Source organism: Paractinoplanes globisporus DSM 43857 (genome assembly GCF_000379645.1).
Classification (GTDB): domain Bacteria; phylum Actinomycetota; class Actinomycetes; order Mycobacteriales; family Micromonosporaceae; genus Actinoplanes; species Actinoplanes globisporus.
This window is the reverse complement of the sequence record NZ_KB903298.1, coordinates 168,383-223,748: the sequence shown is the minus strand read 5'-3', so window position 1 is coordinate 223,748 and position 55,366 is coordinate 168,383. Positions and strand designations below refer to the sequence as shown.

General features: G+C 71.8%; 51 protein-coding genes (2 of these 51 cut by a window edge). 23 read left to right on the top strand and 28 right to left on the bottom strand.

The window, feature by feature from the left end; genetic code table 11:
• The 4 genes in view from A3CQ_RS0113025 to A3CQ_RS0113010 are tightly spaced (at most 1 nt apart) and all read right to left on the bottom strand, a layout consistent with a single transcriptional unit that may run on beyond the window.
• A protein-coding gene (locus tag A3CQ_RS0113025) for a cytochrome c biogenesis CcdA family protein (RefSeq protein WP_020511376.1) crosses the window boundary here: on the bottom strand, positions 1–659 show its 5' portion. The gene continues 277 nt to the left of window position 1, outside the view; only the first 659 of its 936 coding nucleotides appear in the window; its start codon is at positions 657–659; its stop codon lies off the left edge, out of view.
• A gap of 1 nt (position 660) precedes the next feature.
• Entirely contained in the window at positions 661–1,194 is a 534-nt protein-coding gene (locus A3CQ_RS0113020) for a redoxin domain-containing protein (protein ID WP_020511375.1), read from the bottom strand.
• Positions 1,191–2,666: an NADH-quinone oxidoreductase subunit NuoF family protein gene (locus A3CQ_RS0113015; protein WP_020511374.1), complete on the bottom strand. Its 1,476-nt coding sequence runs from the start codon at positions 2,664–2,666 to the stop codon at positions 1,191–1,193. Before A3CQ_RS0113015 ends, A3CQ_RS0113020 begins: the two co-directional genes overlap by 4 nt.
• Positions 2,663–4,255, bottom strand: a complete 1,593-nt coding sequence (locus A3CQ_RS0113010) for a ferric reductase-like transmembrane domain-containing protein (RefSeq protein ID WP_245577210.1) — start codon at positions 4,253–4,255, stop codon at positions 2,663–2,665. The genes A3CQ_RS0113015 and A3CQ_RS0113010 overlap by 4 nt, the downstream gene beginning before the upstream one ends.
• A 478-nt stretch (positions 4,256–4,733) precedes the next feature.
• Between A3CQ_RS0113010 and A3CQ_RS57310 the strand changes: the two genes are divergently transcribed.
• The 5 genes from A3CQ_RS57310 (at position 4,734) to A3CQ_RS0112985 (ending at position 8,206) form a co-directional block, all read left to right on the top strand.
• Positions 4,734–5,558 (top strand): hypothetical protein, encoded by an 825-nt coding sequence (locus A3CQ_RS57310; RefSeq protein WP_020511373.1) that lies wholly within the window; start codon positions 4,734–4,736, stop codon positions 5,556–5,558.
• Positions 5,559–5,610: 52 nt separating this feature from the next.
• Complete coding sequence (locus A3CQ_RS0113000; RefSeq protein WP_084699039.1) at positions 5,611–6,096, top strand: DUF305 domain-containing protein; 486 nt, start codon at positions 5,611–5,613, stop codon at positions 6,094–6,096.
• 47 nt (positions 6,097–6,143) lie between these two features.
• Complete coding sequence (locus A3CQ_RS52635; RefSeq protein WP_020511371.1) at positions 6,144–6,548, top strand: ester cyclase; 405 nt, start codon at positions 6,144–6,146, stop codon at positions 6,546–6,548.
• 68 nt (positions 6,549–6,616) lie between these two features.
• On the top strand, positions 6,617–7,456 hold the full coding sequence (locus A3CQ_RS0112990) for a rhamnogalacturonan acetylesterase (RefSeq protein WP_026205641.1): 840 nt from the start codon (positions 6,617–6,619) through the stop codon (positions 7,454–7,456).
• A gap of 144 nt (positions 7,457–7,600) precedes the next feature.
• Positions 7,601–8,206 (top strand): HD domain-containing protein, encoded by a 606-nt coding sequence (locus A3CQ_RS0112985; protein ID WP_020511369.1) that lies wholly within the window; start codon positions 7,601–7,603, stop codon positions 8,204–8,206.
• Here the strand turns inward: A3CQ_RS0112985 and A3CQ_RS0112980 are convergent.
• Entirely contained in the window at positions 8,203–9,042 is an 840-nt protein-coding gene (locus A3CQ_RS0112980) for an alpha/beta fold hydrolase (RefSeq protein ID WP_020511368.1), read from the bottom strand. The genes A3CQ_RS0112985 and A3CQ_RS0112980 overlap by 4 nt on opposite strands.
• A gap of 26 nt (positions 9,043–9,068) precedes the next feature.
• Here A3CQ_RS0112980 and A3CQ_RS0112975 point away from each other — a divergent pair, with 26 nt between their 5' ends.
• On the top strand, positions 9,069–9,785 hold the full coding sequence (locus A3CQ_RS0112975; RefSeq protein WP_020511367.1) for a TetR/AcrR family transcriptional regulator: 717 nt from the start codon (positions 9,069–9,071) through the stop codon (positions 9,783–9,785).
• On the opposite strand, the gene A3CQ_RS0112970 is transcribed toward A3CQ_RS0112975, so the two are convergent.
• From A3CQ_RS0112970 to A3CQ_RS0112945, 6 genes are all read right to left on the bottom strand, one after another.
• A complete protein-coding gene (locus tag A3CQ_RS0112970; protein WP_020511366.1) occupies positions 9,780–12,926 on the bottom strand; it encodes an NACHT domain-containing protein in 3,147 nt (1,048 codons plus the stop codon). The genes A3CQ_RS0112975 and A3CQ_RS0112970 overlap by 6 nt on opposite strands.
• An 18-nt stretch (positions 12,927–12,944) precedes the next feature.
• Positions 12,945–15,134 carry a putative bifunctional diguanylate cyclase/phosphodiesterase gene (locus A3CQ_RS0112965; RefSeq protein ID WP_020511365.1) on the bottom strand — a complete coding sequence of 730 codons (2,190 nt, stop codon included), beginning with the start codon at positions 15,132–15,134 and terminating at the stop codon, positions 12,945–12,947.
• Positions 15,135–15,161: 27 nt separating this feature from the next.
• Entirely contained in the window at positions 15,162–17,483 is a 2,322-nt protein-coding gene (locus tag A3CQ_RS0112960; RefSeq protein ID WP_020511364.1) for an FdhF/YdeP family oxidoreductase, read from the bottom strand.
• Between the two features lie 17 nt (positions 17,484–17,500).
• Complete coding sequence (locus tag A3CQ_RS0112955) at positions 17,501–18,454, bottom strand: sugar ABC transporter substrate-binding protein (protein WP_026205640.1); 954 nt, start codon at positions 18,452–18,454, stop codon at positions 17,501–17,503.
• Positions 18,455–18,542: 88 nt separating this feature from the next.
• Positions 18,543–18,788, bottom strand: coding sequence for a hypothetical protein (locus A3CQ_RS0112950; protein WP_020511362.1), 246 nt, complete (start codon positions 18,786–18,788; stop codon positions 18,543–18,545).
• Between the two features lie 2 nt (positions 18,789–18,790).
• Entirely contained in the window at positions 18,791–19,279 is a 489-nt protein-coding gene (locus tag A3CQ_RS0112945) for a hypothetical protein (RefSeq protein ID WP_020511361.1), read from the bottom strand.
• An 86-nt stretch (positions 19,280–19,365) separates the two neighbouring features.
• On the opposite strand from A3CQ_RS0112945, the gene A3CQ_RS0112940 reads away from it, so the two are divergent.
• The gene (locus A3CQ_RS0112940) at positions 19,366–20,331 is read left to right on the top strand and encodes a GlxA family transcriptional regulator (RefSeq protein ID WP_020511360.1); all 966 of its coding nucleotides are present in this window, start codon (positions 19,366–19,368) and stop codon (positions 20,329–20,331) included.
• Here A3CQ_RS0112940 and A3CQ_RS0112935 read toward each other — a convergent pair.
• Complete coding sequence (locus A3CQ_RS0112935) at positions 20,283–20,885, bottom strand: SAM-dependent methyltransferase (RefSeq protein ID WP_026205639.1); 603 nt, start codon at positions 20,883–20,885, stop codon at positions 20,283–20,285. The genes A3CQ_RS0112940 and A3CQ_RS0112935 overlap by 49 nt on opposite strands.
• A 74-nt stretch (positions 20,886–20,959) precedes the next feature.
• On the opposite strand from A3CQ_RS0112935, the gene A3CQ_RS0112930 reads away from it, so the two are divergent.
• The 4 genes from A3CQ_RS0112930 to A3CQ_RS0112915 all read left to right on the top strand — a co-directional run bounded on the left by A3CQ_RS0112930 (position 20,960) and on the right by A3CQ_RS0112915 (position 27,554).
• Positions 20,960–23,701, top strand: coding sequence for an AfsR/SARP family transcriptional regulator (locus A3CQ_RS0112930; protein WP_020511358.1), 2,742 nt, complete (start codon positions 20,960–20,962; stop codon positions 23,699–23,701).
• A gap of 77 nt (positions 23,702–23,778) precedes the next feature.
• Positions 23,779–25,131: an outer membrane protein assembly factor BamB family protein gene (locus tag A3CQ_RS0112925; RefSeq protein ID WP_084699036.1), complete on the top strand. Its 1,353-nt coding sequence runs from the start codon at positions 23,779–23,781 to the stop codon at positions 25,129–25,131.
• Positions 25,132–25,218: 87 nt separating this feature from the next.
• A complete protein-coding gene (locus A3CQ_RS0112920; RefSeq protein WP_020511356.1) occupies positions 25,219–27,048 on the top strand; it encodes a substrate-binding and GGDEF domain-containing protein in 1,830 nt (609 codons plus the stop codon).
• Between the two features lie 50 nt (positions 27,049–27,098).
• Positions 27,099–27,554 (top strand): PaaI family thioesterase, encoded by a 456-nt coding sequence (locus tag A3CQ_RS0112915; protein ID WP_020511355.1) that lies wholly within the window; start codon positions 27,099–27,101, stop codon positions 27,552–27,554.
• 31 nt (positions 27,555–27,585) lie between these two features.
• Here the strand turns inward: A3CQ_RS0112915 and A3CQ_RS52630 are convergent, their stop codons facing one another.
• Positions 27,586–28,014 carry an SAM-dependent methyltransferase gene (locus tag A3CQ_RS52630; RefSeq protein ID WP_020511354.1) on the bottom strand — a complete coding sequence of 143 codons (429 nt, stop codon included), beginning with the start codon at positions 28,012–28,014 and terminating at the stop codon, positions 27,586–27,588.
• A 95-nt stretch (positions 28,015–28,109) separates the two neighbouring features.
• Here A3CQ_RS52630 and A3CQ_RS0112905 point away from each other — a divergent pair, with 95 nt between their 5' ends.
• A complete protein-coding gene (locus A3CQ_RS0112905; RefSeq protein ID WP_020511353.1) occupies positions 28,110–29,282 on the top strand; it encodes a helix-turn-helix domain-containing protein in 1,173 nt (390 codons plus the stop codon).
• Here A3CQ_RS0112905 and A3CQ_RS0112900 read toward each other — a convergent pair.
• Positions 29,279–30,436, bottom strand: a complete 1,158-nt coding sequence (locus tag A3CQ_RS0112900) for a hypothetical protein (RefSeq protein ID WP_020511352.1) — start codon at positions 30,434–30,436, stop codon at positions 29,279–29,281. The genes A3CQ_RS0112905 and A3CQ_RS0112900 overlap by 4 nt on opposite strands.
• Positions 30,437–30,445: 9 nt before the next feature.
• Between A3CQ_RS0112900 and A3CQ_RS0112895 the strand changes: the two genes are divergently transcribed.
• Positions 30,446–31,030 carry a hypothetical protein gene (locus tag A3CQ_RS0112895; RefSeq protein WP_020511351.1) on the top strand — a complete coding sequence of 195 codons (585 nt, stop codon included), beginning with the start codon at positions 30,446–30,448 and terminating at the stop codon, positions 31,028–31,030.
• 27 nt (positions 31,031–31,057) lie between these two features.
• Here the strand turns inward: A3CQ_RS0112895 and A3CQ_RS52625 are convergent, their stop codons facing one another.
• Both A3CQ_RS52625 and A3CQ_RS52620 read right to left on the bottom strand, forming a co-directional pair.
• Positions 31,058–31,615, bottom strand: coding sequence for an HdeD family acid-resistance protein (locus A3CQ_RS52625; protein WP_020511350.1), 558 nt, complete (start codon positions 31,613–31,615; stop codon positions 31,058–31,060).
• Positions 31,616–31,645: 30 nt separating this feature from the next.
• Positions 31,646–32,290 carry an NADPH-dependent FMN reductase gene (locus A3CQ_RS52620; RefSeq protein ID WP_020511349.1) on the bottom strand — a complete coding sequence of 215 codons (645 nt, stop codon included), beginning with the start codon at positions 32,288–32,290 and terminating at the stop codon, positions 31,646–31,648.
• 106 nt (positions 32,291–32,396) lie between these two features.
• Here A3CQ_RS52620 and A3CQ_RS0112880 point away from each other — a divergent pair, with 106 nt between their 5' ends.
• From A3CQ_RS0112880 to A3CQ_RS60110, 7 genes are all read left to right on the top strand, one after another.
• Positions 32,397–33,575 carry a sensor histidine kinase gene (locus A3CQ_RS0112880; RefSeq protein WP_040432261.1) on the top strand — a complete coding sequence of 393 codons (1,179 nt, stop codon included), beginning with the start codon at positions 32,397–32,399 and terminating at the stop codon, positions 33,573–33,575.
• Positions 33,576–33,632: 57 nt separating this feature from the next.
• Positions 33,633–35,309 carry a putative Ig domain-containing protein gene (locus tag A3CQ_RS0112875; RefSeq protein ID WP_020511347.1) on the top strand — a complete coding sequence of 559 codons (1,677 nt, stop codon included), beginning with the start codon at positions 33,633–33,635 and terminating at the stop codon, positions 35,307–35,309.
• Complete coding sequence (locus tag A3CQ_RS0112870) at positions 35,306–35,935, top strand: hypothetical protein (protein WP_020511346.1); 630 nt, start codon at positions 35,306–35,308, stop codon at positions 35,933–35,935. Before A3CQ_RS0112875 ends, A3CQ_RS0112870 begins: the two co-directional genes overlap by 4 nt.
• Positions 35,932–37,452, top strand: a complete 1,521-nt coding sequence (locus tag A3CQ_RS0112865; RefSeq protein ID WP_020511345.1) for a ricin-type beta-trefoil lectin domain protein — start codon at positions 35,932–35,934, stop codon at positions 37,450–37,452. Before A3CQ_RS0112870 ends, A3CQ_RS0112865 begins: the two co-directional genes overlap by 4 nt.
• 62 nt (positions 37,453–37,514) lie before the next feature.
• Positions 37,515–38,630, top strand: coding sequence for a WD40/YVTN/BNR-like repeat-containing protein (locus tag A3CQ_RS0112860; RefSeq protein ID WP_020511344.1), 1,116 nt, complete (start codon positions 37,515–37,517; stop codon positions 38,628–38,630).
• A complete protein-coding gene (locus A3CQ_RS0112855; RefSeq protein ID WP_020511343.1) occupies positions 38,627–38,923 on the top strand; it encodes a MoaD/ThiS family protein in 297 nt (98 codons plus the stop codon). The genes A3CQ_RS0112860 and A3CQ_RS0112855 overlap by 4 nt, the downstream gene beginning before the upstream one ends.
• 191 nt (positions 38,924–39,114) lie before the next feature.
• A complete protein-coding gene (locus A3CQ_RS60110; protein WP_245577206.1) occupies positions 39,115–39,396 on the top strand; it encodes a TIGR02452 family protein in 282 nt (93 codons plus the stop codon).
• Here A3CQ_RS60110 and A3CQ_RS0112850 read toward each other — a convergent pair.
• The 6 genes from A3CQ_RS0112850 to A3CQ_RS0112825 form a co-directional block, all read right to left on the bottom strand.
• The gene (locus tag A3CQ_RS0112850) at positions 39,393–40,115 is read right to left on the bottom strand and encodes a dienelactone hydrolase family protein (protein ID WP_020511342.1); all 723 of its coding nucleotides are present in this window, start codon (positions 40,113–40,115) and stop codon (positions 39,393–39,395) included. The two genes, A3CQ_RS60110 and A3CQ_RS0112850, sit on opposite strands and share 4 nt — an antisense overlap.
• Before the next feature lie 46 nt (positions 40,116–40,161).
• Positions 40,162–41,325 (bottom strand): 4-hydroxybenzoate 3-monooxygenase, encoded by a 1,164-nt coding sequence (locus tag A3CQ_RS0112845; protein WP_020511341.1) that lies wholly within the window; start codon positions 41,323–41,325, stop codon positions 40,162–40,164.
• Positions 41,326–41,377: 52 nt separating this feature from the next.
• Positions 41,378–42,139 carry a DUF4142 domain-containing protein gene (locus A3CQ_RS0112840; protein ID WP_026205638.1) on the bottom strand — a complete coding sequence of 254 codons (762 nt, stop codon included), beginning with the start codon at positions 42,137–42,139 and terminating at the stop codon, positions 41,378–41,380.
• Positions 42,140–42,200: 61 nt separating this feature from the next.
• On the bottom strand, positions 42,201–43,763 hold the full coding sequence (locus A3CQ_RS52615) for an alkaline phosphatase D family protein (protein WP_084699035.1): 1,563 nt from the start codon (positions 43,761–43,763) through the stop codon (positions 42,201–42,203).
• A gap of 73 nt (positions 43,764–43,836) precedes the next feature.
• On the bottom strand, positions 43,837–44,469 hold the full coding sequence (locus A3CQ_RS52610; RefSeq protein ID WP_020511338.1) for a DedA family protein: 633 nt from the start codon (positions 44,467–44,469) through the stop codon (positions 43,837–43,839).
• Between the two features lie 83 nt (positions 44,470–44,552).
• Entirely contained in the window at positions 44,553–45,806 is a 1,254-nt protein-coding gene (locus A3CQ_RS0112825) for a pyridoxal phosphate-dependent aminotransferase (RefSeq protein ID WP_026205637.1), read from the bottom strand.
• Positions 45,807–45,900: 94 nt separating this feature from the next.
• On the opposite strand from A3CQ_RS0112825, the gene A3CQ_RS0112820 reads away from it, so the two are divergent.
• Positions 45,901–47,073, top strand: a complete 1,173-nt coding sequence (locus A3CQ_RS0112820) for an amidohydrolase family protein (RefSeq protein ID WP_020511337.1) — start codon at positions 45,901–45,903, stop codon at positions 47,071–47,073.
• Positions 47,074–47,076: 3 nt separating this feature from the next.
• Here the strand turns inward: A3CQ_RS0112820 and A3CQ_RS52605 are convergent, their stop codons facing one another.
• The 6 genes from A3CQ_RS52605 to A3CQ_RS52600 form a co-directional block, all read right to left on the bottom strand.
• Positions 47,077–48,738, bottom strand: a complete 1,662-nt coding sequence (locus tag A3CQ_RS52605; RefSeq protein WP_020511336.1) for a phospholipase D-like domain-containing protein — start codon at positions 48,736–48,738, stop codon at positions 47,077–47,079.
• Between the two features lie 94 nt (positions 48,739–48,832).
• Complete coding sequence (locus A3CQ_RS0112810) at positions 48,833–49,300, bottom strand: hypothetical protein (protein ID WP_020511335.1); 468 nt, start codon at positions 49,298–49,300, stop codon at positions 48,833–48,835.
• A 105-nt stretch (positions 49,301–49,405) separates the two neighbouring features.
• Positions 49,406–50,233, bottom strand: coding sequence for an LLM class flavin-dependent oxidoreductase (locus A3CQ_RS0112805; RefSeq protein WP_026205635.1), 828 nt, complete (start codon positions 50,231–50,233; stop codon positions 49,406–49,408).
• Positions 50,234–50,315: 82 nt separating this feature from the next.
• Entirely contained in the window at positions 50,316–52,004 is a 1,689-nt protein-coding gene (locus tag A3CQ_RS0112800; protein WP_026205634.1) for a hypothetical protein, read from the bottom strand.
• Positions 51,997–52,842 (bottom strand): hypothetical protein, encoded by an 846-nt coding sequence (locus A3CQ_RS0112795; protein WP_020511332.1) that lies wholly within the window; start codon positions 52,840–52,842, stop codon positions 51,997–51,999. Before A3CQ_RS0112795 ends, A3CQ_RS0112800 begins: the two co-directional genes overlap by 8 nt.
• A gap of 172 nt (positions 52,843–53,014) precedes the next feature.
• Complete coding sequence (locus A3CQ_RS52600) at positions 53,015–54,166, bottom strand: ROK family protein (protein ID WP_020511331.1); 1,152 nt, start codon at positions 54,164–54,166, stop codon at positions 53,015–53,017.
• A gap of 255 nt (positions 54,167–54,421) precedes the next feature.
• Between A3CQ_RS52600 and A3CQ_RS0112785 the strand changes: the two genes are divergently transcribed.
• Together A3CQ_RS0112785 and A3CQ_RS0112780 are read left to right on the top strand one after the other, a co-directional pair.
• Entirely contained in the window at positions 54,422–55,252 is an 831-nt protein-coding gene (locus A3CQ_RS0112785) for an SDR family oxidoreductase (protein WP_026205633.1), read from the top strand.
• A gap of 19 nt (positions 55,253–55,271) precedes the next feature.
• Positions 55,272–55,366 carry the 5' portion of a winged helix-turn-helix transcriptional regulator gene (locus A3CQ_RS0112780; RefSeq protein ID WP_020511329.1) on the top strand. 259 nt of this gene lie beyond the right edge of the window, so the window shows 95 of its 354 coding nt (coding positions 1–95); the start codon lies at positions 55,272–55,274; the stop codon falls past the right edge of the window.

Sequence of the window (55,366 nt, the reverse complement as noted above, 5' to 3'; positions counted from 1 at the left end):
AGCTCGTACCAGCCGTAGTAGGCGACGTACAGGCCGGACAGCAGCAGGATCGCTCCGCCGAGACGGGGCACGAGGCCCAGGAAGCGCCGGGCCCGTGCCACCAGCGAGACCCGCAGCAGGGCGACCGCGACGGCCGTCACGCCGACCACCAGGCCCATCCCGGCGGCGTAGGAGACGTACAGCAGCAGGCCGTCGCCGATCGATCCGGCGCGCAGGCTGGAGACGACCAGAGCCAGGAACGGCCCGACCGCGCAGCCCAGCGACGCGATCGCGTACGCCATGCCGAACAGCACCATCGACCAGGCCGAACCGGTCAGCTCGGGCGCGCGTACGGACGGAAATGCCGGAAGCGCGCCGCCCAGAGCGAGCCACCCGCCGAGCCCGGCCAGGGCGAGGCCGAAGGCCACGGTGACCCACGGCAGATGCGGCTGGATCGCGCCGGCAATGGGCGTGAGCGCGAGCCCGAAGGCGCCGAACACGGCGACGTAACCCACGGTCAGCGCCAGGGTGCACCGCAGCGCCCGCGCGACCGCCCGGCCCGGCTCGGCCGGATTCGAGGAGATCAGGACCGAGAGGTACGCGGGCAGCAGCGCGAAACCGCAGGGATTGACCGCCCCGAGCATGCCGGCGCTCAGCGCGAGCAGGGCGCCGGCCGCCACGTCACGCCACCAGCGATTTGACCTCGGCGGTCAGCTGCAGGTCGTCCAGGTAGCCGGTGCGGACGACCTTGCCGGTGCGGTCGAGGAAGACGTACGTGCTCTGCTGTTTGATCTTGAAGCGTTTCCAGATGGCGCCGGCCTGGTCGTCGAGGTGCGGGACGTTGCCGACGTTGAGGTCCGACACGAACGCGTGCATGGCCTTGTTGTCGCCGAGGCCCGCGATGCCGAGGATGCTGAGCCGGCCCTGATACTCCTTGGCGATGTCGCTGATGCTCTGCGCCTCGCTCGCGCAGGTCGCGCACCACGGCGCCCAGAACCACAGAATGGTCGGCTTGCCCGCCATCGCGGTGGCGTCGAAGGCGGCGCCGTCGAGCGTCCTGCCGGTGAAACGCAGCGTGTCCGGAATCGCGCCGGCCGTGGCCGCCGCGACGGCCGGGAGGGACGCCGGCGTGATCGGCGCTGAGGCCGGGGTCACCACCGGCGCCGCGCAACCGGCCAGCGTGGCGGCGAGAAACACCGGCAGGATCCGTCTCACAGGGTCGCCTGCGCGTCGTCGAGCCGCAGCGCCAGCGCCGGGCACACGTTGACCGCCTTGCGGGCGCCCATCTCCAGCCACGGCGGCAGCGGCGTCTGCGGGAACGCCGGGAAGCCGTTGGCGTCGAGCCGGATGATCTCGGGGGCGACCGCCGAGCAGAGACCGTGCCCGTCGCACCGCGACCAGTCCAGAGCGAGTTTGCGCGCTCCGGTCTCCGCCGTGTACGGCAGCGGCAGGATGCCCCGCACCGCCTTGCCGCAACCCTCGCCGTTGGTGTGCGCGTCCACGTCCCTGGCGAACACCTCCAGCGCGGAGAGCGCGAACCGGGCCGTGCCGTCGGGGTGGCTGCACGCGCCGCGGCCCTTGACCACACCGGCCGCCTGGCGCACGTTCTCCACCGCGTTGCCGCCGAGCGACACCAGGGTGACCGCCCGGGCCAGGTCGGGCAGGCCCAGCCGGCACGGGCCGCACTGGCCGGCCGACTCGCCCGCGAGGTACTGCACGACCTGGGAGACCTCGCCGAGCGGGCAGGTGTTGGAGCCGATCGGGATGAGCATGCCGGCGCCGAGCGTGCCGCCGACCTTCGCGAAGCCCTTACGGGAGATCGTGACGGTCTTCGCGGCCTCGGCGGTGATCCACTTGCCGTGGTAGCCGCCGACCAGCAGGCCGGGGCCGATGTCGGCGCCGCACATGTTGAGCACGTCCAGGAGCGGGGTGCCGCTGGGCGCCTCGACGACGGCGGGGTTGGTGGCCGACCCGCCGACGGTCAGCATCACGGTGCCCGGCTCCTCGGAGATGCCGACCGCGTTGTACTCCCACGGCCCGAGCCGCGCCGCGATCGCCAGTTGCGAGAACGTCTCCGCGTTGGACAGCAGCGTCGGCAGGCCCATCACGCCGTTGTCGCTGGAGCGCACCTTACGGCCGGGCGGGATGTGGGCCTCGCCGTTGATGCCGCGCACCAGCGCGCCACCCTCGCCGGAGATGAACCGGTGCGGGACCGTCACGATCCGGGTCGGGCAGGGCATCCGCCGCTCGGCCAGCGCCGCGGTGATCGAGCTCTGGCCGATGCCGTCGTCGGCGATGCCGATGACGATCTCCTCGGCGTCCAGCGCGGCGGCCGCGAGCGCGGCGCCGTCGAGGATCAGGTGCGGCGCCCGGGTGAGGACCGCCTTGTCCTTCCAGGACGCCGGCTCGCCCTCGGTGCCGTTCACCACGATCACCGGGGGCAGGTCCTGCCGGCGGCAGGAGTCGAGCACCGCGCGGACCTTGCGGGCGAACGGGAAACCCGCGCCGCCGCGGCCACGCAGCTCGATCCGGTCGGCGAGCCCGATCAGCTCGCCGGAGGACAGCGCGGCGAACCCGCCGTGGACCTCCTGGTGGGCCAGGAGGTCGAGGCGGCCGTACTCATCCATGCCCGCGGTGATCCGCGGAACGCCGATCGCGGTGACCGGCGGAACCTGGGCGGTGCTCAATTCGCTTCCCCTCGCAGCTGCGACCAGTACTGGTCGTCAGCGACGTCGTCGTCCTCCCGTCCGCGGCCACCACGGCGGGCCCCCCGGCCGGCCTGCCCGCGTACGGGTTCCTGCTGCTGCCGCCGCGCCCGGCGCGAGGCCATGTCGACCAGTGTCGGGGTGTCGTCGTCCTCGTCGGCGAGGTCGACGAACCCGCTGCGGCTGTGCCGTCCCGAGTCGGCGCGGTCGAGGTCGGCGCCCCGGTCGCGCCGGGCCCGGGGCGCCTCCTCCGCCTCCCCGCCGTAGCGGGGCTCGTAGCGGGCGCTCCGGCGGTCGTCGCCGCGACCGTCGTCGTCGTACCGGCCGCCGCGCTGGCGGGGCACGTCGTCGTAGTCGGGCTCGGCCCGGCGGCGCCCACGCGGGGCGTCGTCGTACATCGGCATCGGCTCCGGGGCGGCTCGGCGCCGGGAGCGGGGGCCGGGCTCGTCGAAGTCGTCGACCTCGACGCGGCGCATCCGGGTGCTGGTGTCGTCCATCTCGACCCGGCGCATCCGGGTCGACGTGTCCTCCATCTCCGATCGGCGCATCCGGGTGCCGGTGTCCTCGAAGTCGGGGCGCCGCATCCGGGTGGACGTGTCCTCGAAGTCCGGTCGGCGCATCCGCGTCGACGTGTCCTCGAGGTCGGGGCGGCGCATCCGGGTCGAGGTGTCCTCGCCGGGATAGCGGCGGCCGCGCGCGGCCGGCTCGTCGTACTCGATCTCGTCCTCGAAGCCGCCGCGACGCTGGCGTGGCGGTCCGGCCGGCGCGACCAGTTCCGCCCGTTCGGCCACCGGCATCGGCGGGGCCGACGGCTGGAACGTGTCGACCACCGCTACCGGGCCGAGGACCTGGGGCTCGGGTTCGGGCTCGCGGCGGCGCGGCTTCTTCAGGGCCGGGGACGTGGTGGGCACCATGTTCCCGGCCGGCCGCATCGTGCCGGCGCCGGCGGACGACGAGAAGTCCTTGTTGCGGTTGAGGCTCACCGACAGGCGTACGGCCAGGCCGACCAGCACCGCCAGGATGCACAGGATGTAGCTGACGATGACCCACGCCTTCGCGGGCCGGCCGGCGGCGAGGCCGTGGACCAGGGCGATCGGCCACATCAGGTACGAGATGGCGTGGATCGCCCGCCACATCCAGGGCCGGCCGCGCCCGATGAACCGCGACCGGGCGATGCCGGTCCACATCACCAGGATCATGATCCAGCCGGAGAGCGTGCCGAAGCCGACGTACAGGCGGTTCCCCTGGCTCAGGAACGGGACGAAGATGTCGATCACCGTGATGTGCGACTCCGCGATCTTCGTCCAGACGTGGATGAAGAGGGCGGTCACCGCGATCAGGCCGGTGGTGCGGTGGGTGGACTGCAGCAGCACCCGTTGCCGGATCGACAGGACGAGCCGGTCGGTGGAGACCAGGCCGACCATGATGGTGATCGACAACGCCACGAGCGTGATCACGCCCATGTAGAACTCGGCGTACATGTAGAAGTACACGTAGCCGACCCTGCCGGGCGCCGTCATCATGGCCACCGCCCAGACGGCGGCGAGCACGCTGACGACCAGGATCAGCACGGCGCCCTTCGACGCCGGCTTCGTACCGGTAGCACCGACGTCGACAGCAACACGATTGGCGGATCGCTGGTTGTTACCTGTCCGGGCCATTGACTCCTCGTTCTCCGCAGCGGGTCACGTCCCGGTGGGCGTCGGGACGCCGGCATCCGTGGGGGATGCCCCGTGCTTCACGTTCTGCGGGCCGGTCGCCGGTCTCCCGGTCCTTGCCCTCCCCCATCTACGTGTGGCGCCCTGGTTCGGATGAACGTCTCGGCCCGAATTTGTCGGCTAGTTTCCACAGTCGCGGCCGGCACCGCCGATGAGCTGGGCGGATACCGGCCGGTAACCGGCAACTAAGCAAAAAATAAGGTCCGTCGTAGAGTGTCCCGGCGCACCGGATGAACCTTTCACCGTCACGGCACGAACCATCCAGTGCGCACGTGCGCGCCTGTTCGTCTGTACGCGCACTCATGTACGTGCACCGAGGAGATGATCGTTCATGCGACACCGGGTATCGGCACGGGTCACCACCGCGCTGGGACTGGTCGCCGCCTCTGTGGCCGTTGCCCTGGCCACATCCACGGCGCCGGCCTCGGCCGACGTCGACGGTTTCCAGGTGGCGATGGGCCAGACGCCCGCCACGTTCACCATCGGTAAGGAAGCGCGCACTCTCACCGCCGTCGCCTCCACCGACCGCGAGCGGCGCTGCTTCAAGGTACACTGGGCGCTGGTCATCCGGACCGACGGGGTTAGCCTCGATCAAATCAGGGTCAACCGCATAGAAAACGGACAAACTTTTCGCGTACGCGCCCAGCTCGGCGCCGACGAGGCCCGCATCACGGACGTCGCGCCCGACCCCGGTCAGCTCTGCCGTAACCAGACGGTCACCGGCCGCTGGGACATCTCGTTCGTCGGGCCCGACAACGGCCGGGTCACCTTCGAGGCCCGGGCGCTGGACGGCGGGCGGGTGCTGAGCTCGGCCGACGCGAGCAGCCGGGTGGTCACCGCGGTGGCGGCCAAGCCGAGCGCGAGCGCGTCCGCCTCGCCCTCGCCGGCCGGGGACGCCACCGAGCAGGCCGTCGCCGACGAGACGCCGATCGCCCAGCGGTCGTCGACGTCGGCCGCGCTCGTCCCGACCGGTGGCACCCCGAGCGTGCTGGGGCCGGGCCTGATCATCGGGGCGGTGCTGGTCTTCCTGGGCGTGGCGCTGCTGCTGCGGATCCGCAGCCGCAACCGCAAGGCGGATCCGGCCTGGCAGGCGCAGACGCAGACGCTGCCCACCGGCTTCTACTCGATGCCGCAGGACCGTCGCCGCCGCCGATAAATTTCAGTTAAGACTGTTTACCGATGCCCGGCGCGGGGGCTACCTTGAGCCCATGCGCCGGGCATTGATTGTTCTCGCTGGCTTGCTGCTCCTTGCCGGGTGCTCGGGCTCGCCCTCCCCCGTCACCTCGGCCGGCCCCGCCTCCGCTCGGCACACGGAGGCCGACATCGCCTTCGTCCGGGCTCTCATCCCGCATCACCAGCAGGGGATCACTCTCGCCTCGGCGGTCGCTTCCGCTCTCGCGGCGCAACCGGAGGGCCGCACGCTGGCCTCGGCGATCATCGCCACCCAGCAGGACGAGGTCGTACGGATGACCGGCTGGTTGCGCGAATGGTCGGCGCCGGCCCCGCCGCCGGCCTCGCCCGCTCCGGTCGCCGGCGATCCGGTCCGGACGCTGATCGCGCACCAGGAGGAGGCGATCAAGCTGGCGCAGGAGGAGCAGGCCGGAGGGACCAACCCGGCGGCGCTGGCCTTCGCCCGGCAGGTCATCGAGTCCCGCACCGAGGAGATCGCGCAGTTGCGGAGCTATCTCGGCTGATCCAGTCCGGCTTGCCCCCGCATGGCATTTGGCATAGAACGTCATGCATGCGTTCTTGGGAGATCGCGCAGGCGTGGTTCGAGATGTGCCGAACGGGGGACGAGGAGCGATTTGCCGAGCTGACGACGGAAGACTTCATGTATCACGGGCCCGGCGGGATCGGGGACCGGACCACCTTCATCGACTGGCTGCACTGGTATCCGACCGCCTTCGCCGACCAGCGGCCCAGCCTCGAGGACGTGATCGCCAGCGGCGACCGGCTCGTGGTGCGGTACGTCGTGCGGTCCACCTATCAGGGGGGCTATCTCGAGCTGCCGCCGCGCGGCCAGCACGTCGAGGAGACCGGGATCATCATCTACCGGCTCGACGACGGGCGGGTCGCGGAGACCTGGTTCGAGGGCAACGACCTCGAGGTGGCCCAGCAACTCGGGGGGCGGGTGGCGCTCACGTAGCGGTCCGGCGCTCCGGCGCTCTCAGGAAAGCGCTTGCCTACATCGATGAGTGTTGATTGAATGGCGGCATGGCGCTCGATCGGAGAATGTTGCTGCGTGCCGCTGTCGGCGGTGCGGTCGCCGGCGCGTACGGGATGGGCTGGTCCTCGGCGACGCATGCCGGCGGCCGCCCACCTCGCCGGACCATTTTCGTGGCCGGGGATTCGACGGCCGCGACCTACGCGACGGCGGACGTGCCCCGCGCGGGCTGGGGCCAGGCGCTGCCGGTGTTCCTGCGGCCCGAGATCGCCGTGGTCAACGCGGCGCTGTCCGGCGCCAGTTCGAAGAGCTTCGCCGACCTGGGCCGGCTCGACCTGATCCTCGCCGCGATCCGGGCCGGCGACCTGCTGCTGGTCTCCTTCGGCCACAACGACGAGAAGACCGACGACCCCGCCCGCGGCACCACGCCGTACGGAACGTTCCAGGAGTACCTGCGGCTCTACCTCGACGGCGCCCGGGCTCGCCGGGCCCATCCGGTCCTGGTGACGCCCGTGGAGCGGCGGCGCTTCACCGCGGACGGCGTCCCCTACCTGTCACACGGCGAGTACCCCGACGCCATGCGCGCCCTGGCCGAATCGACGAGAACGCCGCTGATCGATCTGACCGCGCTGTCGTTCGCGCTCTGGGGGTCGCTCGGTCCCGACGCGACGAAGGACTATTTCCTCTGGCTGGACGCCGGCGAGTCTCCGAACTACCCGGACGGGGTCGCCGACAACACGCATTTCCAGGCGCACGGCGCGATCGAGGTGGCCCGCCTGGTGGCCCAGCACGGCTGCACGATCCCGGGCCGCGACTTCGTCGCCCTGCACAACCCCGCCATCCCCGACGACTCGCTGACCTGGCCACCAACCCGGCCCGCCGAAAGCTGACGCCCGGACGGCCGCACCTGCCGCGTCGGCCCTGCCCGCCGCGCTGGCGCTCCTCGCTGTGCCGGCTCTGCCCGCCGCGCCGGCCTCCTTGCGGCGCCGGCCTTCCTGGCGCCGCCGTTGCGGGTCCCGGCAGAATGGCGGGTCGTGCGGATTCCCAGCGATGCCGAGATCCGGTCCCTGCACGAGCGATTCGCGCCCGGCCCGGCCGCCCTCGACGTGGTGCTCACCCACTGCGAGATCGTGGCCGGGATCGCCGCCCAGCTGCTCGCCCGCGACAACCTCGGCCTGGACGCCGCACTGGTGCGGGCCGGATGCCTCCTTCACGACATCGGCGTCTACGGCCTCTACCGGCCCGACGGCTCGCTCGACCACACGAACTACCTGCGCCACGGGATCCTCGGCCACGACCTGCTCCGCGAACTCGGCCTTCCCGAGCCGATCTGCCGCTTCTGCTCGTGCCACACCGGCGTCGGCATCACCCGCAAGGACATCGAGCAGCAGGGACTCCCCCTGCCGCCCGGCGACTACGTCGCGCTCACCGGCGAGGAGCGCCTCGTCATGTACGCGGACAAGTTCCACAGCAAGACGACCCCGCCGACGTTCGTCACCGCCGCCACCTACCTCGACGATGTCCGCAAGTTCGGCGAGGACAAGGCCGCCATCTTCGCCGCGATGGTGGCCGACTACGGCGAACCCGACCTCGCACAGTTGGCGGCCGCCCACCGGCACCCCATTCGCCGACTCCCCTAACGTGACGCTCGCAGCCACGAGCCCAGCAGCGGAAGTACGCGGTCGGCCTGCATGGCGGTCATGTGGTCGGCGCCAGGCAGGAGCTCGACCGTCCAGCCGAGGGATTCCAGCTCGGCGCGGTGGGTTCGCAGCGGGCCGGCCATGTCCACTGCCAGGTCGTCCCACTGCGGGCCGTACGCGATCGTGTCCTTGTCGCCGGCGAAGGCCAGGCGCGGCACCCGCAGCCGGGCGAGCGCGGCCCGCTCGTCGAAATCCCGGAGCGACTCGTAGAGGGTGACGTACTGCTGCGTCTGGTCCGGCGTGCGGGTGAACGGGACGCTCTCCCAATCCCCGGGGGTCGGCTCGCCCTTGGGTGCCGGCGGGTCGAGGGCCATGCGGTGGGCCACCCGGGTCACGGCGAGCATCGCGCCATACGGCCCGCCCAGCGGCGGGTAGCCGCCCATGGCCAGACCGGTCAGGCGATCGGTGCGGATCGCGAGCTGCAACCCGGCCAGGGCCAGCCACGAATAGCCGTAGTAGGCGAACCTCTCCTGACCGGCCGCGTCGGCCACGGCCAGCAGGTCCGCGGCGAGGGTGGTCGCATTGAGCGTGTGTGGCTGGGGGTGATCGGTCAGGTGAGCTTCCAGATCGGCTGCGATCACTCGGTGGCCGCCCGCCGCCAGGGCGGTGGCGAGAGTGTGGCCGGCGTTGGGGTCGCCGCCCCAGGCGCGGATCTCGTCGGCCGCCGGGCCCTCGAGAACGCGCGTGCTGACCGGCAGCAGGACGGCGGGGTGGTCGCCGTCGCCCAGCACCGTGACGTCGATGGATGATCCGTCGTGCAGTCGTGCGGTTGGCATGCAAAACACTATACGCTGTAAGGACTATGTCTTCCTCGACCGAAAAAGACCAGGTTCGCCGGCTGTGGCGGCACCGCGGGACGACGCTGCCCACACCCCGGCGCGGGCCTCGGCAGCAGCTCGGCCTCGACGAGATCCTCGACGCGGCGGTCGCGATCGCCGACGCCGATGGGCTGGCCGCGGTCTCGACCCGGGCGGTCGCGGCGCGCTTCGGCAAGACCGCGATGGCGCTCTATCCCTACGTGGGCGGCAAGGAGCAGCTGCTCGCGCTGATGCAGGACCACGCCTGCGCGCCACCCGACGGGAACGATCCAGGCACGAGCCTCGCGGACGACCTCGAGGCCTGGGCGACCGCGTTCTTCGAGGTGCACCTCGCGCACCCGTGGCTGGCCGAGCTCTCCTGGGCCGATTCGGGGCAGGGCCCCAACGAGCGCGACTGGCTGGAACGCCTGCTGAGCGTTTTGTCGCGCTGGGCGGCGCCGTCCGGCGCGCTTTCACCCACCATCACCATGCTGTACGCGACGGTGCGCGCCTGTGCCGAGACGGCGGCGGCCTATCGACGACTCGGGTCGGACGGCGCGGCGGCCTGGCGGGAGCGGGCCGAGGCGACCCGCGAGCTGCTCCCCGATCTGCCGGAACGGTATCCGCTCGCCACCGCCCTGCCACCGGTGACCACAGTGTGGCAGGACGCGCCCCGAGCCGGCCTCGTGGCGGCCGTACGGCTGCTGGCCTCCGCTCTATGAAGGGCTTGAGTTGCCCGCTTCCGGAGCGGAGGTGTCCACGGACGGGCCCAGCAGGAGGCGCAGGCTCTCCGTTCTCGAGAGCTCGTCGAGGTCGGGGTAGTGGAGGAGGAGACGTTCGAGCCGCTGAATCCGGTCCGGGGTGTTCGCCGTGGTGAGCAGGTACTCCAGGACGGGCGGCACGTCCGGCGCTTCGATGTGCGCCGCCAGCTTGCCGAGGATCGCGATCACGTCGGACGGGCGGAGGCGGTGGGCGTCCGCGAGCAGCGAGCGCAGCACGATGCCCAGACCGAGCCGGGAATCGGGATGCTCGATCGCCTCCGCCACCGACGCGGCTCGCTGGTAGGCGCGGGTGAGCTCGACCGGGCCGGCGTCCGAAGTGGACGTCATCCACAGGTGGATCAGGGCGTGCGCCATCGACTCGGTGCGGTCGTCCTCGGTGACGAACGTGCCGAGCGCGCTGGGGGCTCGGCGCAGCAACGGCTCGAGGGCGTGCAGGAGGGCGTCGTCGCTGAGGTTGTTGCTCAGATTCATCGACTTGAGTGCAGGGCCGAGGGCGAAGTTGGCGGTCAGGTACGTGGGCGGCGGGGTGCCGGGGGCGATCCGGTTGGACCAGTCGGGCTCGATCGGGGTCACCCCGGCCCGGCCGAGACCGATCACGAGGTCGCGGCGGCCCTCGTGCCACTCGCGGCGGACGGTCAGCGATTCCAGGGCCTCCAGCCACATGCCGCCGGGGATGGCGGCCCGCCATTGCAGGGCGCTCCCCCGCAGCCAGTCGGCGGGGTCGGCGGCGCCGGTGAACAGCTCGGTCGCGCGGAGCTCGCCGCCGCAGGCCAGGACCAGCAGGACGACGTTGAACGAGTAGGTCGCCATCCAGTGGTCGACGCGCTTCTCGACCGGGCGGTACGGGCCGGGAGTGTGGCTGGGGCGGTTCACGGCCTGGATCGCGCGGCGGACCAGTGAGGCGCGCATCGCGAGGCGTTCGTCGGGCGCGATCAGGCCGCGGATGAACGGGAGCACCGTGTTCCGCGCGGTCAGCGGGGTGTAGCCGAGCAGGGCCTGGATCAGGTCGTCCTCGCGGGGGCGGCGCAGGCGCGGGCCGCGGACGCCCACCGCCTCGAGCGCGACGACCTCGCGCAGCGACCGGACGAGCAGGCGGGCCACCAGGTACTCCCCGAACGTGGCGTGCAGGAACTCGTACGTATGAAGGATTTTGTCGTCGCGGAGCGCTTGCGCCCGCTGGATGAAGAAGAACCGGCCGACCGTCTCCTGCGCCGCGGTGAGCGGGCTGCGGAAGCTGTCGCCGGCGGCGACCCGCGACGGGGTCAGGTCGAGCCCGGCCAGGTCGTCGTCGAGCTCGCGCTCGCTGACCCAGAGCCGGTTGCGGTTGAACAGGGCGAATGCGACCGCCGAGAGCCGGACGAGTTCCTCCTCGACCAGTTCGGCCACATCGCCGTCCGGCCGTCCTGAGTAGACACGCTCGATCTCGCGGGCCGCGAACCGGGACAGCAGACGCTCGTAGAGCTGGCCGGTGTCGAGCGAGGCCGCGTCGTCGCGCAGGGCGTTCCCGGCGGCGTCGTAGAGGGCGAGCATGAGCAGCAGCAGCGGCTGTCCGGCCAGATCGCGGAAGCGGACCAGCACCTCGAGGTCGAGCGGTTCCCGGCCCGCCGCCGCGAACCGGGCGCGGTTGGCGTCGTTCCACACCTCGGCCCAGCGGGCGATCTGCTCGTCGTCGAAGGGCTCGAGCCGGACGACGAGGGCGCCGTCGGGCAGCCGCGCCCAGTCGGCCATCGTGATCCGGCTGGTCACCATCACGGCGACCGGGCGGCCCACCGCGGCCTCGCGCCGCTGGAACTCGGCGACGCGCCGCAGGTAGTCGGACTGGTGCAGGCCGGTCGCCTGGAGCAGCTCGTCGAAGCCGTCGAGCAGGATCACCGGCAGCGCGTCGCCGGCGTCGCGGGTCAGCGCGGCCCAGGCGACCGTCTCGCCGATCGCGGCGCGCAGCGCCTGCTCGACCTGGTCCTGGATGCCGGCCTCCGCGGCGACCTCGCGCAGCGGCACGCGGGCCACGAGGAAGTCGCTGGCCGGGAGGCGGGCCGCGAGGATGCGGGTCAGCGACGACTTCCCGGCGCCGGGCTGGCCGAGAAGCAACATCGGGGCCTCGGTCGCCTGGTCGGTGGTCAGGTAGGCGGCGAGGAAGGTGGGGAAGTCGGCGCGGACGTCGGTGTCCCACCAGTGCTCGGCGGACGGGCGGGCGCCGGGGCCGGCCGCCTTCACCCGGAACCGGGGATCCACGTAGGCCTCGCCGAGCGTGGGCAGTGCGAGGTCGCCGGCCTCGCCGCCGAGCACCGGCCGGTCCAGTTCGGCGCGATATGCCCGGGAGAGGGCGGCCCGATGCACGCCGGGGTCGCGGCCGGAGGTGGCCCGCACGAGGACCGCCTCGAGGCGTTCGAGGCCGCGCGCGGCGGCCCGGTCCTCCAGGTGGCCGGCCCAGATCGCGAACTCGGGGATCTCCTCGGCGAGCCGGCGGCGGGACTCGTCGTACCGCTCGACCGCTCGTCTCGGCAATCGATCGTGCAGCACCGTAAGGAGGCGAGCGTCGGACACGAACACGCGATTGGCCTGGTGGAAATACCAATCGGCCAGGTCGTCGAGCAAACCGGCATATGGTCGGTCCGCGGACGGCATCGGGATCTTCGCGGTGAGCAGCCGATACACCAGGCCTTCGCCGGGCGGGCCGCCGACTTGCGTGACCTGCTCCTCGCGGGACAGAGAGGAGGGGTCCGGCGAGGAGGAGGGCGGCGAGGAGGAGCCCGGCGCGGAGGAGGACAGCGACGCGGCGGCGAGGCACTCGTCGAGCGCCTCGAAGAAGGCGGCGACCGCCAGCATGCAATGCGCGGCCAGCAGCCGCTGGCTGCGGTCGTAGCGCCCCAAACCGCGTACGGAATCATTGAGGGAAGCGGTGAGAAGACCGCTCAGCCGCACCATCTCGGATTTGGCGTCGAAGAAGCCCAGAGCCGCGGAGCTGCCGCCGAGCGTGGCCACGGAGAGCGCCCCGCCGAGCAGGTTGTCGATCGCCTTGGCAAGCGGACCTTTCCCGCCGAGAATCCTGACGGCGTCGGCATAGGACAGTCCTTTCGGCATCGCACCATCCTCGCCGACCTACGCCACCGCGGGCATCCTCCCGAAGTCGAGCTCGGCGGCCGGCCGCCCGTAGTGGTATCCCTGCAGGTAGCGGTAGCCCAGGCGATAAAGGGCGTCCGCCTGCTCGGCCGTCTCGACCCCTTCGGCGACGGCGGCCAGGCCGAGCCCGTCGGCAAGCCGGATCAGCGCCTCGGCGATGACCGTCTGCCGCCCGGCCGAGGTGATGTTGTCGACGAACGACTTGTCGACCTTGATCGTGTTCACCGGGACGGTCTGCAGTAGCCCGAGCGACGAGTGCCCGGTGCCGAAGTCGTCGAGAGCGATCCACGCGCCCAGGGCGCGCAGCTCGTGCAGCGTGGTCACGGCCGGGCCGCCCTCGAAGACGGCCGTCTCGGTCACCTCCACGACCAGGCAGGAGGCGGGCAGACCGGTATCGGCCAGGACCCGCGCCACCAGGGCGGCGAAGCCGGGCCGGGCCAGTTGCTTGGCCGAGACGTTGACGCTGACCCGGGCCGGCGCGGCGTCGCCCAGCTCCCGCCGCCACGCGGCCAGCCGGGCGCACGCCGTCTCCAGGATCCAGGCGCCCAGTTCGACAATCAGACCATTTTGCTCGGCGACAGGTATGAACTCCGCGGGGCTGACCACGCCACGCGCGGGGTGCTCCCAGCGCACCAGCGCCTCAACCGCCCGGGTCCGGCCGGAAGGGAGCTCGACGATCGGCTGATAGACCATGCGGAACTGGCCGGTGTCCAGCGCGGTGCGCAGTTCGGCGCCGATCCGGGCGTACGCGGTGGACCGCTCGTCGAGGGCCGGGGTCCACCGGCACACCGACCCGTCGGCCAGCTTCGCCGCGTGCATCGCCGCCTCGGCCTGGCGCAGCAGCTCCACCGGGCCGAGCCCGGCGCCGCCGGCGAGCCCGATGCTGACCCCGATGAGCAGGTCACGGCCGTCCGCGGTGATCGGCTGCCGGAGCGCATCGGCGAGGGCGTGGGCCAGTTCCCTGGCCTCGTCGGCGCCGGCATCGCTCAGCAGCACGGCGAACTCGTCGCCGCCGGTGCGGGCGACCAGCGCGCCGGACGGGACGGTGGCCGCGAGCCGGGCGGCCAGAGCGGCGAGGACCTGGTCTCCGGCGGGCCGGCCGAGCTCGTCGTTGACGCTCTTGAAGCCGTTGAGGCCGAGCAGGGCGATCTGGGGGCAGAACGTCGCCGGCGCGCCGGTCACCGCCAGCTCGAGGCGGCGGCGGTTGGCCAGCCCGGTGAGGTCGTCGGACATGGCTAGCCGGCGCATCGTGCGCATGAAGAACGAAATCCGCACGGTGACCAGCAGGAACATCAGGACGGATCCGACCGCGAGGGTGTGCCGGTCGATGGCATCGCCGCCGACCCACGGCAGGAGCAGCAGCGCCGGGGCCACCATCGTGGCGATACCGAAGACGACCAGGCGGGCCGGCCGCGCACCGTCGCCGGCCTTGGCGCGGGACTCGGGCGCCGTCATCGACGGGTGCAGCGCCGCCGCGCCCCAGCCGAGGTACGACAGCAGGAAGCCCACGTTGATCGCCGGGACGTCCGCGTTCGCGTAGAGCGAGACCAGCGAGAAGGCCGTGTCGGCGGCGAGCACGAGCAGCGCGGCGGCGCCGATCAGCCGGGTGCTGACCGTGCTGCCGCCGGCGCCGGTGAACAACCGGGCGAGCATGGCCAGCAGCAACACGTCGGCGGACGGGTAGGTGGTGCCGATCCAGCGCTCGAGCGTCGAGGTGACCGACTCGGCGGCGACCGGGTGCAGGACGAAGACCCAGAACGCCAGCCCGAGACCGGTGGCGATGATCGCGGCCTCGAGGAGCCCGGTGGCGCCGCGGCCGCCGCGCCGGCGCACGAGCAACATCAACCCCACGACCATCAGCGGGTACGAGGAGAGGTAGAAGACGTCGGCGACGGAGGGGTACGGCTCCTGGTGCAGGACGAGGTCGTAGAACTCGTAGACCAGGTCGCCGAGCACGGAGACCAGCTGCCCGGCGGCGAACCAGTACCACATGGCGGGTCGCGCGGGCCGGTGCAGACGCACCCCGGCCAGGATCGCGAGACTCGAGATCAGGCCGATCGCGTTGTAGCCGAGGGTGGCGGCGAGGGAGCCGGACGGCACCATTACGTAGGCGAGGATGGCGACCAGGCCACCGCCGAGCCACCACCGCCAGAACCGATTCCTGCTCACGTACCACTGTCGACCGGCGCGGGCCGGTTATGAGGTAGTTGCGGGTGAGAGCCGCACCACTACCCATTTCGACGTGGGCGTGCCGCTTTCGGCGGCCTGCGAGTCGAGCGGGACCAGCGGATTCGTCTCCGGGTAGTACGCGGCCACGCAGCCCTTCGGTGTCGGGTAGGTCACCAGCCGGAACCGGTCGGCGCGACGCGTGACGCCATCGGCCCACTCGGAGGTCAGGTCGACGTGGTCGCCGTCGGCGAAGCCGAGCTCGGCCAGGTCCTCGGCGCTGATGAACAGCACGCGGCGCCCCGACCTGATGCCGCGGTACCGGTCGTCGAGGCCGTAGATGGTGGTGTTGAACTGGTCGTGGCTGCGCAGCGTCTGCAGCACGAGCCGGCCGGGCGGGACGGTCAGCACCTCGAGCGGGCTGACCGTGAAGACGGCGCGGCCGGACGGGGTCGGGAACGTACGCGAGTCACGCGGGCCGTGCGGCATGGTGAAGCCGCCGGTGCGAACCTTCTCGGCGTACCCGTCGCAGCCCGGGACGACGCGGCCGATCCGCTCCCGGATGGCGTCGTAGTCGGCGGAAAAGTCGGGCCAGGGGATCTGCGGGCCGGTCCTGAGGGCGGCCGACGCGATGCCGCAGACGATGTCGACCTCGGATCGCAGCAGCGGCCCGGCCGGTTGGGAGCGGCCCCGGGAGGCGTGCACGGCCGACATCGAGTCCTCGACTGTGACCCGCTGCTCGATGCCGCCGGTGAGGTCGCGCTCGGTGCGACCGAGTGTCGGCAGGATCAGAGCGGTCCGGCCGGCGTCGATATGACTGCGATTGAGTTTGGTCGAGATCTGAACGGTGAGGGTCGCGTTGCGCATGGCCGCCGCCGTGACCGAGGTGTCGGACATCGCGGCCACGAAGTTGCCGCCGAGGCCGATGAAGACCTTGGCCTTGCCGTCCCGCAGCGCGCGAACCGTGTCCACGGCGTCGTAGCCGTGGTGGCGCGGCGGCTCGAAGCCGAACTCGTCGCGCAGGCGGTCGAGAAAGACCGCGGGCGGCTTCTCCCAGATCCCCATCGAGCGGTCGCCCTGCACGTTCGAGTGCCCGCGCACCGGGCACAGCCCCGCTCCCGGCTTGCCGATCATGCCCTGGAGCAGGGCGACGTTGACGAACTCCCGGATCGTGGCGACCGCATTGTGATGCTGGGTGATCCCCATCGCCCAGCAGTGCACGATGCGCTCCGAGGACGTCAGCATCGCCGCCGCCTCCTCGATCTCCGCCCAGGGCAGACCGGTGGCACGCAGCACGGCGTCGCGGTCGAGCTCTCGGATGTGCTCTTTCCACAAATCAAATCCGCTTGTGTACGCCTCGACGAAGGCGCGATCGACGACGCCGGGCGCGCTGTCGTCGGCGGCCAGCAGCAGCTGGGCGATGGCCTGCCAGAGAGCGAGGTCGCCGTTGGAGCGGATGCGCAGCAGCTTGTCGGCGAGAGGGGTGCCGTGACCGGCCAGGCCGCGTGGTTTCTGGGGGTTGTCGAAGCGGAGCAGGCCGGCCTCGGGGAGCGGGTTGATCGCGAGGATGCGGGCGCCGTTGCGCTTGGCGATCTCGAGGGCGGTGAGCATGCGGGGGTGGTTGGTGCCCGGGTTCTGGCCGGAGACCACGATGAGGTCGGCGAGGTGCAGGTCCTCCAGCGAGACCGAGCCCTTGCCGATGCCGATCGTGCTGGCCAGGCCGACGCCGGTCGATTCGTGGCACATGTTCGAGCAGTCCGGCAGGTTGTTGGTGCCGTACGCGCGGGCCAGCAGCTGGTAGACGAACGCCGCCTCGTTGCTGGCGCGGCCGGAGGTGTAGAAGACGGCCTGATCGGGACTGGTCAGATCGTTCAGATGCGATCCGATCACGGCGAAGGCGTCGTCCCAGGAGATCGGCTCGTAGTGGTCGCTGCCCGCGCGGCGGACCATCGGGTGGGTCAGGCGTCCCTGCTTCTCGAGCCAGTGGTCGGTACGCCCGGCCAGGTCGCTGATCGAATGCGCCGCGAAGAAGTCCGGTCCGATCGTCTCGCGCGCGCCCTCCCAGGAGACCGCCTTCGCGCCGTTCTCGCAGAACTCGGCGGTGTGGCGGTGGCCCTGCGGATCGGGCCAGGCGCAGCTCATGCAGTCGAAACCGTCGACCTGGTTGAGCGTGAGCAGGTTCCGGGCGGTCTTGACCGGTCCCATCTGGCGCAGCGCCCGGGCCATGCTCACCGTGACCGCCTTGAGCCCGGCCGCGTGATCGGCCGGCGACCCCACCCGCAGCCGTGCCTCCTCGGCGTCGACCACCGGCTCCGAGGCGGGTGACAGGGGCTGTTCGGGGGTGGTCGTCATCGGCGCTCCTGCGGGGGTTACTCGTTCAGGCAGTACTCGGGGGCCTGGGCCAGCTCGGTCTTGGTGATCAGCTCTATCGGAACATAATCGATCTTGGTGATGGGTTCCTTGTTGAGCAAGCTGAGTGTGTTCTCGACGGCCTTCTGGCCCAGTTTCGAGGCCGGGTTGGCGACCGTAGCATCGATCTGGCCGGCCTTGATCGCGGCCAGTCCGGCGTCGGTGCCGTTGACCGTGGCGATTTTGACGTCCTTGTGAGCGGCCGTGAACGCTTCGGCCGCGCCGGCCGCCATGTCCTCGTTGGCGACGAAGGCGTACGTCATGGTGGGGTGTTCTTTGATCATTTTGGCGGCGACGGCCTTGGCCTTGGCCCGGTTGAACATGCCGGGCGCGCCGGCGACCACCCTGATGTTCTTCGGCAGGTTGTCGGTGAAGCCCTTGACCAGCAGGTCGGAGGCGGCGCCGGGCGCACCCGCGATGATCCCGGTGGTGGCGGGCGCACCGACGGCGTCGTTGCTCATCCAGCTCGCGTCGAGCAGGCCCACCTCGTTGAGGTTGACCGCGACGGCGCCGAGGATCGCCGAGGTGTCGGCGGGCGCCACCGAGGTCAGGAAGATCGGGATCTTCGCGGCGCGGGCCCGCGCGATGTCGGCCTTGAGCGCGTCGGTGTTCACGGTCTGCACGATCAGCGCCGTGACCCCCTGACCGATCAGGCTGTCGATGTTGGAGAGCTCGGTCTGCGGGTCCTGCTTCGAGTTCGCGCTGACCACCTTGACGCCGCGCTTGGTGGCCTCCCCCTCGACCGAGCGCTGCAGGCAGGTGTGGAACTCGGTGTTGCCGCCGTTGACGAAACCGAGCGTGATGGTGCGCTTCGTCGCCGGCGTGATCGCGTCGCTGTCGCCGCAGCCGGAAAGGGTGACACCGATGGTTATCGCCATGGCCGCGCCCGCGGCGCGGGTTGCACGTCCTGACACGGGATGCCCCTGATCGTGGACACGGAGATCACAAGTGCGCAAGAACGTAACAACCACGTGATTTTCGCAGCACCGCACGAGACGCACGCTAAGCCTGCACGGCCCGCATCGATCTCTCGGCGAGCAGGCCGCCCACGCCCGGCACCACGGAGAGCAACCGCGGACGGCCACGCGGCGTAGCGGCCACGGTCGCCCCGATCACCAAGAGATACGCGCAGCCGTGCAGCGGCCCGGCCAGAGTGGCGATCGCTGCGATGTGGACGGTGGCGAGGTTGGCCAGGAGCACGAGCAGCGAGGCGAACTCGACCCGGGCGGCGACCCGAAGCAGAAGCACCCTCAGGCTCCCGTCGTCGAGCCGGGCCGGACGATCATCAGCACCACGACGACCGCCCAGAGCAGGTTGAACACGCCCGCGACCATCCCGAGGCGCGCGGGCGCGGCCGCCGAACCACCGCCGCCGGACAGCGCCGGGCCGCCGCCGGACAACGCCGGGCCGCCGCCGGACAGGGCCGGGCCGCTGGCAAGCGCCGCGGCCTGACCCGGCAGCACCCCGAGCCCGAGCACGGCCGCCGCGACAACCGTCAGCACGATCGACACGATCAGCCACGCGTCCCCGAGCACGCCGAGCGACCCCGCCGTGGCCAGCCCGAACACCGGCACCGCCAGCCCGATCAGGGCGTACACCCGGCAGATCCGATGCAGGACGCGCATGGCGTCACGGTCACCGCGGCGCACCGCGGCCGGGAACATGCTCGCGGCCACGGTGACCGGGCCGATCGCCACGATCGCGGCGAGCACATGCAGCGAAAGCAGGAGTTTTGTCACGAGAAGAGACCGTATGGGGGCGATCCCCGGCGCGGAAGCGGCTCGAATGCCACAGGTCAACGGATTCTCGCCAGTATCGTGCCGGCATGCATCGGATCGTCGTGCTCGCGCTGGACGGGGTCATCCCCTTCGACCTGGCCACCCCCATCGAGGTCTTCGAGCGGGTCCGGCTCGCCGGCGACGTCCCCGCCTATGACGTACTCGTCTGCGCCCCCACCCCGGAGGTCGACGCCGGCCGGTTCACGCTGCGGGTCGATCACGGTCTCGAGGCCCTCGCCGAGGCGGACACGATCATGCTGCCCGGATGCCGGGAGCCCGCTCACCGCGTACGGGAAAATGTTTTGAATGGTCTGCGTGCGGCCGCGACGCGCGGCACCCGGATCGCGTCCGTCTGTTCCGGCGCGTTCGTGCTCGCGGCGACCGGATTGCTCGACGGCCGGCGCGCGACCACGCACTGGGCCGGCGCCGAGACCTTCGCCCGCATGTTCCCGCGGGTCGAGCTCGATCCGGCCGTCCTGTACGTCGACGAGGGACAGTTCCTCACCTCGGCCGGCGCGGCGGCCGGACTCGACCTGTGCCTGCACATCATCCGGCGGGACCACGGCTCGGCCGCGGCCGCCGACGCCGCCCGCCTGTCCGTGATGCCGCTGGAGCGCGAGGGCGGCCAGGCCCAGTTCATCGTCCCCGAGCGCCCACCGGCCCCGCGCGGCTCCACCATGGAACCCCTGCTCACCTGGCTCGAGGAGAGCTGCGACCGCGACCTGTCCCTGGACGCGATCGCGGCGCGCGCCGGCCTGAGCACCCGCACGCTCAACCGGCATTTCCGCGAGCAGACCGGCACCACCCCGCTGCAGTGGCTGCACCGCGCCCGGGTCCGCCGCGCCCAGCACCTGCTGGAGAACACCGAGGAGCCGGTCGATCGCATCGGCGATTCCGTCGGATTCGGATCACCGACGGCGTTTCGCGACCGCTTCAAGCGGATCGTCGGGACCAGCCCGCACCACTACCGGCGCAGCTTCAGGACGTCCAGGACGAACCATTCGTCGTCGTGATGGACCAACCTTTCCAGCCCGCGGAGGGCGGCCAGGGCGTCGTGCACGTGAGCACCGTCCCAGACGGCGCCGCTCCGGTCGCGGTAATGCACCGCGACGAGCTCGCCGTCCGGGGCCAGCCGTGCGAGCAGGCCCGCCAGCAGTTCATCAAGATCGTCACCGGACAGGTAGTAGAGCAGGTCGCCGATCACGATCAGGTCGAACGTGCCGTCCGGCAGGTCGGCCGGCAGAATCGCCCGCGCCACCGTGACGTGCGGAAACTCACTGACGGCGGCAGAAGCCTGGCGCACCGCGTCGGGCACTGCGTCGACCGCCAGCAACTCATCACAGCGCGGTGCGAGCAGCCGGGTCAGATGCCCGACCGCACAGCCCGGCTCGTAGGCCCGGCCGTAGTGCGAACGCAGCAGGCTCGCCATGGTCACCGCGTATTTCCGCTGGTCGGACCACTTGGTGGCATTGTCCCAGGGGTCGGCTTTCGCCTCATACATCCCGATGAAGTGGTCGAGCGAGACCGACCGGTCCGGCGGCGACGGATCGCCCTGCACGCGTGTCACCGCCCGAATTCTGCCAGTCGGGTCCCGGACTCCGCTGTTCAGCACGGCACCCACCATCGCTAGCGTGACCCGACGTGCGGGTCAGGCTTCTGGGGCCGGTCGATGTCACCGTGGATGGCGCTGCGCGTTCGGTCGCCGGCACCCGCCGGCAGGCGGTCCTCGCGGCGCTCGCCCTGGCGCCGGGGCACGTCGTCAGCACCGACCGCCTGGCCGACCTGGTGTGGGGCGACGCCGCCCCGCCCACGGCGGCGAACACTCTGCAGAGCCACGTCTCCTACCTGCGCCGGCTGCTCGGCGGCCGCGACGCGATCCTCGCCCGGCCTCCCGGGTACCTGCTCGACCTGGGCGCCGAGCCGACCGACGTGGCCGCCGCCGAGCGCCTGATCGGGCAGGCCGAGCAGTGCGCCGAGCCGGTACGCCGGGCGAGCCTGCTGCGCGCGGCCGTGGCGCTGTGGCGCGGCCCTCCCCTGGCCGACCTGCCCGGCTTCGAGCGCGAGGCGCAGCGCCTCGAGCAGCTGCAGCTGCGCGCCCGCCGGCAGCTCGTCGACGTCCGGCTCGAGCTGGGCGAGCACGCCGCGCTGCTGGGTGAGCTGACCGAGCTGAGCCGGCAGTACCCGCTCGACGAAGAGGTCGCCGGTCGGCTCATGCTGGCGCTGTACCGGGCCGGCCGGCAGGCCGACGCGCTCGACGCGTACCGGAGGCTGCGCGACACCCTGCGCGAGGACCTCGGCATCGACCCCGGCCCGGCCGTACGCGACCTCGAGTCGGCGATCCTGCGGCAGGACCCGTCGCTCGAGCTGCCGGCCCCGCCCGCCCCGGTCGAGGTGCCGGGCCAGTTGCCGCTGGCCGTCTCCGCCTTCACCGGCCGCGCCCGGGAGATGGCCGCGCTCGACCGCCTGCTCGACGAGTCCGGGCCGTCGGTGGCGATCGCGGCGGTCTCCGGCACCGCCGGCGTCGGCAAGACCGCGCTCACCGTGCGCTGGGCGCACCGGGCGGCCGACCGCTTCCCCGACGGGCAGCTCTACTGCGACCTGCGCGGTTTCGACCCGGGCGGCTCGGTGCTCGACCCGATCGACGCGCTGCGCGGCTTCCTCACCGCGCTCGGCACCCCCGCCGAGCGCATTCCGGACGGCCTGCCCGCGCGGGCCGGCCTCTACCGCAGCCTGCTCGCCGGCAAGCGGGTGCTGGTGCTGCTCGACAACGCGCGCGACGTCGACCAGGTGCGGCCGCTGCTGCCCGGCTCGCCCGGCTGCCTCGTGCTGGTGACCAGCCGCGACCGGCTCACGCCGCTGCTGGCCATCGAGGGCGCCCGGCCGGTGACGCTCGACGTCCTCTCCCCCGCCGAGGCTCGCGACCTGATCACCGCGCGGATCGGGCGGGGGCGGTGCGCGGCCGAGCCGGAGGCGGCCGAGGAGATCGTCGAGCGCTGTGCCCGGCTGCCGCTCGCGCTCGCGATCGCCTGCGCGCGGGCCGCCGCGTACCCGGAGCTGCCGCTGTCCAAGCTCGCCGGTGAGCTGCGTGACGCGGCCGGGCCGCTGGACGCGCTCTCCGGCGACGACAGCGGCACCGACCTGCGGGCCGTCTTCTCCTGGTCGTACCAGCGGCTCGACCCGGCGGCGGCGCGGCTGTTCCGGCTGCTCGGGCTGCACCCCGGGCCGGACGTGACGGCGAGCGCGGCGGCCAGCCTGGCCGGGGTGCCGCTCGCGCACATCCGTCCGCTGCTCGCTCAGCTCGCCCGGGCGCATCTGCTCACCGAGAAGACCGCCGGGCGGTTCTCGGCGCACGACCTGCTGCGGGCGTACGCGGCGGAGCTCGCCGGCGCAGATCAAGAGCTCGAAGCCGCCCAGCTCCGGCTGCTCGACCACTACATGCACAGCGCACACCGGGCGGCCGGCCTCGTGCACGAGCCGTCCGACCCGATAGCGCTGGACGAGCCCCGGGACGGGGTGACCATGGCGGCGCTCTCCGACCGGGCCGACGCGCTGCGCTGGCTCGGCGCCGAGTACCCGGCCCTGGTCGCGGCGATCGACCGGGCCGCCGAGGAGGGCTTCGACGCGTACGTGTGGCGGCTCGCCCTCATCCTCTGGGACTTCCAGGACCGGCTGGGGCGCTGGCACGACCTGGACGCGACGATGGCGAGCGCGCTGGCCGCCGCGTACCGGATCGGGGATCGTGACGCCCAGGCCCGCATCCACCGGCGGGCCGCCGTGGCCGGACGCCGGCTCGGCCGCGGCGACGAGGCCGAGCGGCACCTGCGGCTCGCGCTCGAGCGCTACCGGGAGCTGGCCGACCGGTCCGGGGAGGCGCGCATCGTCTACAGCCTCACCGTGCTCTTCGACCAGCAGGGCCGGTACGAGGAGGCGCTGCGGCACGCGCGGATGGCGTTCGACCTGCACCTGGAGCTCGGCGACCGGCGCGGGCAGGCGGCCGCGACCAACGCGATCGGCTGGTGCCTGGCCCGGCTCGGCTCCTACGCCGAGGCCGCTTCGCACTGCCTGCGGGCGCTGGCCGAGCACCGGGCGATCGGCGACGAGGACGGCCAGGCCGAGTCGCTGGACAGCCTCGGCCTGGTCCACCACCACCTCGGCCTGCACCGGCAGGCGATCACCGACCTCGAGGAGGCGCTGCGGCTGTTCCGGCAGGGCGCCGACCGGTACGGCGAGGCCCAGGTGCTCGGCCACCTCGGCGACGCGCACCTGGCCGCGGGCGAGCGCGAGCCGGCCCGGGCCGCGTGGCGGGAGTCGCTCACGATCCTGCACGAGCTGTCCCACCCGGACGCCGACACCCTGCGTGACAAGCTCGACGCTCTGCGCTGATCCACTTCAGTCGCGCATCAGCCTCGCTCCAGCGCGGCCTGGGATCGTGCCCCCGTCCATCGGACAAGGGGGGAACCATGAAGTTACGAAGCATGCTGGCGATCGCCGGCACGCTCGCGATGGCACTCGCGGCCGCGCCCGGTGTGGCGCAGGCCGCATCGCCGGCCTGGCCACAGTTCGGCTTCAACGCGCAGAAGACCGGGGCGAACCCGGACGAGCGCACGATCACCCGGAGCACCGTCGGCGGGCTCCAGCTCGAGTACGTCGCGTTCGGGCCGGCCGACCCGAACTTCGGCTTCATCTCCGACTCGTCGCCGGCCGTCGTGGGCAACGTCGCCTACCTCGGCACCGACTCGGGCCTGCTGATGGCGCTGCCGGCCACCGGGTGCGGCAGCGACGCCTGCTCGCCGCTGTGGACGGCGAAGCTCAGCAACGGCGCGCACACCTCCCCGTCGGTCGCCGGCGGCCTGGTGTTCATCGCGTCGGCCGGCAACGCCGACAACAACCTCGGCACGCTGTACGCGTTCCGCGCGGCCGGCTGCGGCGCGGCGACCTGCAGGCCGGTGTGGACCGCCCCGGTGCCGAACACCGGGTCCTCGCCGACCGTCTCCGACGGCATCGTCTACATCGTCGCCAGTGACGGCCGCCTGCTCGCCTTCACCGCGAACGGGTGCGGCAAGGCGACCTGCGCACCGCTGTGGGCCGGCAACCTCAAGACGTCGGGCAACGGCGCTCCGGCGGTCGCCAACGGCCTGGTCTACGCGACGTCGTCGGAGCGGCTCGTCGCGTTCCGGGCGGCGGGCTGCGGCCTCAAGATCTGCCCGCCGGTCTGGGCCAGCCAGCCGGTCGCCGGGTCGGACACCGGTTCCGGGCTCATCCAGGACTCCGGGCCCACGGTCAGCGGCGACAAGGTCTACTTCTCGAGCGTCGACTTCCAGGCGCCCGACGGCAAGGCCGGGACGGTCTACGCGATGTCGTCCACCGCGTGCGCGTCCACGCACAACCTCAACTGCGCGCCGCTGTGGGTGGCGCATCCGGCCGACTTCGACTCGATCAACACGAACCTGACCGTGTCGGACGGCATCCTCTACGGCAGCGCGACCGGCTTCGTGTACGCGTTCGACGCCAACGGCTGCGGCCAGGCGGTCTGCGGCTTCCTGTGGCTGGGCGGGCTCGGCGTCAGCTCGGGCACGCACGCGTCGCCGTCGGTGGCCGGCGGGGTCGTGTATTACACGCAGAACGTCGGACAGATCGGCGGCTTCGACGCGGCCGGCTGCGGCGACATCACCTGCTCACCGATCTTCTCGGCGATCACCTCGCAGTTCAACGGGTTCATGACCACCCCGGTGATCGTGAACGGCCGGCTCTACGTGGCCGGCCCGGAGGTGGGCGGACAGCCCACGATGTGGGTTTACCATCTGGCGAAATAATGGTCAGGCCGGCCCCGGGCCGGGGCCGGCCGTCCCAGGTATCGCACATGTGAAGCATCCTTCGTGTTTTCGAGGGATCATGGCGGGATGAGCGGCCGCACCTTCGGGATCCTTTCGCCCTTCGTGGGAGGCGACTACTACGGGGCGATCATCGAGGGGATCAACGCGGCCGCCGCCCGGGGCGGGGACCGGATCATGGCGATCCAGACACTCGACCCGGGCGCGCACAGCGCGGACCGCAGCGGGCTTCCCGACTTCCGCAAGCCGCTGTCCTGGCGGCAGCTGGCCGGCCTGGTCGTGCTGCCGGGGGCCGTCGACGTCGCGTACGCGATCGAGGCCCGCGCGGCCGGCCTGCCGGTGGTGTTCGTGGCGCAGGACGCGGAGGGCAGCGACTGCTCGGCGGTGCTGGCCGACAACCGCAGCGGCGTACGGGAGGCCGTGGCCCACCTCATCGCGCACGGGCACGAGCGGATCGCGTTCGCCGGCTATCTCACCCACTTCGACCTGCGGGAACGGCACGAGGGATACCGGGAGGGGCTGCTCGCAGCCGGCATCACGCCCCGGGCCGACCTGTTGTTCGACACCGGCGACAACCACGAGTCGGGCGGGGAGTCGGTGGCCGACGCGCTGATCCGGGCGGGGATGCCGGCCACCGCGATCGTGCTCGGCACCGACCGCAACGCGATCGGTCTGACCGACCGGATGAACGCGGCCGGCTACGACCTGCCCCGCGAGCTCGCCGTGGTCGGCTTCGACGACATCGCGGACGCCACCTACGTCCAGCCCAGCCTCTCCACGGTCCTGCAACCCCTGGACTCGCTCGGCACGATCGTCTACGACCTGCTCCGCGATCTGGAATCCGACAAATCCCCGAAAACTCGTCTTGTTCCGACAAACTTCGTGCAGCGGGACTCGTGCGGATGCCCGGGCGACGGGCTGCCGGTCTCCGAGCCGAAGGTGCGGGTCCTGTTCGGCCAGGTGCAGTACCTGCAGAGCACCCTCAACATCCAGTACGAGTTGGGCATCGAGCTGCTCGGCACCCACCAGAGCGACCCCCGCTCCCTGGAGTGGCTCGGCCTCACCCCGGCGATCGCCGGCTGTCTCGGCCTGTGGACGCCCGGCGACGACAACCGCCTCGAGGTCGTCGGCGACTTCCGGGCCGGCTGCGACACCGGCGCCGCGCTGTCCGCCGACGAGTTCCCGCCGCCGCAGCTGTTCGCCATGACCGACGGACCGGCCGGCGACATCGTCTTCCTCGTGCCGGTACGCAGCCGCAACCGCGACTGGGGCGTGCTCGCCGCCGTCGGCCGCATCCAGTCGACCACCCCGCCCGGCCGCGAGATGATGAACCACTCCGGCGCGCTGCTGGCCGCCGCCCTCGACTACGAGGTGATGATGGCGGCCCTGCGCGCCCAGGAGGAGAGCCTGCGCAACGCGGCCCTGCACGACCACCTCACCGGCCTGCCCAACCGGGTGCTGCTCGAGGACCGGATGGAGCAGGCCGAGCGGCGGGCCGCCCGCCAGCCCGGGTACCGGTTCGCGATCCTCCTGCTCGACCTGGACGGCTTCAAGGCCGTCAACGACACGCTCGGCCACGCCACCGGCGACGTGCTGCTGGTCGAGGTCGCCCGGCGGCTGACCGGCCTGCTGCGCAAGTCGGACACGGTGGCCCGCCTCGGCGGCGACGAGTTCGTGATCCTCCTCGACGGCGTCAACGAGCACCAGGCCGTGATCGACAACGTCACCGCCGCCATCTCCGCCCCGTTCTTCATCGACGGCGAGCGCGTCGGCGTCGGCTGCAGCATCGGCGTGGCGGTCTCCGGCGACGGCATCTCCGACCCCGACCACCTCCTGCGCGAGGCCGACGCCGCCATGTACCGCGCAAAGTCCGCGGCGAAGCGCGCTACTTCTCGCTGAGGTCATTCCCCGGACGCCCGCCGGTCACCGCGACCGCCGACAATGCCGGGATGAACGGCACGGACGTGGCGCGTGACCTGCTGACCCCGATCCCCGCACACGCGACGACGGGACTCTCGGTCGTCTCCGCGAAGAACGGTGTCGGCGTCGTCGCGATGGACGCGCCCCCCGCGCTGGCGAACGTGATCGGCTCGCTGCACTCGAGCGGCCTGATCACCCTGATCGACGCGGCCGGTCTGGCCGCCATCATCGCCGCCGGCCCCGACCGGATGACCGGCGTGATTCCCCTGGGCTCCGCGGCCACCCTGCGCTTCCTGGCCCCCGCCCGGGGCCGCCTGACGGCGACCTGCGACCTGGACACCCACGCCCGCGACCAGCTCGCGGCCCTGTTCGCCCAGGCCACCCCGACAATCAAAATCAAGACCACGGCGTTCGTACGCGACGAGCACCGCACCCTGGTCTGCGAAGGCACCTTCGACTGGTCCATCCGCCGCGCGACCCCGTGACGAAAGGTTCGATGGATTTCGTTGACGGGCGTCAGAGCGGCTTGCGGGCGGCCTCATCGTCCGGGCGCCAGTCGGGGACCCGCACCACGCCCGGGTCCACCAGCTCCATGCCCGCGAAGTATGCCGTCACCTGGTCGCGGGTGCGGAAGGTGAGCCGGGCGTTCATCAGCTGGTTCATCCGTGGAGCGGCCCGGGCGACCTCGTGCGTGTTGTCGGCGGCCGGCAGACCGGTGCCGATGTCGAGGAACTGGCGTACCCCGGCGCCGGCCAGGTGACGGACCGTGCGGGCCAGGAATGCGCGGTTGCCCTGTACACCCTCGACGACCTCGGGCGAGTCCTCCCGCATCATGTCGCCGACCTGGCGGTCGACGGCGAAGTTGTCCTTGCCGCCCAGCCAGTAATCGTAGACACGCGCGATGTGTGCCACCCGGCTGTCGATCGGGCGCTGACTGTCCGTCATGGAGCATGAGTCTTCCACGGCAGGTCACCCGATCGTGTCCCCCGGCGGTACCGGTCTGTACCACTCCGGGTACGGCCGTGCTTACCGTCGGTGTCATGACGGTCGGGGAGCGGATTCGGGCGCGGCGCCAGCTGCGCGGCTGGAGCATGCGGTACGCGGCGAGCAGGGCGGGCATCTCGCACGCCACCTGGAGCCGGATCGAGCGGGGCCGGCAGGCGGCCGACAACCGGTTCATGCTGGCGGACATCGCGGCCGCCCTCGAGTGCTCCCCGGCCGAGCTGGTCGGGGTGGCGGTGCCGGCCACCGACCGGGAGACCGTGGCGGCCCAGGTCGCGGTGCACGGCATCCGGCAGGCGCTGGTGGACATCGACCCACGGGAGCGGCCGGTGCGCCCGGCGACGCCGGTGGCCGAGCTCGCTCGTACGCTCGAATTGGCCGACACCCTGCGCCGGGCGTGCGATTACGCCGGCGCCGGCCGGATCCTGCCCGACCTGCTGCGCGGGCTGCACGCGGCCGCGGCGGGACCGGAACGGCCGGCGGCGCTGCGGATGCTCTGCGAGGCCGCCTTCCACGCCTCGGGCGTCGTGCGCAACCTCGGGCATCCGGCCGAGGCCTGGCTGGGCGCCGAGCGCAGCCTCGAGGCCGCCGAGGCCGCCGACGACCCGGTCCTGGTGGCGTTCGCGGCCTACGCCCGGGCCTGCGCCGCCTCGGCCTGCGGTTCGTTCGAGCGCTCCCTCGCCGTGGCCGGCCGCGCGGCCGGCGACCTGCGGCCGCACCTGGCCGGGCCGGGCGCCCTGGAGACGCTCGGCATCCTCCAGCTCGTCTGCGCGGTCTCGTCCCGCGCGCTCAAACGGGGCGACGACAGCCGGACGTGGATCGCGGAGGCGGCGGAGGTGGCCGGGCGCACCGGCGAGAGCGACGCGCTCGGCCTGTTCTTCGGGCCGACCAACGTGAACATCTGGCGCATCAACATCGAGACGGACGGCGGCGACCCCGGGCGGGCCGTTCAGATCGCGGGGGTGACGAACCCGGCGGTGATCGGGGCCGGCTGCCGGGAGGTGTTCTACTACGCCGACACCGCGCGGGCGTTCGCCCAGCTGCGCGGGCGGGACAAGGAGGCGATCCGGTTCCTGCTCACGGCCGAGCGGATCGCGCCGCAGCACCTGCACGCTTCGGCCCTGGCCCAGGAGACGACGCGAGCGCTGCTCGACCGGTCGGGCGGCTCGCAGCTGCGCGGCCTGAGCGAGCGGCTGGGGATCATCGCTTAACGCCGGCGCCGGAGGATCAGGACGCCGAGGAGCGCACCGGCGGCCAGGAGGAGTACGCCGCCGGTGATCAGCGCGCCCGCCGGGAAACCGACATTTCGGGCCGTGGCCGCAGCGGTGGGCGACGGCGAGCGGGAGTGCGACGGCGATGGGGACGCGGAAGGTGACTTTGAGATGGCCGGTCGTGAGGGCAGCCCGTAGCGCAGCAGCCAGGGGTCCGTTCCCTCGGAGACGGTCAGCAGCGCGGTCCCGTCGGCGGTGTAGGTGACCGACTCGCCCTGCGGCTCGTCCGGGAGCGCGATCTGCCGCGGCTTTCCCTCGGTGATGGCGCCGATCACATCGCCGCCGGAAACATCGAATTCAAAGGCGTCGGCGTACGTACGCAGCACCGCGTGCCGGTCGTCCGGGCTGACCGCGCCCCCGGTGACGACCAGCCGGCCGGGGAACGAGAACGGGTTGCTGGTCGTGGTCACCGGCAGCGACACCGACCCGGCCCTGCGCAGCGGGGTGACCTTCCCGGCTCGGAGCGGGCTCGCCGGCACGTACACCCCGGCCGTCGCGATCGTCTTGGTCACCACGATCGGCGTACCGCCGGGGTCGAGCAGCAGCGCCTCGGCGTCGTGCGGACCGTCCGGGTACGACAGCCGGAACAACTGCGGTTTCTTCGCCCCCGGGGCGAGCCGCCAGAGTGCGACCGTCGTCCGGTTCTCCCCGTTGTCGCCGATGTCGGCCACCCACAGCGTGCCGTCGGCGGCGAGGCCCATGTCCTCGGTGTCGCGCGGCCGGGACGGGTAGGACACCGTCCGGGTCACCGCGCACTTGCCGTTCAGGTAGAAGATCTTCCGGGCCGCGGGGTCGTCCGAGCCGTCGTTGACCACCACATAGCCGCTCGCGGTCGCGACCAGGCCGGAGAGCTCGGTCAGCCGCCGGTCGCCGATCCGGCACACCCGCTGCGGCCCGGCGTCAGCCGCCCGCGCCTCGGCCACCCACGCCGTGGCCACCAGCGCTGCGGCCGCCGGCGCCGGGGCGGCCGGCATGAGCAATGCCGACGCCGGGGCGGCCGGCACGAGCACCGGCAGGCCGATCCCGGCCATCGTCGCGACGTGAGCCGTCACCGCCCGCAGTGTCATCGAGATCCATTGGAGCACGTCCGGCACACTCCAAGCGTGCCGACCACGCCCGCCGCCCCCGTGGCCCGGTCCGCGACCGTCTTCGGGCTGTATCTTGCCGCCGCCGCGGTGGCCGCGGCGCTCCCCCTTGCCCGTCTCCCCGGCGACGGGCAGACCCTCGTGACCTGCATCGTGCTGGTGGTGGCCTTCGCCGCCGGTGCGATGCTCGTCAAGTCGCGCACTATCGTGCACTTCGTGAGCCTCGTCGCGGCCGCGCATCTGGTCATCCTGACCGGGCTCGCCGCGCATTCGGCCCTGCTGGCCGCGACCGGCGACCGGGTGACCGCGACCGTGACCGCCCGCGCGATCGTCAAGGGTCCGCACCACGCCATCACGTACCGCTATTCGCTGCGGACCCCTGGGCACGTACCCATTCCGGGTGGGCTGCTCGAGGATTCCGACGAATTCGGCGTCGGCGACACGGTCGAGGTCGTCACGAACGGCCGGGTCAACCCGAAGACCACGGGTGAGGTGGCGGCGGCCCGTCCGCTCGGGATCGCCGCCGCGGTGGCGCTGGTCGCGACTCTGCTGTCGTGCCTGGCGATAGGCCGTATCTTCCCGAAGGAGCCGCCGCCGGCCTGAGTCGTCCGGCCGGCGGCGAGCCCGGGATCATGCGGCGGTGGGGCGGGAGCGCAGCACCAGCACGAGCTGGAGCGCACCGATGATGAGCAGCCAGATGCCGGTGAGAACGACGATGGTGGCCAGCGACGGGCCGGGCCAGATCAGCACGACGAGGCCGCCGAGAACGCTGATGCCGCCGAGGACGCCGGCGAGTGTGCGGGCCGGGCCCGAGCTGTGGCCGGCGAACGCCGCGACCAGGCCGACGATGCCGCCGATCAGCCAGGTGATGCCGATGATGGTGGCGATGACCAGCAGCGAGACGACGATGTCGCGCAGGCAGATGACGCCGCCGATGACGAACAGGATGCCGAGCACGGCGGCCAGCGCGCGGCTCCCGCCGTCGGCCGCGTGGGCCGTGATCGCGTTGACCAGGTAGACGATGCCGTGGATCAGGAGCCAGAGGCCGAAGAGGACAGCGCCCACGTGCAGCGTCGCCTTGGGCCAGACGAGAAACATGATGCCGAGGATCAGCGAGACGGCGGCGCCGGTGAGAGCGAGCCACCAGAGCATCTTTTCCGTGCGGTCGGTGGAGAGGAGCGTGGTCATCGTTACCCCCCTAGAAAGATGACGATCACTCTACTCGCTGGGGCGCCAGATCTCGGCTCGCCAGCTGCGCAGAGGTGAGGCGTCGTTGCGCTGCACCACCGGGTAGAGGCTGGAGACCCCCTGCCACGACGGCTGCACCTTCGGCCGGGGCGCGTCCAGCGACCGGGCGAGCGTCCGCAGCACGTCGAGCAGGGCCTGATGCAGCTGGGGGTCGGCGACCGTGCCGCTGTTGTCCATTGCGGACTGGGTGAGCGGGATCCGTACGCAGGCGGGGTGCAGCACCCGGGCGCCGGCGTGGGCGAGCACGACCTCGAGGGCCGTGCAGGCGCCCTCGTCCTGACCGGGCACGGCGACCGACAGCCAGGCGGCCGGCTTGCCGGTGAGGTCGCCGCCGTCGACCAGCCAGTCGAGCAGGTTCTTGAGGCTGCCCGGCATCGAGCCGGCGAACTCGGGGGTGCTGAACAGCACGGCGTCGGCGGCGGACACCTGCAGCCGCAGGAACGAGACCGCGTCGGGCGGCGAGTACTCGCCCGGGACGAACGCGGGCAGGTCACGCAGGCCGTCGTAGAGCGAGGCACTGATCTCGGCGGGCGCCGACCGGGCGGCGGTGCGCAGGGCCGCGGTGTGCAGGGCGTCCGGCCGGGTGTTCCCCGAGATCAGCAGGATGCGGGTCATGGCGGCGACCCTACGTCCCCCCGGTGTCGGGGAGGTGTCGCGAAACGCTCAGGTCCTTCCGGCCCGTGCCGACATAGCGGGGCATCACCGAGGGACGGGATATCACGTGAGCGAGCAGAGCAGGTTGGCGGCCGTGCACAGCTACGGCCTGCTGGACGCCGCCCGCCCGGTCGTGCTGGACGACCTCGCCCGGCTCGCCGCCCGGATCTTCGAGACGCCCATGTCGACCGTCACCCTGATCGACCGGGACCGCCAGTGGTTCGCCGGCAACACCGGAATGGAGGGCAACGAGGCGCGGCGTGCCAACTCGCTGTGCGCCTGGATGATCGACCACCCGCGCCCGCTGGTCGTCGGCGACGCCCGCGAGGACGCCCGGTTCCGCGACTACGCGAACGTCACCGGCGCGCCGTTCATCCGGTTCTACGCCGGGGTGCCGCTGGTCAGCGAGGACGGGTACGTGCTCGGCAGCGTCTGCGTGATCGACCGGGAGCCGCGCGGCTTCGGCGACCGCCAGGTGGAGATGCTCGGCGACCTCGCCGCGCAGGCCTCCGGGCACCTCGAGGCGATCCGCGAGCAGCTGCGGCTCGCCCGGCTCGACGCCGAGTTGACCCGGCTCACCCGCCGCGAGCAGGACCTGGTCGCCACCGTCTCGCACGAGCTGCGCACGCCGGTCGCGACCATGCAGGGCTACCTGGAGATGCTCGGCGAGCAGGAGGACCTCGCGCCGTACCGCCGGCTGATCGAGCCGATCCGGCGCAACGGCGACCGCCTGGTGCGGATGGTCGACCACCTGCTCGCCGGGACCCGGCCCGACGACACCCCGCCCAAGGACGAGGGCATGGTCGACCTCGGGACCGCGGCGCGCGAGGCCGTCGAGTCGTGCCGGGCCCTCGCCGCCACCCGCGGCGTTCCGGTGACGCTTGGCATCGGGGAGGAGGGCGCGTACGTGATCGGCGAGGCCCCCGCCCTCGGCCAGGCGGTCGCCCACCTGGTCCGCAACGCGATCCTGTTCTCCCCGTCCGGCGCGACCGTGCGGGTCCGGCTGGACGGCGCCGAGGTGGAGATCGCCGACGAGGGCGCGGGCATCCCGGGCGACGAGCTCCCGTACGTCTTCGAGCGTTTCTACCGCGGCCGGTACGCCGAGCAGCAGGCCGTGCCGGGCATGGGCCTGGGCCTCGCGATCGCCTGGCGGATCGTCACCGCGCACGGCGGACGCCTGGAGGTGGCCTCGGCGGGCCCGGGCCGTGGCACGCAAGCGCGCATTTCCCTGCCGGCAGCGGGCTAAAGCCGACGTCCCGGCTGCCGATCTTATGAACAGCGATTCAGAACGCCGGGAGAGCGCGTGAGACAGCAGCCGGGGAGCGGCGACGAGGGCTTCAGCGTCGTCGAGATGCTCGTCGCGCTGGCCGTCCTGAGCGTCACCATGCTCGCGAGCGCCCCGTTCTTCGTGCGCAGCCTCACCAACGTCAACAAGCAGCGCACCCGGCAGGCCGCGATCCAGCTCGCCGAGACCGCGATGGAGCAGGTACGCGGGCTCAAGGGCAGCGCCCTGCTGACCGGCCGCAGCGTCAACGCCACCCAGGCGCAGTTCAACGCCGCTCCCTCCGCGGTGCTGCCGTACCTGGCGACGATGCAGGTGGCCGGCGACCCGATGATCACCGACCCCACCTCGACGGCGGGCGCGAACGCACCGCTGCCCACCTCGGTCCAGACGCTCACGGTCGAGGGAACCGCCTACACGCAGAACATCTATGTCGGCGAGTGCGAGGTCTACCTGACCGGCACCACCGAGTGCGTCTATCCGAAGGGGGCGGCCGCCCCGGCCGACACCACCCAGATCCTGCAGTTCTTCCGGGTCGTGGTGCTCGAGACCTGGACCGACAAGACCTGCAAGGGCAGCACCTGCTCGTACGTCTCCACCACGCTGGTGTCCAGGGCCGCCGAGCCGACCTTCGACTTCAACCGCCCGGCGCCGCAGGTCATGGACAACACCCAGACGTGGTACGTCGGCGACACCGTCTCGTACCAGATGAAGGCGCGCGGCGGTCAGCTCCCGAACACCTGGACGATCGCCGCGCTCCCGCCCGGCCTGTCGATGGCGCCGTCCGGGATGATCACGGGCAGCCCGACCGCCCCGACCGCGGCGACCGGCCTGCAGACCACCGCGACCGTCACCGACCACGCGAACCGCAACAACACCGGCATCGTCACCTTCTACGTGTACCGGTTGCCGACCCCCACCGTCCCCGCCGGCGTCACCAGCCACGTCGGCGACACGTACAGCCTGGCCATGGCCGCGACGAACGGGGCGACGCCCTACTCGTACGCCGTGACCGGCCTTCCGCCCGGGCTGAGCCTCAACTCCACGACCAACACCGTCACCGGCAGCCCGACCACCGCCGGCACCTACCCCGTGACCGTCACCGTGACCGACACCAACGGGCGTACCGGCACCGCCACCTACACCCAGACCGTGTACCCGGCCGTGACCCTGAGCGGTGTCGCCGACCAGACGGTCGACCTGAGCGCGAAGGTCAGCATGACGGCGGCCGGCGGCGGTGGCGACGGCAACTACACCTACAGCGCGACCGGCCTGCCACCCGGCGTGACGATCAGCAGCAACACCGGTGTCATCTTCAGCAAGTCGACCGCGTCCGGCCGGTTCCTGCCCACGATCACCGTCAGCGACGGCAAGGGCGGCACGGCCGGTAAGCAGATCGTGGTCATCGTGTCCACCAGCTCCTCGCTGGTCTTCACCGCTCCGTCGCTGACCGCGCCCGACCGAAGCACCGCCAAGGGCACGGCCACCTCGCTGACGCTGACCACGAACGGGACGCTGCTGGGTCTGTCGCCCGTGCTGACCATTTCGAACCTGCCGCCGGGCCTGACGCTGAACGCCTTGACCGGGGTCATCTCCGGGACGCCGACCACGGCCGGCACCTACACGGTGACCGCCACGGCCACCGCCCTGGCCCCGCCGAGCAGCAGCATTCTCACCTTCACCTGGACGATCACATGAGCGACGCGCGGGAGACGCCCGGAACCGGCGACGAGGGCTACTCGCTGGTCGATCTCATCGTCGCGACCGGGATCATGGTGGTGATCATGGTGATCGTGACCGGCGCGATCACCGAGGTCTACCGCGACGTCAACCGCACCGACGGGATCAGCATCGCCCGGGACCAGCTCGGCAACAGCTTCCGCCAGCTGGACAAGCAGCTGCGCTACGCCACCTGGGTCACCACCACCGACCCCAAGGTGGGCAACGCCTACTACCTGGAGTTCGCCACCAACACCAACTGCCAGCAGCTGGCGTTCAAGAACGGTGTCCTGACCCGGGCGGTGTGGACGCTGCCCGGCACCACTCCGGGCACGCCGCAGACGATCGCCACCAACCTGACGCTGACCGGTTCCACCCCGCCGTTCACCGTGTACGTGCCCGGCAACAAGCCGTACGCCGGCGCCAGCCCCGGCCTCAGCGGCGTGGGCCCCAGCTACGAGCTCGAGCACAGCCAGGTCCGGCTGCGTTTCAGCGGCACCGTCGGCACGACCAACCTGCCCCTGGACGTGCTGTTCACGGCGCAGAACACCAACCGCAACACGCCCGCGGCCAACGACTGCAGCAAGGGGAGGCCGACCTCATGAAGTACACGCTTCGCCGCGACGAGGGATCGCTGCCGCTGGCCATGCTGGTCGTCACGATCGTGCTCGGGCTCTCCGCGACCATGGTCCCGATCGTGGTCCGCCAGATCAAGACGACCGCCGGCTACGACCGGCGGGGCGCCGCGCTCGACGCCGCCCAGGCCGGCATGGACGTGATGATGGCCCGCGTCCGCGCCGCGTCCGACTCCGCGCAGAACGGCTACCTCGAGAACCTGCCGCCCTGCACCATGACCGGGGTGGTGGGCGCGACCGGCGGCGGCATCAAGTCGACGTACACGGTGTCGGTGACCTACCGCGACCGGGACGGCAACACCATCACCGGCTGTGCCGTCAACGACGTGCCCACCACCGCGATCGTCGTGTCGGCCGGCACCAACGGCACGTCGACGCGCACGCTGACCGCGACCTACATCTTCTCCACCAGCAACACCAACATCCCCGGCGGGCCCATCAAGATCGCTACGTCCAGCGTGAAGGACTCCACCGGCGCGCTGGTCGACCAGTGCCTCGACGCCGGATCGTCGCCCAGCCCGGCGGCCGGCACGGCGGTCACCGTGCAGAAGTGCAACGGCAGCAGCCAGCAGCAGTTCGGCTACACCCCCGACCTGTACCTCAAGCTGATCTACTCGGAGTCGTCCGCCGCGCCGCTGGGCACCTGCCTGTTCGCCAACTCGACCCGGGTGAGCGGCACCACCCCCATCGTCTTCCAGCCCTGCCCGACGGTCCGGACCACGACCTACCAGTGGGCGCTCGACGGCAGCAGCGTCTTCCACGCGACCACCTCGGCCAGCAAGTCGGACGGGTCGTACTGCATGAACATCAAGACGCCCGGGACGAGCACCGCGGTCGTCCTCGCCGCCTGCGGCGCCACGTCCACCAAGAACGTGTGGTACTCCTCGCCCGGCGTGGGGGCGGGCATGGCCGGCGACGCCACCAACCAGCTGGTCAACTACAAGCAGTTCAGCCGCTGCCTCGACGTGACGAGCAAGCAGACCAGCTCGACGTACATGATCGCCTGGTTCTGCAAGCAGGACCCGGGCGCCCTCGTCGACTTCAACCAGCAGTGGGTCCACCCGGTGCCGGTGCTGCCGGCGATCTCCAAGTCCGGGCCGATCATCGTCAACAACAGCACCGCCAACAGCAACGCCAACAACGGCGCCGCCGCCAACAACTACTGCCTCAAGTCGCCGGGCATCGCCACCACGACCTCCTGGGTGACGGTCGTGACGTGCCCGACCGCGGCGATCCAGGCCCAGGCCGCGCTGACCTGGACCGTCTACCACGACACCGGCGACTACGGCACCAGCTACCGGATCATGGACTACAAGGGCTTCTGCCTGCAGCCCACCGAGCAGGGCACGGGCATCGCCAACAACTACCACTCCGACGGCACCAGCAAGGTCATGGTCGCCGTGTGCAGCACCGCCGACATCCAGAAGTGGAATGCGCCCGCCAACGTCGACCAGCCCACGCCGCTGACCAATCTGACCGAGAAGTAATCCGCTCACGGCGGGATCGGTGGGGCACCATGGTGCGGACGACTACCGGAGGGAGCAGGACCATGACGGGCGTACGGCTGCTGGTCGGCACGCGCAAGGGAGCGTTCACCCTGACCGCGGACGGCATGCGCAAGGACTGGGAGGTCAGCGGGCCCCACTTCGGCGGGTGGGAGATCTACCACGTGAACGGCTCGGCGGCCGATCCCGATCGCCTGTGGGCGTCCCAGTCGTCGGGCTGGTTCGGTCAGATCATCCAGCGCTCCGACGACGGCGGGAAATCGTGGAACCCGGTGGGCAACGACTTCGCGTACGACGGTGAGGTCGGAGAGCATCTCTGGTACGACGGGAACCCGCGGCCCTGGGAATTCAAGCGCATCTGGCACCTCGAGCCGTCCCGCACCGACCCCGACCTGGTCTACGCCGGCGCCGAGGACGCGGCCCTCTACCGCTCCACCGACGGCGGCACCAGCTGGACCGAGCTGACCGCGCTGCGCACCCACGAGTCCGGCCCGCGCTGGCAGCCCGGCGCCGGCGGCATGTGCCTGCACACGATCATCCTCGATCCGGCCGATCCGAAACGCATGTTCGTCGCGATCTCGGCGGCCGGCGCCTTCCGCACCGACGACGGCGGCGAGACCTGGCTGCCGATCAACAAGGGCCTGCGCTCCGGCGGCATCCCCGACGAGGACGCCGAGGTCGGCCACTGCGTGCACCGGCTGGCCATGCACCCGTCCCGCCCCGGCGTCCTCTACATGCAGAAACACTGGGACGTCATGCGCTCCGACAACGCCGGCGACCAGTGGCACGAGATCAGCGGCGACCTGCCGACCGACTTCGGCTTCCCGATCGCCGTGCACGCCCACGAGCCGGAAACGGTCTACGTCGTGCCCATCACGAGCGATTCCGAGCACTACGTACCGGATGCTCGCCTGCGCGTCTATCGCAGCCGCACCGGCGGCGACGAGTGGGAACCGCTGACCAACGGTCTCCCGCAGGAGAACTGCTACGTCAACATCCTCCGCGACGCCATGGCCGTCGATACGCTGGACGACTGCGGAATCTACTTCGGCACCACCGGCGGCCAGGTTTACGGCTCCCCGGACGGCGGCGACTCCTGGCAGCCGATCGTCCGCGACCTGCCCGCGGTCCTCTCGGTGGAAGCCCAGGTCCTGCCGTGATCCGCGTGATCCTCCCACCCCACCTGCGCAACCTGGCGAGGGTCACCGGCGAGGTCTCCGTGACGGTCGACGGCGAGGTCACCCAGCGCCACGTCCTGGACGCCGTCGAGGACCAGTACCCGATGCTCCGCGGCACAATGCGCGACCGCGGCACCGGACGGCGACGCGCCCTCGTCCGCTTCTTCGCCTGCGAGGAGGACCTCTCCAACGACCCCCCTGACGCGCCGCTCCCCGCCGAGGTCGCCTCCGGCAAGGAGCCGTTCATGGTGGTCGGCGCGATGGCGGGCGGATAAGAGCCTTTCCTCCGGTACGCGGTGGAGAGCCCCACAACCGCACGAAGTGGGTTGGTTGCCTGCGGGGCGATCGGCCGGGCGCCACTCAAGCCCGCGGTAAACCGCCGGGCTGAGATCGGTGGTCCGGCCGAAACCCGCTCACCGCGGCCGCTCCCAACCGCTCGGCGATCGTCCGCACCCAGCCTGAGCACGTGGCCGCCGTGCCCGAGATCCTCGCCCGCCGGGCCGGCCGGGTCTTGGACGTCGCCGCCGCGCACGGCCACCGTCGCCTGCTTCTCGGCGCTTGGGGCTGCGGCGTCTTCGGCAATGACCCGGCCACGGTGGCCGCGGCTTCGAGACCGCACTGCACGACCGGCCATGGTTCGACCACATCGCGTTCGCCCCGCCCGTATCGCGATTCTCCGCGAACGGTGGCCACCGCGCGAAGAGGCCAGCAAGCCCGCGCCAGCGCCCACCGCAGCAAGCCGATCTAACGCCCGCCGAAGAACGAGACCGCCTCGGCCAGGGCCAGGTCGGTCAGGGTCGGGTCGTGGCGGGCGCCGATGTCGCGCATGAAGGCGTGCTCGCCGCCCCGGTAGATGTGCAGCTCCAGGTCGTCGAGCCCGGCCGCGTAGAGCGCCGAGACGATCTGGAGGCGGGCGTCGGCCGGCACGTGCGGATCCTGCGAGCCGAAGACAACCATCAGGCGGCCCCGGATGTCGGCGGCCCGGGACAGCGAGTCGGCCACGTCGGCGCCGAGCCCGCCGTTCTGCAGCCCCGTCGGGTAGAAGCAGACCGTGGCCGTCACCCGGGGGTCGAAGGCGGCCCGGAACGCCAGGTGCCCGCCGATGCAGAAGCCGGTCACGTACAGCGCCGTGACATCCTCACGGGCCTCCAGGTAGTCGAGGACCGTGGCCCGGTCGGCGTCGAACGACGCGGTCGGCGTCGCCGCCGCGCCGGCCAGGCCGGCCGCCTTCCCGGCGTCATCGAACTCCAGCGCCACGCCGGCGAGCTCACCGTGCGGATAGATTTCCGGTACGACGACGACGAAGCCCTCGGCCGCGAGCCGGCGCGCCGTCCGCAGCGTCGACTCGGTCAGCTGGAAAATGTCCGTGTAGAGCAGCACCCCGGGCCAGGCCCGCTCCCCCACCGGCCGGATCACGACCGAACGGATCGCCCCGCCCACCTTCACGTCGTCCTCGCGCACCTTCATGCCGAGTGACCATAGTGGCCGCAACTCCCCGGCGTACGGGAAACGCTCAGGTGACCAGCTCGACGCCGGACATCATGTCGGCGAAGGCCACCCCGGCGGCGTGGTTGGTGAAGAGGCGGTCGAAGCGGGCCTTGGCCAGCTTGCGGCGGAACGGGTCGCCCTCGGTGTCGTGGACCATCTCGGTGAACCAGCGGGAGAACTCCTGGTAGTCCCAGGTGCGGCGCAGGCAGACGTCGGAGTAGTCGCGCAGCGCGGTGTCGTCGCCGCGCAGCGCCGAGGTGAGCGCGCCGGCCAGCACGTGGGCGTCGGCGATCGCCAGATTCATCCCCTTGGCGCCCATCGGCGTGATGATGTGGGCCGCATCGCCGGCCAAGAACATTTTCCCGTACGCCATGGGCTCGGCCACGAAGCTGCGCATCTCGACGATCTCACGGTCGGTGATGACGCCGCCCGGGAGGTCGGGGTCGCCGAGCCGCACCCGCAGCTTGTCCCAGGTCTCGGCGTCGGGCCAGGCGCGCGGGTCCTCGGCGCCCGGCTTGTACTGCAGGTAGAACCGGCTGGCGGCCGTGCCACGGGCGAACTGGGCGGCGAAGCCGTGCCGTCCGATGGCCATGAGCGGGTGGCGCGGCGGGGGCGCGTCGGCGAGCACCGTGTACCAGCCGATGCCGTGGTCGAACGTGTACGTGGTGAGTTCGTCCTCGGGGATGCTGCGCCGGCTCACCCCGTGGAAGCCGTCGCAGCCGGCCACATAGGAGCAGGCGAGCTCGTGGGTCGTGCCGGACGCGTCGGTGTACGTGACCCGGGGCGAGGACGTGAGGTCGTGCACCGCCACGTCCCCGGCCTCGAAGCGCAGGTCTCCCCCGCCGGCCAGGAAGGCGGCCAGCAGGCGACGCACCAGCAGTTGCTGCGGGACGATCCGCCCGGCCCGCCCGCCGGCCAGGGCGGGCACGTCGAGCAGGTGCGGTTCGCCGTCGTACCGGAGCTCCAGGAATGTCTCGAGCGGCGCGCCCGCGAGAACCTGGCCGGCGAGCCCCGCTTCCTCGAAGATGCGGCCGCCGTAGTGGTCGAGGACGCCGGCGCGCTGCCGCTCCTCCACATAGGAACGGTCGCGCGCCTCGAGGACGACGCAGCCGATCCCGTTGCGTTGCAACAGGTTGGCGAGGGTGAGACCGGCCGGCCCGGCCCCGATGATCACGACATCGGTCGGCATCCGCCTACCGTATCGAAGCCGCCCGCGTCCAAACCGCCCGCGTCGAAGGCGGTCAGCCTCGGTAGTACCGCCGGGGCCGGCGGCTCACCAGAAGCCGGGTGGCGATGATGCCGGCGAGGATCCCCCCGGCCAGGGCGAGCAGCACGATCGGTGTGCCCGAGCCGGGCAGGGAGTTCTGCCGGGCGGCGACCGGCGTGGTCGGCGCGGCGCTGGTGGTGGGCGGTGGCGCCGTCGGCAACCCCTGGAAGTCGACGATGCCGCTCGACTCCAGCAGCGTCATGTGCGTCATCACGAACTGGTTGGCCTGCTGCGCGAGCCGGCGCACGGTGTCGTTGCGGGTGCTCGCCCGGATCGTCGCGATCGCCGGAAAAATCTTTCCGTGCGCGGCGCGCAGCCGGTCGATGTAGACCTGGTCGAAGTCGGTGCCGGTGGCATCGCGCATCTCGCCGAGCCACTTCTGCTGGTCGCTGTTCGGCTTGTCCGGCAGATCGATCTTCAATTTCCTGGCGGCCGTACGGGTGAGCTCGTCGAGCGCCTTGTGCTGGGCAGCGATCGTGGCCCCGATCTGCTTGATGCGCGGGTCGTCCGACTTCTCCTGCGCCATGTCGCCGGCCGGGATCTCCCACAGGCCGGCGAGCCGCACCTTCGTCACGAAGTCCTTGTCGGCCGCCGAGATCGAGCCCTGGGCCTTGTCGGTGAGCAGCCCGTTGGGCGGAACCGGCACTCCCGGTTCCGCCCCGGCCATTTCCGGGTCGAGGAGCATCAGCGCGATCGCCGCCACGGCCGGACCCCACAAGCGACGCCACCCCACCATGCGTTCCTCCCTCTCACAGACCGTTGACAGGAAGTACGCACGGCGGGCGCAAAAAGATGAGTCAGGCAGTGACCAGTCTCGAGGTGCCGGCCTCCACCGCGTACGACGCCGAGGTCGTCACCGGCGTCTCGCGGACGTCGATGGTCTCGACCGTGCGCACGTCGGTGTGCCACGCCGACCGGTTCACCACGCAGCGCAGATAGCCGCGGCGCGAGCCGTCGAAGTAGCGCACGTGCGGGTTCAGCGTCGGGTTGAGCGCCTTGAGCGGGGCGTCGAACGCGATCGGGAAGTCCGAGCTGACCGAGGTGGCGGTGAACTCGACCGCGACCGGCGCGAGGTCGGGCTGGTCGAAGTCGGTGCGCAGCTCGCTGAACCAGGTGGAGTGGATGTCGCCGGCCAGGATCACCGGGTTGGCCACCCGGGCCGCGGCCAGGTGGGTGAGCAGCCGGGTGCGCTGCGGCGCGTACCCGTCCCACTGGTCGAGGTTGGCCACCAGCGGCGGCACGCCGCCGGTCGGGTTCGGGAACTTGATCCGGCTCATCATCACCTGCTGGGCGACGACGTTCCACCGGGCCGGCGAGTGGTCGAGGCCGCCGAGCAGCCAGCGCTCCTGGTCCTCGCCGGTGAGCGTGCCGGCGGTGTTCGCGGTGCCGGCCACGGCCAGGCCGAAGTCGCCGGGGAAACCGCCGGGCTGGTCGGTGCGGTACTGCCGGGTGTCGAGCACGTTCATCCGCAGCAGCCGGCCGAAGTCGAAGCGACGGAAGATCCGCAGGTCGGCACTGCCCGGGTGCAGGTTGGCCCGGATCGGCATGTGCTCGTAGTAGGCCTGGTACGCGGCGGCGCGCTGCCGGGCGAACTGGGCGAGGTCCTGGTGCTTGGCGCCGGTGTCGTCGATCTCGTCGACCAGCGAGGCGTAGTTGTTCTCGGTCTCGTGGTCGTCCCAGGTGACGATCCACGGGAACGCGGCGTGCGCGGCCTGCAGCGCCGGGTCGGTCTTGTACTGGGCGTGCCGGGCCCGGTAGTCGTCGAGCGTGACCAGCTGGTCGAGGCCCGGGGTCTGCGGCGTGGTGTGGTTGCGGTCGGCGAAACGGCTCGACGGGTCGTACTCGTAGATGTAGTCGCCGAGGTGCACGACCACGTCGAGGTCCTCGTCGGCCAGCCCCCAGTACGCGGGCCAGTACCCGTTCTGGAAGTCCTGGCAGTTCACGATGCCGAACCGCAGCCGCGAGCAGTCCTCACGCACCGAGGGCGCGGTACGCGTACGGCCGATCGGGCTGATTTTGCCCTTGGCCCGGAAGCGGTAGAAGTATTCCCGGGCCGGGGCCAGACCACGCACATCGACGTGCACGGAGTGAGCGAGCTCCGGTTTCGCCCAGGTGCTGCCGGCGCGGACGATGCGGCGGAACCGCTCGTCGGTGGCGACCTGCCACTCCACCTCGATCTTGCGGGTCGACGAGGTGATCAGGCGGGTCCAGAGGATCACGCCGTCGGGCAGCGGGTCGCCGCTCGCGACACCGAGCGGGAAGAGCGTGGAACTGCCATGGGCATAGGCGGCGCTGCCGGGCAGGGCCGCGGCGCCGGCGGCCACGGCGGCCCCGGCGAGAAGTTGACGTCTGGTAGGCATGGGTGGACCCTCCCGGCGGGCGGTGGCAGGCGGTCGACGATCGAGCGAACCAGACATGACGCATACATGTCTGTCACGATGCCGTCACTCGCTCCACTTCGTCCGATGCTGTTTCGTCCTCCGCGGCCGGGGCGAACACGTGCTGGATCAGCACGGCCAGCGCGGAGACGGCCAGCGCCACCGCTCCGGCCAGCAGAAAGCCCATGATCGGGTGCCCGGCGAAGACCGCGCCGCCCAGGTAGCCGATGAGTGCCGCCTCGATCGCCCAGAGCACCACGCCGACGGCCGTGTACCAGTGGAACCGCACCGGCGGGTAGCCCACGATCCCGGCCGCGAGCGCCGTCGTCGACCGGCCGCCGGGCAGGTAGCGCGCGAACACGATCACGAGCCCGCCCCGGCTGTGCAGCAGGCGCTGCACCCAGGCGTGCAGGGCCTTGGCCCGCCGGTGGCTCAGCCGCGCCTCGACCGACCCGGTGCTGCGCCGCCCGATCCGGAACGAGGCCTGGTCACCGAGGTACGCCCCGGCCGAGGCCGCCGCGATCAGCAGCACCAGATGCGGGCGCCCGGTCCCGGCCGCCGCGACGCCGCACGCGACCACGGTCGACTCGCTCGGCATGAACGGCAGCAGCGCGTCGAGCCCGGCCACCACGAACACGACCGCCAGCACCCAGGGGCTGGCGGCGACCGTATCGAGATAGTGGGGCATGCCGTCACGATGAGGGATCAAACGAACACCCATATGTACGGCGATCGAACAACCGACGAGACCCGGCTTATTGACCTGCGGGGTTATTGGCCGGCGGCTCGTCGTCCCGGGTAGTCGCTGCGGCGGGTCGGGTACTGGATCAGGTTGTCCGGGACGTCGTTCGGGTTGTTCCACCCGCGGCGGCTGTCGATCGGCTCCTCGTCGTACTGCGGGCGGGCCATGAACTGGCGGCCGTAGTCCATCATGCCGTCGATCAGCCGGTCGACGTCCCGCGCCGGCCGCACGACCATGCGCATGAACTGGCTGGTCATGCCTAGCTTGTTGCCGCATTCGCGGGTGTAGACGCCGTGGTTGGCGACCAGGAAGTCGCGCAGCGCCACGCCCGACCACTCGGTCGGCAGCTTCACCAGGATGAAGTTGCCCTGCGACGGGAAGACCGTCAGCCCGGGCACGCGCGACAGCTCGGCGGCCATGCCGCGACGGTCCCGGCTCAGCAGGCGCAGGCTGTCCTCGTACTCGTCCTCATGTTCTTGAATCATGAAGACGACCTTCTCGGCGAGCGAGTTGAGGTTCCACTTGGGCAGCGCCTTGCCGATGGTGGCGGCGATCGCCGGGTTGGCCAGCATGTAGCCGAAGCGGATGCCGTGCAGGCCGAAGTTCTTGCCGAGGCTCTTGAGCACGACCGTGTTCGGCCGGATCACCGCGTCCGGGCCGACCGACGGGTACTGCTCGGCGTCGGAGAAGTCGATGAACGACTCGTCGATCACCACGAGGTCGAGGTCGCCCAGCATGTCCATGAACCGGATGACGTCGCGGCGCGGGATGTAGTTGCCGTCCGGGTTGTTCACGTTGCAGATGACCGCGACCCGGGAGTTGCGCTCGCGGATGAACCGGACGTAGTCGTCGAGGTTGAGCCGGAAGCCGTCCCGCTCCTGCAGCGGGAACATGTCGACCCGCTTGCCCGTCTCGAACGGCTGGTCGGTCCAGCGCCCGAAGGTCGGGATCGGGATCGCCACGCTCTCCTTGATCAGCAGGTGGTCGATCCAGGTGATCAGCTCGGTCGAGCCGTTGGCCATGGCCACGGTCTGCGGGTGCAGGCCGAGCACGCTGGCCAGCTTCTTGGTGATGCCCATCGAGTCCGACGGGTAGTACTTGAGGATGTTCTTCAGGTCGCGGGACAGCTCGTCGAACATCTCCGGGGTCGGGAAGTACGGGTTGCAGGGGATGCAGAAGTCGACGATCTCGACACCCTCGCCCGCACTTCGAGCGAGATCGAAATAAGACGCACTATGCGCTCCTTTGTGCAGGATCGAGGTGTCGATTCCGGTCCCTGCCATCGCGACTCCTTCTCCGCTCCCCCGGCTACGCTGCCGTCCACCAGTACGGGCCACGCGGGCACATCGTTCAATGCGTTCCCCCTATGCTGTCGCCATGCTCGCCATCCGCGCCGCCCGGCTCTTCGACGGGGACGGCGCCGATCCGGTCGAGCGTCCCGTCGTCCTGGTCGAGGGCGGGCGGATCGCTGCCGTCCTCCCCGGCGCCGAGCCACCCAGCGGCGCGGAGTTCGTCGACCTGGGCGACGCCACGATGCTGCCCGGGCTCGTCGACTCGCATCTGCACCTCGCGTTCGACGCGAGCGCCGACCCGGTCGGCAGCCTCGCGGCCCGGGACGACGACGAGGTGCTCGCCACGATGCGGTCCGCCGCCCGGCTCGCGCTGTCGGCCGGCATCACGACGGTCCGCGACCTCGGCGACCGCGGCTACCTGGCGCTCAAGCTCCGCGACGAGCTGGCCGGTGACCCCGCCGCCGGCCCCCAGATCCTGGCCGCCGGCCCGCCGATCACGACGGTCCGCGGGCATTGCTGGTTTCTCGGCGGCGGAACCCCGCCCGGGGAGATCCGGGCCGCGGTCCGCGAGCACGCCTCCCGCGGCGTCGACGTGATCAAGCTGATGGCCACCGGCGGCGAGATGACCGAGGGTACGGCGTCCCACGTGGCGCAGTTCGACGTGGCCGACCTGCGGGCGGCCGTCGACGAGGCCCATCGGCACGGTCTGCCGGTCACGGCCCACGCCCACGGCCGGGACGGCATCGCCAACGCCGTGGCCGCCGGCGTCGACATGATCGAGCACGGCACCTTCATGACCGCCGACGGCGCCGCCACCGAACCGGCGCTGCTCGAGTCGATCGCCGCCGCCGGCATCCCGATCGGCGCCACCGTCGCGCACACCCCGGTGCCGGGCGCCCCGCCGCCGCCGCGCGTCGCCATGATGATCCCGCTGCTCATCGCCGTCTTCCGGAACGTCCGCGCGGCCGGCATCCCGCTGATCTGCAGCACCGACGCCGGCATCGGCCCGATGAGCCCGCACGACTCCCTGCCGCGCGGCCCGGCGCAGCTGTCCGGCCTGCTCGGCATCCCGCCGGTCGAGGCGTTGCGGGCGGTCACCTCGTTGCCGGCGCGTGCCTGCGGGCTCGGCGACACCAAGGGCCGCGTCGCCCCGGGCTACGACGCCGACCTGCTCGCGGTGGCCGGCGACCCGCTGACCGACCCGGCGGCGCTCACCACGGTGAGCGCCGTTTTCCGGGCCGGCGTGCGGGTGCGCTGACCCCTACTCGCCGACCCAGAAGTCGATCTCGCGCAGGGCGGCGCTGCCGGGCTTGAGGTACCCGTTCTGCCAGGTGTCCCGGTCGACCAGGCCCTTCCAGCGCTTGCTCGCGGGCTGGATCTGACGGCGGAAGCGCCAGCGGTACTGGTTGTAGACGCTCATGATGTTCGTGGCGTAGGCCCCGGCCACGCCCGGCGCGTCCCGGATCACCAGCAGGTTCTCGTCGTTAGTGCCGCTGGCTTTCGGGCCGAGGTTGTGCGAGCCGGTCAGCACGACCGGGCGGTCGCCGAACGGGTCGACCACGATCACCTTGCTGTGCACCATCGCGAACGCGCGGTCGAGCTTCTTGAGCTCGGCCCGGAAGAACTCGGTGGGCTTGTCGATCGCCGCGGGCAGCACCACGTCGTAGTCGGCGAACTCGCGGTTGCTCTGGTCGAACAGGCCGACCGGGTTGGGCTTGGTGCTCGGGTCCTGGTTGAGCACACCGCGGAAGTACAGCCGGTCGCCAGCGTGCTCGGCGCGGGCCAGGTCGAGGATCGCGTTGAGCAGCGAGTCGCGCGGGCCGGGGTTGAACATCATGAACAGCACGGCCTGCTGCGCGCCCGCGATGATCTTCCGGGTGTCGACCAGGTCGGCGTGCTCGACCGTGGGCGTGAACCACAGGCGTACGCCGGCCTTGCCCACCTGCTGATCGCGGGGAACCGTGTTCGCCTGCTTGAGCGACGCGGGACTGGCCGCGCCGGCCTCGCGCAGCAGGTCCCACTGGGCGCGGTACTCGGCGGCCAGGCGCGGGTCGTCGATGAGCACCGAGTTGTTGGCCTGGGTGCACAGGCCGGTCATCGTCCAGTTCTGGCTGCCGGTCCACACCCAGCGCGGCGAGCCGTCCTCCTCGCAGATCACGAGGAACTTGTTGTGCCCCAGCGCCCGCGGCGCGGTCATCCGGTCGTGCACGTCGACCCCGCCGGCGACCAGGACGGCGCGCGCGGTGGCGTTCTGGTCCTCGCCCTTCTTGTCGACGCTGCCGTTGGCCAGCACGACGTGGGCGCGCCCGCCGATCGCGAGCAGGGCGTCCATCAGCTGCGGGTCGTCCAGCTCGTACAGCGCCGCGTACACGTCCCGGCCGACCGTCTCCTCGAGCAGGCCGAAGAGCCGGTCGCCCAGCGGCCCGGCCAGGTACTCCCGGAGCGAGTCGCCGGGCGTCGCGATCATCCGGTCGAGGTACTCGTTCTGCAGGTCGTGGCCCGTGACGCCGAGCCGCCGCGCCACCCACTGCGAGGCGACGATGCCCCGGTTGAACAGCACCTCGACACCCGGCGAGACCGCGTGCGACAGCGTGATCGGCGCCGTCCACTCGCTGGCCGTAGCGGTGTCGGCCCGCAGGTTGGCCTTGTCCGGCCCGACCATCGGCAGCACGCGGTAGGCGAGCTCGTCGCCCGGCTCGGCCATGTAGTCGGTCCACTGGTACTTCTGGATCGGCCAGTTCGTCGAGGCGCGCCGCTCGCCGTCCGCGGCCTGCTCCCCCTCGAACCCGACCCAGGTGCTGACGACCTCTTCCACCCCGTTGCGCCGCCGCAGCAAGCCGAAGCCACGGCAGCCGGGAATGATCCCGTCCGGCTTCCACGCGATGAAGACATCATCGCCGTTGTGATAGACCCTGACCTTCATCGTCGCCCCCCAGGCTGACCTGCCCTTATGCTCCCATGCCGGGCCAACTCGAGCGCGTCCGGATTCCGACATCCCCTACGCCGCCGGCCCTGGCTCAATTCGGATCGGGCGGCACGTCGGCGGTATGCCATCCGCGCGTCACCTCAGGATCGGCGGGCACATCGGGCCCCAGGTCGAACCCGATCCCCTCCCTGGTACGCCACCGCAGATCGTCCGGATAGGGCGGAGGCGCGTCGAACCGTTCGATGTACGCCGCCCACCGCCGGGCCACCACGTCCGCGTCCGCGCGGGGCATGGGCCGGCTGCGCCGCATCCGCGTCTCGACGTTGAACGGCACCGTCACGTAGCAGATCACCGGCCATCGGTTGGTGACCGCCCGCCACGGCAGCACCACGATGGTCGCCAGCAGGGAGAACAAGGCAGAGTACGGCTGCGCGCTGTACCCGGGCGGCGCGGACGGCCACGACGACTCGTAGCGAGCAGGCCGCCAGGCGAGCCGCTGCCGCCCAACCCGCCACATCACCCACTCGCCCCGAGCCCGGGACACCACCAGCACGTCCATATCGTCCGCCCACCCCGCAACCCCAGGATCGCGGCAGGTTTCTTCACGACCCATTCACAGCGTCGGGCCGGCTCAGTCGAAGCGCCCGTGGGCCGCCGTGGTGGGTTACCGGCCGGCCAGGTCGGCCACTACTGGAGCGAGGACACTGGCGACGCCCGCTCCGAAGACGAAGTACGAGAAGCCGATCTCCTCGCGCCGCCTGAGGATTTCCTCCGTGGCCGCGGCGGGATCGCTCGGAAGGAAGGCCAGCGAGTCCGCGGCGCGGAGGGCGGCGGCATCGGTGTCGGGACCTGCCATGAACGGAGCGATCGAGTCGCCGACCACGGGCACGTGCAACGCTAGTTCCACGGCGCGGCGGTTGTCGAAGTCGCGCACGCGTTGCGTCGTTTCGGCCCGCGACTCGGTGTGCGGCATCACGAAGGTCACCGTGTCGGCGAGCTCGGCCGCCACCGCTTGCGCTTTCGGGCCGCCCACGGCCATCGCTACGGGGGTGTGCAGGTCCGGGCCGTCCAGCTCTCGCAGGGCGGTCACCACCTCACGCACCTGGCCCCATCTTTGGTTCATGGGCACCGCGGGCAAGCCCAGCTCGCGAAGCTGTTCCGCGATCCCCGGCCGGCCGGTGCCGATGCCCATCTCGAAACGACCGCCCGTGAGGACGGTCAGCGAGTGCGCTTCCCATGCGGTGATCCAGGCCGGCCGTACCGGGGACGCGTACACCCAGGTACCCACTCGTAGATCGGTGATCGTCGCCGCAACGGCCAGCGCGGGGCCCGGCGCCGGCTGCCACTGCGGCACGTCGGGCATCAAGATCGTCGAGTAGCCCATGTCGGCCAGACCACGGAGCTGGTCCAGCCACGCCGGCACGTCGGTGGTGATCGGAGCAACGACTCCGAACCGCAACGGTCCGGCCGGTCCTGCCGATGTACTGGTCATGATGATCCGCCTTCCTTGACTCGAGCTCTCCACCCCCGCTACGAACGGGTCGGCTCGGATCCGACAGCGAGGTGGTAAAGCCTCAGCCCTTGCGGAGGCGGTGCTTGATGGCCCGGGCGAACTGGCGCGGGTAGCGCACCTTGGCGACCTTCCGGGTCACCGAGTGCAGGCGCATCACCGGCAGGGCGTGGAGCCTGAGGAGCTCGGCCGTTGCCGTGCGGAGCTCGCCCCGCGTCGCGCGGAGCTCCTCGGCCGTCGTGCGGAGCTCCTCGCGCAACGCGCGGATCTCCTGCTCGCGGGTGCGCAGGCTCTGGTCGCGGAAGCCGAGGGTGCGCTCGAGGCCGAAGACCTTGCCGGCCAGGTCGGCCGCGCGGCGCCGGTCGTCCTCGGCGCCGGCCAGCACCGTACGCAGGTCGGGCTCGCCGGCCCGCGGGGCGGCCAGGCCGTCGGCGATCTCGCGGCCGCGCTTCACCGCGACGGCGTTGTCGGCGATGCCGGACATGCCGAGCCAGGTGGTCACGAGGTCGTCGCTGTCGACCATCCACGGTGGCCACGGGTGGCGGCGGTGGGCGCGGACCAGGCGGTCCCGCAGCCGGTGGTAGGCCGCGGCCAGGATCGCCGGGGCGTCCTCGCCGCCGGCCGGGTGGGTGAGCCCCCGCGCGAAGTCGTCCCCGTCGGGGTAGAGGTCGTCGAGCAGGACGAGGCCGTCGGCCAGGCCGGCCCAGGCGCCGAGCCGGGCCGCGATCGCCCGGAAGCCGGGCACGTTCTCGGCCGCCGCCAGCCGGAAGAGCAGGGTCTCGGCCGACTCGGTGTCGGGCAGGCGGGACGCGGGAACGGCGGCAGCTTGGCCGCGCACGCTCAGCGTCCACCCCGACTCGTCGAGGTCGGCCAGCAGCACCCCGCCCGCAGAAGGGGAACCGGCCGGCGCGTACGCCGTGTGGGTGGCCCCGCCCGAGCCGAGCAGCGCGAGCCAGCCGGGCGCGACCGCGGCGAGCAGCCCGGCCCGGGCGGCCGCGTCGGCCCCGTCGGCGACCGGCGCGAGCAGCGGCGTGTGCGCCGCCGTCACGGCCAGCGCCTCGGCGGCCAGCCGGGCCGCTGGCCGTCCGGGCCGGGTCGCGGCGGCCGCGGCGGCGTCGAGCAGCGTGTGGCTCAGCCCCGCCGCGTCGAAGGTGGCGTAGAGACGCGACAGCCGCGGACCGAGCGCCGCGGCGACCTGCGCCGGCGACGTCGGCCGGGCCGGGTCGTCGTGCAGCGGCCGCCACTCGTCGTCGCCGTGCCGTTCGCCGACCGGCCGCCGGTCGTACAGGCCGGTCAGCGCGAACTCGTTCGCCACCGCGACCAGGACGACGGCGTCCTCCGTGGCCAGCGCGGAGAGGAGAGCGAGCCGCGCCGGCCAGTCCAGCGCCGGCGAGTCGGCGCCGAGCACCCGATCGAGCCCGTCCGCCGCGATCACCACGTCGTACGGCGGGGCGCCGGCCAGCCCGTCCAGCGCCCCGGTGATCACCGTGACGGTGGGAGACGGCACGGCTGCCCGCAGATCCCGCGCGTCGCTGACCGACCGGACCAGAACGGTCAGCGCGCCGGTCCGGGAGGCCGCCAGCTCGATCAGCTCAGGCGAGTGCGGGCCCACGACCAGCGTCCGGGATCCGGGATCCGGCAGCAGGTCGTCGAGCAGGGCCAGCAGCGGCGCCCCGCCGGCCGGGGCGCGGTGTCCCGCGTAGTCGGTCCACGGCTGGATCTCGCCCCGGACGTAAAGCACGCTGTCAGTCACGCCGGTTCCAATCGAAGAGCATGCGCAGCTCGGCCGGCGGCATCGTCCACGCCCGGCCGAGCTCCTCGTCGGTGATGGCCCGGGCGGTGGCCAGGTCGATGTCCTTGCCCAGCATGTCGCCCCACAGCCGGGCGATCCGGGCCTGTCCGCCGAACGCCGGGTTGTCGCCCTCGAGCTCCATGGTGTCGCCGTAGACGGCCGGGTGGCAGCCCGCGGCCACCCCGTAGAAGATCGCCGTGGCGAGCCGGTTGGACGCGACCCGCTTGGCCCGGCGGAGCGCCGCGAGCAGCTTGTGGAGGAACTGCCGGTCGGTGCCCTCGTAGTGCCAGCCGCGCCGGCCGAAGCAGATCACCTCGAAGCCGGCGTCCTCGTAGGAGTGGCGGATCTCGGGGCGCTGGTACTCGGTGTAGTACAGGCTGATCGTGACCGGCTCGGACTCGGTCTCCTTGATCTCGCTGATCAACCGCGCGTGGTCGCCGTGGATCTTGCCGCCGCGGTGACCGGGGGCGTCCCAGCCGTGGAACAGGAACCACAGGGTGCCCTTACGCTCGTCGCCCGGCACCCGGCCCAGGTCGGGCTCCATGTCCATCAGGTAGAGCATCGGCGCGCCGATCACCGCGTGGTTGCGCCGGCCGAGGGAATGACCGCGCCGCCGGGGCGCGTCGCTCCACACGTACCGCCAGGCGCCGTCGAAGAACTCGTGCGCGGGGTTCCAGCCGCAGCCCACGTTCCAGCCGTGCTGCAGGTAGCCCGGGATGCGGGGCGGGAACTCGTCGTCCAGCCCGCAGTACCGGGCCAGTATGTGCTGCTGCCCGTAGTAGACATTGTGGTGATGCATGGGCATCGGTCCGTTTCCAAGTGCAAAGACGCCGGAGCGGGGTCGCGGGTGGAACGGTGGGGGCTACATAGAGTAGGAGGTGATGTCACGGGGAGCCTAGTGGCCGCCGGGCGCCATGAGGATCCCCGATATTGCCGAGGGTGACGGTGACAAGATGGTCAGCCGCCGATGGTCAGGTCACGATGGATTCGCCGCGGGCCAGCGCGACCGCGCCGAGAATCTCCGCCGCGTCGCCCAGTTCGCCGCCGAGCAGGCGCACGGCGCCCGCGACCACCGGCGCGGTGTGCCGTTCGAGCATCTCCCGCACCCCGGCCAGGAACGCGTCGGTCCCCGCGCCGAGCGCGCCGTCCACCACGATCGCCTCGGGCGCGAGCATTGTCGCCGTGTCGGCGAGCACCCGCCCGACCCGGCGGCCCACGTCGGCGAGGATGCGCCGAGTGCCGGCCTCCCCCGCCGAGGCCAGCCCGAGCACATCCGTGAAGTCGACCGGCTTGTGGTACGCCGAGGCCACGTAGGAGTGCGCCGAGCCGCGGATCCGGTGCAGCAGGCAGCCGCGCCCGCCGCAGCGGCACCACGGCCCGTCCTCGGCGACCTGCACGTGCCCGATCTCCCCGGCCAGCCCGCGCGCGCCCCGGTAGAGCGCGCCGTTGAGGAACAGCCCGGCGCCCAGCCCCTCGACGACCTTGACGTAGACAAAGGCGCTCAGGCCGCGCCCGGCGCCGAACACCGCCTCGCCGAGGACCGCGAGGTTCGCGTCGTTCTCGGCGGTCACCGGCACGCCGAGCCGCTCGCCGGCGGCGCCGGACGGATCGGAGTGCAGCCGGTCGATCAGCGCGCCCAGGTCGCCGTCGCGCAGCGGCTCGGGCGCCGGCCCGGTGAGCACCCCGACCCCGCGCTCGAACGGCGCCGGCACGCCGATCACCACCCGGCTCGGCGCGGCGCCTGCCACCGCGGCCGCTTCCGCCAGCCGGTCGAGGCCGCGACCGATGATCTCCCGCTCGTCGCGCGCGTCGGCGAGGGTCGCGTCCCGGCGGGCCAGGATCGCGCCGTCGAGGCCGGCCACCGCGGCCCGCACCTGGCCGTGCGACATGGCGATCACGCCGATCCGGTCGCGGCGCGGCGCGAGGGTCAGCTCGCCGGCCCGCCGCCCGCGCCGCCCGCCGCCCGCACCGGTCCGCTCGGCCAGCACGCCGTCGCGCAGCAGCCGGGCGACCACCCCGGCCACGGTCGTCTTCGGCAGGCCGGCCGCGGCGGCCAGGGCGGCGCGATCCATGGCGCCCCGGTCACGCACGGCGGCGAGAATGAGCCGCTCGTTGGCGTTCACGCCGCGAGCGTAGCAATAGGAACGAAATCCGTTCCATTGATGACCATTGACCCGTTTGCACGGCCGGATTTACGCTCGTGGAAGCTCATGGGAACGGGATTCGATCCTAATCGGGGTGCGGGCGGCCGGGTCCGCGCCCCCCTCTCCCGGCCCGCGTGACGCAGCCCACAGCCAGTTACCCCTAGGTACCTAATGGACCGCCGCGGCTAGCTTTTCCGCAGGTCCGAACCGGTATCCGAAGGGAAGTACAGGCTGATGATCGTCGTAGTGGGTGCGACCGGCAACGTGGGCCGGCCGCTTGTGGAAATGCTGGCCGGCCGAGGCGCGGAGGTGACCGCGGTGTCGCGCGGTGACGGGCCCGACGGGGTGCGGCATGTGCGGGCCGACCTGGGCGAACCGGACTCGCTGCGGGCCGCGTTCGCGGGCGCGGACGCCGTGTTCCTGCTCGTGCCGGGGGCCGGCGACGGGGTCGACGCGGGTGCCGTCGTCGACCGGGTGCGCGCTTCGGGCGTACGCAAACTGGCTTTGTTGTCTTCGCAAGCGGTCGCGACGCGCCCGGGGTCCGCGTCCTACGCGCCGATGCTGGCGCTCGAACAGGCCGTCGTGGGTTCCGGCCTGGAATGGACCTTGCTGCGCGCGGGTGGCTTTGATTCCAACGCGTACGCATGGGCGCCTTCCATCCGGTCACAAGGGACTGTTGCGGCGCCCTTCGGGGATGTCGGCCTGCCGGTCGTCGATCCGCTCGACCTGGCGGGGGTCGCCGCGGCCGTGCTGCTCAAGGACGGTCACGGCGGGCAGGCCTACGAGCTGACCGGGCCCGAGCTGAGCACGCCACGGTCGCGGGCCCGGGATCTCGGCGACGCGCTCGGCACCCCGATCCGGTTCGTCGAGCAGTCGGCGGCGGAGGCCCGATCGGCGATGCTGCGGTTCATGCCGCCGGCCGTGGCCGACGGGACGCTCGAGATCCTCGGCTCGCCCACGCCCGGGGAGCAGCGGATCAGCCCGGACGCCGAGAAGATCCTGGGTCGCGCGCCGCATCCGTTCGCCGCCTGGGCCGCCCGGAATGCGGGCGCGTTCCGCCCCTGACCGAGGTACAACTGACCCCATGAACGACGACGGCCCGGTCGCGGCCTGCCCCATCGGGCCCGTCGTCGACATCGTGTTCAGCCGCTGGACCACGCCGATCCTGCTCACGCTGCA

Excerpts from the sequence above, each read along its gene's own strand:
- A3CQ_RS52625 (WP_020511350.1), bottom strand. The coding sequence starts at position 31,615 with ATGACCACGCTCCTCTCCACCGACCGCACGGAAAAGATGCTCTGGTGG.
- A3CQ_RS0112785 (WP_026205633.1), top strand. The coding sequence starts at position 54,422 with ATGATCGTCGTAGTGGGTGCGACCGGCAACGTGGGCCGGCCGCTTGTG.
- A3CQ_RS0112975 (WP_020511367.1), top strand. The coding sequence starts at position 9,069 with ATGTCTTCCTCGACCGAAAAAGACCAGGTTCGCCGGCTGTGGCGGCAC.
- A3CQ_RS52605 (WP_020511336.1), bottom strand. The coding sequence starts at position 48,738 with ATGAAGGTCAGGGTCTATCACAACGGCGATGATGTCTTCATCGCGTGG.
- A3CQ_RS0112850 (WP_020511342.1), bottom strand. The coding sequence starts at position 40,115 with ATGAAGGTGCGCGAGGACGACGTGAAGGTGGGCGGGGCGATCCGTTCG.
- A3CQ_RS0112920 (WP_020511356.1), top strand. The coding sequence starts at position 25,219 with ATGAGCGGCCGCACCTTCGGGATCCTTTCGCCCTTCGTGGGAGGCGAC.
- A3CQ_RS0112940 (WP_020511360.1), top strand. The coding sequence starts at position 19,366 with ATGCATCGGATCGTCGTGCTCGCGCTGGACGGGGTCATCCCCTTCGAC.
- A3CQ_RS52620 (WP_020511349.1), bottom strand. The coding sequence starts at position 32,290 with ATGACCCGCATCCTGCTGATCTCGGGGAACACCCGGCCGGACGCCCTG.
- A3CQ_RS0112870 (WP_020511346.1), top strand. The coding sequence starts at position 35,306 with ATGAGCGACGCGCGGGAGACGCCCGGAACCGGCGACGAGGGCTACTCG.
- A3CQ_RS0112980 (WP_020511368.1), bottom strand. The coding sequence starts at position 9,042 with ATGCCAACCGCACGACTGCACGACGGATCATCCATCGACGTCACGGTG.
- A3CQ_RS0112845 (WP_020511341.1), bottom strand. The coding sequence starts at position 41,325 with ATGCCGACCGATGTCGTGATCATCGGGGCCGGGCCGGCCGGTCTCACC.
- A3CQ_RS52635 (WP_020511371.1), top strand. The coding sequence starts at position 6,144 with ATGCGTTCTTGGGAGATCGCGCAGGCGTGGTTCGAGATGTGCCGAACG.
- A3CQ_RS0112795 (WP_020511332.1), bottom strand. The coding sequence starts at position 52,842 with ATGCATCACCACAATGTCTACTACGGGCAGCAGCACATACTGGCCCGG.
- A3CQ_RS0112840 (WP_026205638.1), bottom strand. The coding sequence starts at position 42,139 with ATGGTGGGGTGGCGTCGCTTGTGGGGTCCGGCCGTGGCGGCGATCGCG.
- A3CQ_RS0112820 (WP_020511337.1), top strand. The coding sequence starts at position 45,901 with ATGCTCGCCATCCGCGCCGCCCGGCTCTTCGACGGGGACGGCGCCGAT.
- A3CQ_RS0112915 (WP_020511355.1), top strand. The coding sequence starts at position 27,099 with ATGAACGGCACGGACGTGGCGCGTGACCTGCTGACCCCGATCCCCGCA.
- A3CQ_RS0112905 (WP_020511353.1), top strand. The coding sequence starts at position 28,110 with ATGACGGTCGGGGAGCGGATTCGGGCGCGGCGCCAGCTGCGCGGCTGG.
- A3CQ_RS52610 (WP_020511338.1), bottom strand. The coding sequence starts at position 44,469 with ATGCCCCACTATCTCGATACGGTCGCCGCCAGCCCCTGGGTGCTGGCG.
- A3CQ_RS0112865 (WP_020511345.1), top strand. The coding sequence starts at position 35,932 with ATGAAGTACACGCTTCGCCGCGACGAGGGATCGCTGCCGCTGGCCATG.
- A3CQ_RS52630 (WP_020511354.1), bottom strand. The coding sequence starts at position 28,014 with ATGACGGACAGTCAGCGCCCGATCGACAGCCGGGTGGCACACATCGCG.
- A3CQ_RS52615 (WP_084699035.1), bottom strand. The coding sequence starts at position 43,763 with ATGCCTACCAGACGTCAACTTCTCGCCGGGGCCGCCGTGGCCGCCGGC.
- A3CQ_RS0112990 (WP_026205641.1), top strand. The coding sequence starts at position 6,617 with ATGGCGCTCGATCGGAGAATGTTGCTGCGTGCCGCTGTCGGCGGTGCG.
- A3CQ_RS0112810 (WP_020511335.1), bottom strand. The coding sequence starts at position 49,300 with ATGGACGTGCTGGTGGTGTCCCGGGCTCGGGGCGAGTGGGTGATGTGG.
- A3CQ_RS57310 (WP_020511373.1), top strand. The coding sequence starts at position 4,734 with ATGCGACACCGGGTATCGGCACGGGTCACCACCGCGCTGGGACTGGTC.
- A3CQ_RS0113000 (WP_084699039.1), top strand. The coding sequence starts at position 5,611 with ATGCGCCGGGCATTGATTGTTCTCGCTGGCTTGCTGCTCCTTGCCGGG.
- A3CQ_RS0112805 (WP_026205635.1), bottom strand. The coding sequence starts at position 50,233 with ATGACCAGTACATCGGCAGGACCGGCCGGACCGTTGCGGTTCGGAGTC.
- A3CQ_RS0112860 (WP_020511344.1), top strand. The coding sequence starts at position 37,515 with ATGACGGGCGTACGGCTGCTGGTCGGCACGCGCAAGGGAGCGTTCACC.
- A3CQ_RS0112960 (WP_020511364.1), bottom strand. The coding sequence starts at position 17,483 with ATGACGACCACCCCCGAACAGCCCCTGTCACCCGCCTCGGAGCCGGTG.
- A3CQ_RS0112970 (WP_020511366.1), bottom strand. The coding sequence starts at position 12,926 with ATGCCGAAAGGACTGTCCTATGCCGACGCCGTCAGGATTCTCGGCGGG.
- A3CQ_RS0112925 (WP_084699036.1), top strand. The coding sequence starts at position 23,779 with ATGAAGTTACGAAGCATGCTGGCGATCGCCGGCACGCTCGCGATGGCA.
- A3CQ_RS0112825 (WP_026205637.1), bottom strand. The coding sequence starts at position 45,806 with ATGGCAGGGACCGGAATCGACACCTCGATCCTGCACAAAGGAGCGCAT.